Raw genomic sequence first — 57,671 nt, 5'->3', positions numbered from 1 at the left:
CTACGACGGCACCATCGCCGTGCGGCTGGCCGAGGGGCGCCTGAGCATCCAGGACAGCGGCGCCGGCTTCGATACGGTCGCGGCAGCGCGCCGTTACACGCAGGGATTGCGCGAGTCGACCAAGCATGGCGGCGGGCAGGGGCTGGGACTGTTCCTGATCCGCCGCGTCTGCGAACGGTTCGGATGGCGCTTGCGCATCAGCTCGGATCCGGCGCGCGGCACGCTGGCCGAGATGGATTTTTCCACACCGGAGGCCGCCCGAGCGGCCGATCCCCGGCCCTGACGCGGCGCGCGCGGCCCCGGCACGCCAGTGGAACGCCACCCTGGCCGGCATCAATGTCGCCCCGCGCGTGGCGGCGGTGGCGATGAATCGGCTCAGGTATCGATACAGCGCGCCAGATATGGCCGCTCCTGCGCCGGCGCGGTGGCCGCCCCCCTCAGGCCGGTCGGGACGCCGGAAGCGCCGCCGGGGCAGGCGCCGTGTCCGCGAGCGCCGGCTGGTCCGGCCGGATCTTGAACCAGATCGAATACATCGCCGGCAGGAACACCAGGGTCAGGATCGTGCCGGCGAAGGTGCCGCCGATCAAGGTATAGGCCAGGGTGCCCCAGAACACCGAATGGGTCAGCGGGATGAACGCCAGGATCGCCGCCAGCGCGGTCAGCACCACCGGCCGGGCGCGCTGCACGGTGGCCTCGACCACCGCCTGGAACGGCGCCAGCCCGGCCTGTTCGTTGTGGTGGATCTGCCCGATCAGGATCAGCGTATTGCGCATCAGGATGCCCGACAGCGCGATCAGGCCGACCAGCGCGTTGATGCCGAACGGTTGTGCGAACAGCAGCAGGGTCGGCACCACGCCGATCAGGCCCAGCGGACTGGTCAGGAAGACCATCACCATCGCCGAGATCGAACGCACCTGGAAGATCAGGATCAGCAAAGTGGCCGCCAGCATGATCGGGAACAACGGCAACATCGCTTGCATCGCCTTGCCCGATTCCTCGATGGCGCCGGCCTCGTCGAGCCGGTAGCCGGCCGGCAGCTGGTCCTTGACCGCTTTGAGTTGCGCGGTCATGGCGGCGGAGACGTCGTTCGGCTGCAAGCCCTCGGCGATATCGCCGCGCACGGTGATGGTCGGCACGCGGTCGCGCCGGCGCATCACCGGTTCCTCGGCGCGCACGTCGACCGTGCCCACCTGCGACAGCGGCACGCGCTGGCCGTTGGCGCCGGTCAGCGTGAAGTCGGCGATCCGGGCCGGGTCGAGCCGCGCAGCGCCGGCCGAGCGCGCCATCACTTGCACGGTGCGGATATCTTCGCGCACGGCGGTCAGCGGCACGCCGCTGAGCAGGAATTGCAGTTGCTGCGCCACGGCGCCCGAGCTCAGGCCGACGGCCTGCAAGCGGTCCTGCTGCAAGGTGAAGTGCAGGGTCGGCGCGCGCGTGCCCCAGTCGTTGTTCACGGTGCGCATCATCGGGCTGGCGTGCATGACCTGCTGGACCTGGGCGGCGATGGCGCGCAGCGTGTCCGGGTCCGGCCCGCTGACCCGGTATGCCACCGGGAACGGCGAATAGGGACCGAACACGAGCTGGGTGACGCGCACGCGCGCCTCGGGCGCCAGGCCGTCGGCGACGGCCTGGCGCAGGCGGTGCTTGAGCGCCTCGCGCTGCTCCTGGTTGTCGGTGCGCACCACGATCTTGGCGAACGACGGGTCGGGCAGCTCCGGCCCCATCGCCAGATAGAAGCGCGGCGCGCCCTGGCCGATGTAGGCGGTGACGATTTTCGCCTCCGGCTGGCCGGCCAGCCAGGCCTCGACCTTGGCGGCGCTGGCGCTGGTCTGCGCAATCGAGCCGCCATACGGCATTTGCAGCTCGACCAGCACCTCGGGACGGTCGGAGATCGGGAAGAACTGCTTCTTGACCACGGCCATGCCCGCCACGGACAGCGCGAACAGGCCGACCACGGCGCCGGCGACCAGCCACTTGCGGGCGATGACGCGCGCCAGCACGCGGCGGAAGCGGTTGTAGCGCGGCGTGGCGTACAGCGCGTCGTGGCCGCCTTCGACCGGTTTCAGTTCCGGCAGCAGCTTGACGCCCAGATACGGCGTGAACACCACGGCCACCACCCACGAGGCGATCAGCGCGATGCCGACGATCCAGAACATATTGCTGGTGTACTCGCCGGCCGACGAGCGCGCGAAGCCGTTGGGCATGAAGCCGACCGCCGTCACCAGCGTGCCCGAGAGCATCGGCGCGGCGGTATGGCTCCAGGCGTAGGCCGAGGCGGCGGTGCGGCTGTAGCCTTCCTCCATTTTGACCACCATCATTTCGATGGCGATGATGGCGTCGTCCACCAGCAGGCCCAGCCCCAGGATCAGCGAGCCGAGCGTGATGCGGTCGAAGTTCTTGCCGGTCGCGGCCATGACGATGAACACCACCGTCAAGGTCAGCGGCACGGCCGCCGCCACGACCACGCCCACGCGCCAGCCCATGCTGACGAAGCACACCACCATCACCACCAGCAGCGCGACGAAGAATTTGACCATGAATTCGTCGACCGCCGAGCTGATATTGACGGCCTGGTCGGTGACCTTGGTCAGCGCCATGCCCAGCGGCATGGCGGCGTTGATGGCGCCGACTTCCTGGTCGAGCGCCTTGCCCAGGTCGAGGCCGTTCCAGCCGTCGCGCATGATGATCCCCAGCAGCAGGGCCGGTTCGCCGCCGTTGCGGATCATGAAGGTGGCCGGGTCCTCGTAGCCGCGCTTGACGGTGGCGATGTCCGACAGTTTCAGGGTGCGGCCCTGGGCCACGACCGGCGTGTCGCGGATCTTTTGCAACTCGTCGAAGGCGCCGTCGAGGCGCAGGAACACGGATGGGCCCCTGGTCTCCACCGAGCCGGCGGGCGTCAGTACGTTCTGCGCGTTGAGCGCGGCGAACACCTCCTGCGGGCTGACGCCCAGGGTCGCGAGGCGCTCGTGGGAGAACTCGACGAAGATGCGTTCGGGCTGCTCGCCGACGATGTTGACCTTTTTGACGCCCGGCACGTGCAGCAGGCGCTGGCGCAGCGTCTCGGCGTCGCGCACCAGCAGGCGCTGCGGTTCGCCCTTGGCCTTCAGCGCGAACAGCGCGAAGGTGACGTCCGCGTATTCGTCGTTGACCATCGGCCCGATCACGCCGGACGGCAGGCTGGCGGCCTCGTCGCCGACCTTCTTGCGCGCCTGGTAGAACTGTTCCTGCACCTCGGCCGGCGGGGTGCTGTCGAGCAGGGTCAAGGTGGTGAACGCCAGCCCCGGCCGGGTATAGGTCTCGGCGCGGTCGTACCAGCGCAGCTCCTGCAGCCGCTTCTCGAGTTTTTCGGCAACCTGGTCCTGCATTTCCCTGGCGCTGGCGCCGGGCCAGGCGGTGACGACGGTCATCACCTTGACCGTGAAGGCGGGGTCTTCCGCCCGGCCGAGTTTGAAGAAGGAGACGAAGCCCGCCAGCGTGATCAGGCAGATCAGGAAGAGGGTGACGGAGCGCTCGCGCACGGCAAGCGCAGACAGGTTGAAGCGACCGCTCATGGCCGCGCTCCCGCCGTCGCGGCCACGGTTTTTCCTGCCGTCGAGGCTGTCGCCGGCACCGCTGCCGCCGCCGGCTGGCCGGCCAGACGCACCGCTTGGCCCTCGCGCAGCAGGTGCGCGCCCAGCGCCACCACCCGCTCGCCTTGCTTGAGCCGCCCCGCGACGCGGGCGTAGTCGTCGCCGATGCGCTGGACCGCCACCGGCCGCCAGCCGACCTTGGCCGGTTCGCCCTGGATCACCCAGACGCCGGGTCCCTTGCCCTGGTCGACCAAGGCGCCGATCGGCACCGACCAGCCGGCCTGGGTGGCCGGGTCGCCATCCGCTATCCGGATCGCGACGGTGGCGCCCAGCGGCGCGTCGGACAGCGCGCCGCCGAGCACATAGCGGGCTTCGAAGGTGCGGGTCTGGCGGTCGGCGGCGTTGGACAGCTGCCGGAGTTTGGCGGGAACGGCGGCGCCGTCGTTGCCATACAGCGTGGCCAGGCCGGTCGAGCCCAGCGCCGGGCGTAGCGTCTCCGGCAGCTCGATGACGGCCTCGCGCTGGCCGGCGCGGGCGAGCCGCACGACGACCTGGCCGGCGGCGACGACCTGGCCCGGTTCGACCAGCGTTTCCATGACGACGCCGTCGGCGTCGGCCGCCAGTTCGCCGTAGCGGCTGGCGTTGCGGGCCACCTCGGCCTGGGACTCGGCCGCGTTGAGCTGGGCCTTGGCGGCGTCGGCCGCCGCCTTGACCTGGTCGTAGGCCGACGCCGAGATCGCGCCGGTGCCGCGCAGGTCGCGGTAGCGCGCTTCCTCGTCGGCCGTTTGGCGCGCCCTGGCGCGGGCGGCGGCGACCGCCTCGAGCTGGGCGGTGGCCGCCAGTTTCAGGTCGGCGGGGTCGATCCGCATCAGTGGCTGGCCGCGCTTGACGCTCTGGCCGGCATCGACCAGCCGCTCCAGTACTTTGCCGGCGACCCGGAAGCCCAGATCGCTTTGCACCCGCGCCGCGACGGTGCCGGTGAAGCTGCGCGAGGCGGCGTCGGCCGTCTCCTCGATGGTGGCGGCGCGCACCAGCGGCGCGGTGGTGCGCGGGTCGGGCGGCGTCTTGTCGCCGCAGGCGGCAAGCGCGAACGGCAAGGCGGCGAAAACGGTGGATAGGGCGAAGCGATGGCCGAGCATGGGAATCCCGTTGAGAACTGAACAGGGTCCCATTTTGTAACTAGTGACCAATTTTGTCAACGGTCACATACGCATTGCCTGGTTTTTACGGCGACAGGCTGCGCAGCACCAGGCTGGAAAGCAGGGCGGGCGCCTCGGCGGTGTGATCCAGGCTGTGCTGCAATAGCAGCGGGTTCAGATACGGGCGCATCACCAGATGGATTGCCGCCGCCGCCTCGTCGAGCGGCGTCTTGCGCTCGAAATCCTCGCGCTCGCGGCCAAGCCGCAGCACGTCCCGCAGCAGCATCCGGATGCGTTCCTCGTAGGCGCGCGCGGCGGGCCATTGCTCGGTCGCGGCCGAGGCGGCGATGTCGTACAGCTTGCGGTCTTCGAAGAACAGGCGCAGGCTCGATTCGACGGCGGTCTTGAACAGGCGCCGCAGCTTCTCGGGCGGGCTGTCGGTGGCGTCGACGGCGGCCCTGATGTCGTTCTCGATCTCGCGCAGGCAATTGGCGCAGATGTGCTCGCCGATGGCCTGCTTCGATTCGAAGAATTTATAAATATAAGCCTTGGAAAAACCGATGGATTTTGCCAGGTCGGAAACGGCGGTTTTCTCGTAGCCGTAGAGGCGGAAATGTTCGGTCGCGGCGGCGACGATCTGGTCGCGCACGTCGTGATCGGCGGGGCCCCGGGCGGAGGCTGGCGAAGTGCTTGGTTTGGTCATGGGCTTGAGCTTACTCGGTCTTACTCGATTGTACAACGAGTGACGATTTGGTGATATAGTCACTAAATCGTCACTTCTGGAAAACCCCATGCTGCTCAAACGCTCTCTCCTGATACTTGTCGCCGCCGGTGTGGCGGGCTGCGCCGTAGGCCCGGATTACAGCCGGCCCGCCATGCCCTTGCCGCAGCGCTACCTCGGACAAGCGGCCGTCGAGCAGCGCCAGGCCGCCGGCAACGCCGACTTGATCGCTTGGTGGGACGGCTTCGGCGACGCCCAGTTGACGCGCTACGTGACGCTGGCGCTGGCGCAGAACCTGGACCTGGCGCAGGCGGCAGCCCGCGTGGCGCAGGCGCGCGCCGGCGTCGGAGCAGCGAACGCGGCGCTGCTGCCGTCGGGCGCCATCACCGCGCAAGGCACGCGTGCCTACCAGTCCGTGGAAACACCGTCGGGGCGGGTCTTGAATGCCCAGCCGGGGTTTGACCGCTATGGCAATTCCTACGAAGCCAATCTCGGCGTGGCCTGGGAGCTGGACGCCTTCGGCGGCCTGCGCCGCGGACGCGAGGCGGCGCTGGCCGATTACCAGGCCTCGGAAGCGGGCGCCGTCGCCACCAGGCTGGCCGTGGCCGCGCAGACCGCCGATATCTACATCGGTATCCGCGGCCTGCAAAGCCGGCTCGCCATCGCGCAAGGACAAGTGAGGACGCAACAGCAGCTGCTGTCGACGCTGAATCTGCTATATGGCAAGGGCCTGGCGGCCGAACTGCAGGTGCGGCAGGTCGAAGGCGCGCTGTCCCAGGTGCGGGCCACGGTGCCGGTGCTCGAGGCGGCGCTGGATGCGGCGATGAACGCGCTGGATGTGATGCTGGGCACGGCGCCCGGCACACACCGGGCGGAGCTGGCGGACGCCGGGGCAGGGGCCGCCATACCGGCGTCGGCATCCGCGACCGCACCGGCGACGTCGGCGGCGATACCGGCGGCCCCGCGCATCGCGGCGAGCGGCTCGCCGGGCGACTTGCTGCGGCGCCGCCCCGATTTGATCGTGGCCGAACGGCGGCTGGCGGCGTCGAACGCGCGCATCGGCGTCGCCATCGCCGAGTATTACCCGAAGTTCTCGCTGAGCGGCCTGCTTGGCAGCGCCACCTCTGTCTCCGGCGGCAACCTGTTCTCCAGCGGCGCCAGCCAGGCGGCGGGCGTGCTGGGCTTGCGCTGGCGCCTGTTCGACTTCGGCCGCATCAACGCCCAGATCGACCTGGCCAAAGGGCAGGAGGCCGAATCCCTGGCCGGCTACCGCCTTGCCGTGCTGCGCGCCACCGAGGAAGTGGAAAACGCCTTGTCGGCGCTGGTCAAGCGCGAGGACCAGGCGCGCGAGCTGACGCGCGGCGTGGATTCGCTTGCCAAGGCCAGGAGCGCCTCGTTCGCGGCGTACCAGAAAGGCGTCGTCAGCCTGATCGAGGTGTTGCAAGCGGACGAGAACCTGCTGCGCGCCACCGATACGCGGGCGCAGGCGCAAACCGAGTCCGCCCGCGCGGCGGTGGCGGCCTTCAAGGCGCTCGGCGGCGGCTGGCAGGCGCAACCATCCGAAGCGGTGGCGGCACGCTAAGCCGGACGGCCTCCATTCCGGAAATTCTTGATCTGGATCATATGCCCAAGGGGTGCGGGCCGAGCATAATCGCAGCACCGCAGGCCGTGGGCCGGGCGCCGACGATGGAGGTCATCATGGAAACAAGTACCGAAACCAAGGCTCGGAGCGCTGATATGGCGCTGGGCATTCCGCTGTTCGACGAGGCGCACGAAGCCATGGCCGAGCAGGTGGTGCGGTTGCTGGAAGGTCCCGACGAGCAGATCGAGGCCGGCATGGCGCGCCTGACCGAAGCCCTCGAAGACGATTTTCGGCTGGAAGAGTCGTTGATGGAGGCGATCGACTATCCGGCGCTGTGCTCTCACCGCGAACAGCACGCGCGGGTGCTGGCGGCGCTGCACCGGCTGCCACCAGGCGACGTCGCCGCCGCGCGCCATGCCGCCGGCCTGATCCTGCCATGGTTCGAGATGCACCTGGCCACGGCCGACACGGCGCTGGCGATCGCCTTGCAGATTGCGGGACGGACCGCGCCCCAGTGACCGCCTTCGGCGCGCGCCGAAGCCGGCGCGCGTTTGACATTTGCCCCAAAGCGCGAGACTATAATGTGAAAACGATTTCACAATATAGAGGAGCACAGTTGAGACCAGCCCCAAGCCGCACCGCGCCGCACATCACCGCGATGATTTCGCTGTTATTGTCGGGCCACCTCCATGCGGCGCCTGCCGCATCTTCCAGCAATCAAGATAACCAGATCAAGCTCGACCAGGTCGGCTACCTTCCCGGTTCGGCCAAAGTGGCCGTCGTTCCCGACGTGGACGGCGCCGCCTTCACCGTCGTCAAGGCGGGCAGCGACACCGTGGTGATGCGCGGCGCCTTGGGCGCGGCGGCGGCCTACGCCCCGGCCGCCGAGACCGTCCGCCTGGCGAACTTCAGCGGGCTGGCGGCGCCGGGCCGCTATCAGCTGCGGGTGGCGGGCTTGCCGGATTCGCCGCCGTTCGCGGTCGGCACGGATGCCTACCAGGCGCTCAACGCCGCCGCCATCAAGGCCTACTACCTCAACCGCGCCGGCATCGCCCTGCCCGAGAAGCATGCGGGCATCTTCGCCAGGAAAGCGGGGCATCCGGACACCCATGTCCTGATCCACGAATCGGCGGCCAGCGCCGCGCGCCCGGCGGGGACCGTCATTTCCAGTCCCAAGGGCTGGTACGACGCTGGCGACTACAATAAATACATCGTCAACTCCGGCATCACCACCTATACCTTGCTGGCCGCCTACGAGGATTTCCCCGATTTCTACAAGGCGCAGGATCTCAACATCCCCGAAAGCGGCAACGGCATTCCCGACATCCTCAACGAGGTGCTGTGGAACCTGGAGTGGATGCTCACCATGCAGGACCCGGCCGATGGCGGCGTCTACCACAAGCTGACCGACAAGTCGTTCGACGGCATGGTCATGCCGGAGCAGGCCCGGCAGCAGCGCTACGTGGTGCAAAAGAGCACCGCCGCCGCGCTCGACTTCGCCGCCGTCATGGCGACCGCCAGCCGGGTGCTGAAACCGTACGACGGCAAATTGAACGGGATGTCGGCGCGCGCGCTGGCCGCGTCCAAGGCCGCCTGGCAGTGGGCGCAGAAAAACCCGGCGGTCTATTATCGCCAGCCCAAGGACATCCGCACCGGCGAATACGGCGACGCCAACGTCGGCGACGAGTTCGGATGGGCGGCGGCCGAACTGTATATCAGCACCGGCGACGACGCCTATTACAAGGCGATGCGCGCGCCGGAGCTGAAGGCGACCATCCCATCGTGGAGCGACGTCGGCGCTCTGGCCTGGATGTCGCTGGCGCGCCACCGCAAGCAGCTCACGCCGGCCGCCGACCAGGGGCTGATCGCCGCCCGCATCGACGGCCTGGCCGATGGCCTGGCCAAGGTGTGGAAGGACTCGGCTTATGGCATCACGATGCAAACCGGCGACTATGTCTGGGGCAGCAGCGCCGTGGTGTTGAACCAGTCGATGATGCTGCTGCAAGGCTACCGCCTGAACGGCAAGCGCGAATATCTGCAGGCGGCGCAGTCCGGGCTGGACTACGTGCTCGGCCGCAACGCGGTCGGCACGTCCTTCGTCACCGGCTATGGTTCCCGCTCGGCGCAGCAGCCGCACCACCGGCCCTCTGTCGCGGACGGCGTCGCCGCGCCGGTTCCGGGCTTCCTGGTCGGCGGGCCGCAGCCCGGCCAGCAGGACAAGGGCGATTGCCCGGCGTCATATCCGTCGGCGGTGCCGGCAAAATCCTGGCTGGACCACGCCTGCTCCTACGCCAGCAATGAGATCGCGATCAACTGGAACGCGCCGCTGGTATACGTGTCCGGGGCGATCCAGGCGTTGACGCCGCCCGCGCCGGCGAACTAGGCGCCCGCCGCGCCGGGCTCTACCGCCCGTTGGACTTGTTGTCCGCGCTGTCGACGCCTCAGCGCCGGTCGCGCGCGGCGACCATGGCAGGATCGGCGGCGTGCGGGCTTTAGAGTGCGCTACCGTACATACGATGAAGATCCTTGGCGTGGATGGGGGGCGCACGATTCAGCACTGGGCGATTTCGATTATGATGGGCTTCGTTGCTACTCTGTCATGCCCGCATAATGAAAATTCGTCCACGCCAATTTCAACTCGCCAGTCTGCTTCTTTGTTCGGTATTTTCCTGCGCGCCAGCGGGCGCGGAGGAGGGCCGCCTTTCCCTGATGGTGCAAAACGATGTGTTCGTCGGCAGCGACGGCGGCGGCTACACCAGCGGCATCACCTTGTCGCACCTGCGCAGCGTGGCGCCGGGCGAGGCATCGATCGCGCCGCTGCCCGTCATCGGAACGGTGGCCCCGTGGTTTGGCGTCGGGCCGGCCGCGTTGACCCGGTTTTCACTCAGCCAGATCCTGGTGACGCCGCGCGACCTCACCCGCAAGGAACCGGATCCGCTCGACGCCCCCTACCTCGGCGCGCTATGGCTGGGCGCGGGGCAGGTGTCGGTCGACGATAACGTGGCGGACATGTTCGGCGTGCGCCTCGGCGTCATCGGCCCGGCCGCCGGCGGGCGCCGTTCGCAAACGCTGATCCACCGCCTGATCGGCTCGGACCGTCCCGAGGGCTGGGACTCGCAGGGCCCCACGCGCTTGCTGCTCGGCGTGGAGCGCTACAGGGCGTGGCGCCTGGCCTCGGCCGGCGCCGACGACGGCCGGGCGCACGCGGACGCGGTGGTGTCGGCCGGCGCCACCGCCGGCAACCTGCAATCGTCGCTCGGCGCCAGCGTGCTGCTGCGCTACGGCACGGGCTTGCAGCGCAACTTCCCCAGCGCCATCCATCAGGAAATACGCGGCGGCGATCCGGTTTTCCTGGGCAATGGCTGGTTCGTTTACGCCGGCCTGGTCGGCGACAGGGTGTTTTCCCATGCGGGCATCGGCAGGAATCATTACCCTGGAAGTAATATCGCCGAGTTGAACCGCAACCAGACGGTGGTGCTGGCGGGCATCGCCTACGGTTTCAAGAGCGCGTCGGTGTCGTTCTCGTTGCAGCGCGCCAGTCCGCTGATCACGTCCAGCGCCAAACGCGAGCCTTACGGTTCGCTGACGCTGACGATACCGCTGTAAAGGACGCGCGCGGCGTCAGGCGGCCGCCTGGCGCAGCATCGCCAGCAGTTCGACGATCACGACGGGCTTGAGCAAATGGTGGTCGAAGCCGGCCGCGCGCGAGCGGGCGCGGTCCTCGGCGGCACCCCAGCCGGTGAGCGCGGCGAGCGTGACGTGTTCCAGGCCCGCAAGCTGGCGCATGGCGCGCGCCGTGGCGTAACCGTCCATTCCCGGCATGCCGATGTCGAGCAGCACCACGTGCGGCTGGAACGTTTCGGCGATGGCCAGCGCGCCGGCGCCGTCGTAGGCGACACGCGTGAGGTGGCCGTCGGCCTCCAGCAGGTCGCGCAGGGTGTCGGCGGCGTCGTGGTTGTCGTCGGCGATCAACACGCGCAGCCCGGCCGCCGGTGCGGCCTGCTGTGCCGCCGACTGCCCGATTGGTGCTTGCCCGGACGGGTGGTCGATGGCGGCCAACGGCAGCCGGATCGAAAACGTGCTGCCCAGGCCGATGCCGGGGCTGGCCGCGGTGACGGTGCCGCCATGCAGCTCCAGCAGCCTGCGCACCAGCGACAGTCCAATGCCCAATCCGCCCTTGGAGTGGGCGATGCTGCGCCCGACCTGGGTGAACATCTCGAATACGCTGTCGATCGATTCGGGCGCGATGCCGATGCCGTCGTCCGCCACGTCGATCAGCAAGCGGCCGTCCGCCACCCGCGCCGAGATGGCGATGCGGCCTCCCTCGGGCGTGTACTTGGCGGCGTTGGACAACAGGTTGCTGAGCACCTGACTGAGCCTGACCACGTCGACCTCGACGATGGCGGGCGCGTCGGGCAGGTTCAGTGTCAGCGTGTGGCCGGCCGCGTCCAGCAGCGGCTGGCTGGTTTCGACCGCCGAGGCGACCAGCGTTTTGAGTTCCGCGCGTTCCTTCTTCAGCACCAGCTTGCCGCTGGAGACGCGCGCGATGTCGAGCAGGTCGTTAATCAGATGTACCATGTGCGACACCTGGCGTTCGATCATCGCGCGCACCTTCGCCATCGCCACCGGATCGCCGCCGGCCAGCTTCATGAGTTCCAGGCCGTTGCGCACCGGCGCCAGCGGGTTGCGCAGCTCGTGGGCCAGGGTGGCCAGGAACTCGGATTTATGGCGGTCGGCCTCGCGCAGCGCCTCGGTCGAGCGGACCCGCTCGATGTGCGCCCAGCAGCGTTCCACTACGTCCTCCACCAGCGCCACCTCGTCGGCGGACCAGGCGCGCGGATGTTGCTGGTGCACGGCCATCATCGCCACCAGCTTGCCGCCCTTGACCAGCGGACAGCAAATGATGGCCTTGATACCGATCTGGTTGAACATTTCGTAGCCGTCGCCGGCCGCCAGCTCGGTGTCGACGTTGTTGATCTGCAGGGTTTTCCCCGCCCGCAGATTGCCGGTGGCGCGGCTGCCGAACAGCTCGAGCGAGTACACGCCGACGGTGCTGAATGCGCCCTCGACGGTCCAGTCGTGGCGGATCGTGAAGCGGTCGTTGTCCGCCTCCAGGTCGGCGTAGGCCACGCGGGTGACGTCCAGGTGCCGGCCCAGCAAGCGCGTGGCCTCGGCCATGATGGTTTTGGCGTCGGCGGCGATGCTGGTGGCCTTGCCGATGGTGTCGAGCAGGCGCAGGCGCTCCTCGACCCGCTTCTTGCCCGTCGTTTCCGAGCAGACGCAGAAGACGCCGGCCACGGCGCCGGCCCCGTCGCGCACCGGGCTGACGGAAAACGTCGCATACATTTGCTCCGGATAGCCGTGGCGGTGCAGCAGGAACGGCTGGTCCTCGGCATAGGTGCAGGCGCCGGCCATGGCGCCGTTCAGCATCGGGCCGACCACGTGCCAGATGTCGCTCCAAACCTCGTTGAAGGGCTTACCCAGTATCAGTTCGGGTTGGTCGCCGAGGCCGCCGAGGATGGGGCGGTAGGCATCGTTGAACAGGAAGTGCAGTCCGGGCCCCCAGGCGATATACATCGGATGGCTCGAACCGAGCATGATGCTGACGGTGGTGCGCAGCGCCGGTGGCCAGGTTTCCAGCGGACCCAATGGCGTCGCGGCCCAGTCGAACGTGCGCAACAGCGCCCCCATCTGTCCGCCGCCGGCGGCAAAGGCGATGTCGTGGGCGGGATGGGGCGTGGACTGGGGTTGCGGCATGGTCTAACTTTTCCGGTGGCGGTGGCGGTGGCGGAAGGCGGGCTTGTATTGGACAAACCCGTCCCGAGAGCCGAACGATAGCATTTCTTAACGCCCGGGCTGGGATTGTACCGTGCGGTGCGCCGCTGCGCTGTCAGGTGTTGAGCGGCCGCTCCCGGATGAACAGCGCCGTGACCGCGCCGATGCCGCACAGCGCGATGACGTAGTAGGCCGGCGCCAGCGGCTGGGTTTTCAGCATCAGCGTCACCATGATCGGGGTCAGGCCGCCGAAGATCGCATACGCCACGTTGTAGGAGAACGACAGGCCGGAGAAGCGCACCGGCGCCGGGAAGGCGCGCACCATCGCACTGGGCACGACACCGACCACGCCCACGCTCAGCCCCAGCAGCGCGTACAACGGCAGCAGCAGGTCGGGGCGCGCCTTGAGCGTGGTGTAGAACAGCCAGGTGCAGACGGCCAGCAGCACGGCGCCGCCGATCAGCATGCGGCGCGCGCCGAAACGGTCGGCCAGCACGCCGTAGATGATGCAGCCGAACGCCAGGCACAAGGTCGCCGCCGTGTTGGCCGGCAGCGCGGTACGGGCGTCGAAGCCGTAGACCTTTTGCAGCAGCGCCGGCGTCATCAGGATCACCACGACGATGGCGGCCGACAGCATCCACGTCAGCAGCATCGACAGCGCGACCGCGCGCCGGTGCTCGCGCAGCACCGCCTTGAGCGGCATCTCGGCGGCCAGCGCCTTGCGCTGCTGCAGTTCGAGGAAGACCGGCGTCTCGTGCAGCCAGCGGCGCAGGTACATCGCGCCCAGGCCGAACACGCCGCCCAGCACGAACGGCAGGCGCCAGCCGTAGTCAAGCACTTCCGCCGGCGTGAAGGCACTGTTGATGCCGGTCGCCACCAGCGAGCCGAGCAGGATGCCGAAGGTCAGGCCGGCGGTCAGGGTGCCGCAGGCGTAGCCGATGCGGCGCGCCGGCACGTGCTCGGACACGAACACCCACGCGCCGGGCACCTCGCCGCCGACGGCCGCGCCCTGGCACACGCGCAGGAACAACAGCAACAGCGGCGCCGCGAGGCCGATGGTGGCGTACGTCGGCAGCAGGCCGATCAGCAGGGTCGGCACGGCCATCAGCAGGATCGACAGGTTGAACATCTTCTTGCGCCCCAGCAGGTCGCCGAAGTGGGCCATGACCATGCCGCCCAGCGGGCGCACCACGTAGCCGGCGGCGAAAATGCCGAAGGTTTGGAACAGGCGCAGCCAATCCGGCATCGTCGGCGGGAAGAACAGCGCGCCGATCGAGGTGGCGAAAAAGACGAAGATGATGAAGTCGTAGAATTCCAGTGCGCCACCGAGCGCGGCCAGAGACAGGGTTTTGTAGTCCTGGCGGGTCAGCGGGCGTTCGGGGGCGCTTTGGCCTGGTGCGGCTTTGCCGGGCAACGTTCTTTCGTTTTCTTTGTTATGCATGGGGTTTCGCCTCGTTGGTGTGTTCGATATCCGGTTTTTCTTCACGTCACGCGGACCGGCTAAGCAAAAGCATTATACAAAGAGAAAGTTGATCGTAGTGATAGGGCAGATGCCCTAGGCGGCTATTTGCGATTGTCCGCGGAGACCGTTGTCCAGACCCGATCCAGGTGCTGTTTATAGGCGGCGTAGGCGGGCGAGAGCAGCGCCTTGTCGTGCTTGTGTTCGCCGCCGAATGGCGGCTGGCCGGGGAAGCGCACCAGCGACTCGCCACGAATCGCCAGCTTGGTCGCGCCGTCCCTGAGGATGACCTTGACCACATAGGGATCGACGCCGCCGCCGCAGAAGGTGCGGTAGCTGACCGTGACCTCCATCCGCCCGTCGTGGTTCAAATCGGTGAAGGTGGTGGCGGCAGGGAAGAAGCCGGCGTCGGCATCGAGGCCGGGGCAGTCGACGCCGTCGCGTATGTCCCATTCCTGCTTCCAGCCGGTTTCGCCACGCGTAAAGTAGCTGGCGTTTAGCTTGAACGAATCCGTTGCTTGCTTGCGGCTGAGGACCAGCACGTGTTCGCCGGCCTTGTCCGTTAGGCGATGTGCGCCGATAAGATCTCCTTGTACGGCAATGTGTTGCGTCGCGAGGAAGTTCGCATCGACAGGGGTGGCGGCTTGCAATAGCGGCGCGCAGCAGAGGGCCCAAGCCGCGAATGTGAAGCGCTTGGACCTTTTCACTGAGCGACCTCTCTGATAAACGGCGACAACCGATCGATATCGCCGACCGTCGATGTCCAGCCGTTCTTGCATTCCATGCGCGCGAGCGTCTTGTCGTCCTTTTCAACTTCGAGGATAGGGCCGCCGCGTGCGGGCGAATACAGCGAGTACTTGACGTCGTCGTTGGTGAACCAAATGACTTTCGCCGAATTGCTGGCGCCAAACGCCTCCCTGCGACTGAATTGTTGTGTGGCCGCGCCGCCGCTGTACGTCATCTCGATTTTCTTCGGCGTGCCAAAGCGGTACGACATCGCCTGGGCGGTGGTGCAGAGGGACACGACTTTCTTTCCGACAGGGCAGGAAAAGAACACCTGTTCGTTCGGGGCGCATAAGGTTTGCGCTGAACAGTAAGTCGTCGACAGCAGCAAAAGCAAGAGTGAAATTGGTCGAGTCATGAATCACCTGGTTAAGAATTTCGCGGGCGCACGGTACAAGGTCGGACCACACTAGTTTGGTGGCCTAGTCAAAATCCACCGATGCGACCTGCCTTGGACAAACGGCAGCCTCTGGCCTTTTTGCCGCATGACGCTGTAGGTATCGGACTCGATTGTCCATTTGCCGGCAAGCTGCGCCGCTGCCCCGCTTTCTGCCCATACGGTGTCGTCGATAGACGGTGGACCCGAGCTTTTCGGCCTGGAGCCGTCCGGTTCAAGGAAGCGATACTGCGCCTCAACCTCAGGGACGCCGCCGCCAGTGTAACGGTCATCGCGCCACAGTAAGCGCCATGCCATGTTTAACTTGGTGCTCCCGGTGTCGTCCCCGATACTGATCCTTGGCGCTGTCGAATACGGCGTGAAGTAGGCCATCGCGCCGACAATCTCAAGCGGCGGCTGCGGCTTCCACGACCCGGTAAATCGACTCAGGAACGACGATGCCGGCGCCGCTACAGGTTCCCAGATTCCCGCGCAAGACGCACGCCCGTTTGCCCGGACAAAAATAGGAGCCGCCGGTTCCGGCACGGGATCCAGCTGGCCGGGGAAGGGCGTGTGCTGCAATTCTTTTTTTAGCCACCGATGGTAAAACCGAAGCCCGCCGCCATGATATCGTGGCGCTACCATGTGGTATGCGCATTCGTGCCAGGCGGTCATCGCTGAACGCATCGCCTCACAATATTCTTGCCACAGTGGCGTGTGTTCTTCATCGATACCGTTTTCCCCCTCGTCGACCCGTCGCACGTCTGTGGCATACATGAAGAGCAGGTCCATGGCGGTGCGCAAATCGCTATACGATTCGAAGGGCGCGGTGTTGCCTTTCTCAAGTTGAGCCACGCCTTTTTCAAAGTACGCAAGGCCCTTCGATATCCGCAGATAGGTGCTGCGCGGTAGCGAGGTCTTGTCACCCCAGCCTCGTCTTTCGGCCTCCAACAAGCTGTTTTCAGCGACTGTTATCCAGGCTTTGTAGTACATGAAGATCCGGCGCCAGGCGGTGACGGAGCTTACTTTTTGAAGCCAATAAAAAATCTGCCGACGTTCCAGGTCCGAGGGCAACATGAAATCGCTTTTGGGAATAGGATCTTCATCCAGGTAAAGCATTGCACCTTTCTTGTTCATCTCTCATCTTTCGATGCCTTTCTCAAGCACGCGCTCGACCTTCCAATCTGAATGGGAAGGGCCAGGGAAGGTCATCAATGGCATTATCTATTCAAACAAGATTGGTTTGCCGCACGACATGCTTGCCTGCGCAGTTGTTCTAAGCCAGTCTATTAGCGTCAAATATGGCCACTAACATCCATGTGCAGGACTTCCACGTCGCCCAGTTGCTCCAATAGAACTAACTGCTCAACCATCTTTACTTTCACTAAATTTTCTAACTTCGGCATGCTACCAATAGTCAGCGCAGGTTCGAAACTATACATCTCGTCCGATTCCAAAATGCCCAATTTTTTAACGGCGCGTTTAAACAGAGGCTTGTCTTTGTAGTCGTCGAAGTCTAAAGAGCTCGCGGCCTGACCGGAAAAAAAGCATTTCAGTGAGAAGTCTGAATTTCCGCTAACTATATCTGAATCTGCGGGGCAAGTGAATATTTGGGAATAGTGTGGCGAAATGGTGATGGTTTGCCCGCTTTGCCGATCCCATAAATATAAATGCCCGAATGCAGTTCTTGCAATTACATGGTAGTCACTATCTTTAGGGATGTTCACATGGGCGAGCCAAGCCTTTATTACTGGCGAGAAGTCATCTGGATTGGTTATCCAAAACAGGCCGTCATGAAACCCACCCCAGCCGTATGAGCGCCAATACTCGAGCAATGCTCCCGGCAACACGCCGCTGTACTCTTCAATTTTGCTAGCGCTCGGAATTACTTTTTTAATCTGAGGGCCTAGTTCTTCCAAAAATACTTGATAGAAACCATCTATTTATTTTCCTAAATCGTCAATCTGGACGCACGTGCCGTGCCGTGCCGTGCAATGCCGTGCTCGCCTGGTTGGTGCCGGCTCATCATGATATGTCAACAGTTGCGGTAGGTCTGGTTCTCTAGCGATGGCAAAGCCTCTCAAACGAGATCGCTTCACCATCCTCAAGCTGGAACTGCAATACTGGCGGAGGATGAGTGTCTTCTTTACCAAGGCCGATTAGTTGCGCGTGCGGTTTGCAATATTGCGGGCGCTCATACCGACTGGAGCCGATAGTTTATCGAGCGAAGCAACCGGCGACGCATTAAGAAAAAAGGCTGCCCGCCAATGCATGCGACTTCAGCGCGGATTGCCGCAATCAAATCACGGCCAGTCTCAGGCAAACACGTCGATTACAAATGCCTGCTAACGTCGATATGCATTATCTCGATCTCCCCGAGTTGCTCCAAAAGTATCAAGTGTTCAATTATTTTTACTTTTTTAATGTTTTCCAATACCGGCATGCCGCCGATACACAATGCTGGTTCGAAACCGTACATTTCATCTACGGCGACGGGTCCCAGTTTCTTCAGCGCACGTTTAAATAATTTTTTTTCTTTCACATCTTCAATATCCAAACGATCTGGCTCTTTTCCAATCAGGAAAGACTGCAATGCAATTGTATCGTCTCCGGCCACAACTTTTTTATTTGCTGGCGAAGTAATAATTTGCGAATCAAGTGGCACTATTGTCACATTTTGACCACTTTTCTTATTCCACAAAAAAATACGACCAAACGCAGTTCGCGCAATTGCCAAATAATCGCTTCTATTTTCGATCTGGGCCCCTTCCAACCAAGCGTTGACGACCGAGACGTAGTCGTCTGGATTTACCAACCAAAAAAGGCCGTCATAGTACCCACTCCAGCCGTAGAGTTTCCAGTACTCGAGTAGCTGTTCCGGTAAGCGTCCCTCGAATTTTGCTATCTGGTGAGGTGATAGCTGCACCTTCACAAACTGTGGGCCTAGTTCCGAAAGGAACATTTCATAACATTCATCCATGCAGAGCCTCTCAATCGAGATCGCCTCCATCCTCAAGCTGGAACTGCAATCCTGGCGGAGGATGGGTGTCTTCTTTACCAAGCCCGAATTAGTTGCGCTTGCGGTGCTGTCAAGCTTCGGCGCCTTCGACACCGCTTGCGCCGAGCGCGCCGATGAACCAACTCAGGGCACTCGCCCGCTGACATCAATAGGAATAATTTTTACTTCCCCCAGCTGTTCGACCAACAGTAGATGTTCAAGCATCTTGACCTTTACACGATTTTCCAAGCGCGGCATACCACCGATGCACAACGCTGGTTCAAAACCATACTTTTCATCTGCTTTCAATTTACCAAATTTTTTTAATGCTTCTTAAACAGAGGTTTTTCAACTCATTTGAAAGCGAGGTGCCTCATTAGTTGACAAGCCGTATACCGCAAATTCATAATTACTTTTCTTCGAGCGTAGCGCCCAATCTCAAGCCCTCAAATTTTGCTAATTGCTGTAACGATCAGCGGAGCGAACGCAAATTTAGTTAGGGTGGCAAGACCGGTTCGACCGCGCCGACACCTCGCTCAGCTCCCTGAGTACCCGCTCGACGTTGTTAATTCATTGGCACCGGCGCTTAGGGTTCAAATTTTAAGGGCAGATGCTGCGAGAGCAAAATTTCCGATTATCTGGTCGAAACGGTCATTCGATATGTTCAACTTGGATGCGGCACTCAACGAAAGCGGGCATCTATCCACAATCGCTAGTGTGCTTTTCTTTGATTAAAATCATGAAACCCTCTGTAGTTATCTATTAAAAATTTTCGGATGTAATTGAGATTATGAAAAGTTGTCATCGGTAAATTTTAACGCGAATTCATCGGGACTAACCGAAGCTCCTTTGATTGCAGCCATATCCAGATTTTTTCGCCAAATAGTCTTTATTCGCATGGGAAGCGTATCAGGAAATCCATTGTCTTTGCTACAATTTCTTTCCACGTTCCAGTCACGCCCAGTGCGCCGCTCAGTTTTGGCTCCATTGAAGCCAAATTTTCCGCTTGCTCGGATGTTAACTGGTCGATCGAATCTAGTACATAGCATTCGATTAATCTTAGTAAAGGTTCTCCTTCGTATCTGTTCATAATTCGCAGGCTCACATTGTTGAATTAAATAAAATCAGGATTATCCTGCAGCAGCGAGATGAAGGCGGCGAAATTATCAGCGATTTTTATTGTTTTATTATTTTGATCATGTAGTAGTAACCACACTGTTTCCTCGTTGCTTTTCAAATTCAAATAAAATTGATTTCCACCACCGTCTTGCGCAAAAGGCAATGCCTCATTTCCAAGCACAGGTTTCCATTGTTCAATAGCTTCGAAGATGCTTTTGATTTTCGAATTTGCGATCGAGTAAAACCAATCTACATCAAAAATGTTGGTGAGTTCATTTTGATCAATGATAACCGACCCTATCTCTGGATGTCCACCATCGTGAATTTGTAAAAATTGGCGATAATCACGAGGTAATTTTAATTTAATTTTTTTCTCGAGTTCTTTAATTTTTTCTGAATCAGCCAAAGGCGGGGTAGGAAGACCGTTCAAGTTGATATTAATTCGTTTTACGTCCATCATTAATCCTAGTTTTTAGGTGCGCCTGCTGGAATCGCCCATTCGGAATAACCACCACTTACCACTCTGTCAGAGTGTAGCACTCGCCAAAAGTCAGAGCCTGGAGTGTGTTGCTCGCCTGGAACCAGACGCATAATACCTTTCTGGCCCATCGCGGTGGACGTAGACGCATGCTCCCAAACCCATCCTGGCGGGGTTGCGCGTCCGCCAAATGACGAAACAGACGTCCCGATGTCGGGGATTAACTTTTCCATCGCCGTGCTGAAATCTTTGTCTTTCTTCAAGGCCTCGTCGAAAGCCGCATTTGCTCTGTTGAAATGCACAGAGCGGCTCTTGCCAAAGTCAGTAGGCTGAAGCTTTGTCTCATAGGCTACACTGTAAGCTGTAGTTGTTTTTGGCGGGGCACTTTTAGCTTGAGCTTCCGCTTTTGTGCCGCAATCCTCGCAATCTTTATCTTTGGCCTTAGCTGCTGCCTTTTCTGCTCCGCAGCGGCCTTTTCCGCGTCTTGGGCCTTTTTCGCGTCTACTGCAATCTTAGCTTCTTTGGCCGCCAGTTCCGCTGCTTCCTCTTTCTTTTTCAACGCATTGAGGTCGGCCAATTCCTTTGTCAACAAGGTGGCTTTTTCTTTGAGCGCTAGAACTCGCTTGGCGACGCGCGTCGCCTTGATAGGTTTCGCCACCGCGTCACCGAGGTAGGGAATCATCCCAACCACATTCAGCCCGGCGCCGAGGAAATCGCCATTGCGTATAGCAATGCCGGCACCGACCGCGTCCGAGATCGGCGTCGGATCGACCATTCCGGCGACGTCCGCAGCCGTACCGGCCGCCTCCCACGCCATCTCCGCGTTGACGTCTGCCAGCTTTTTGGTGACGGTTTGTATCCGCTCGGTTAGATTGAATCCACCAGTCATAAGTTCTCGTTTTGCGTAAGTTGTGTCATGCCGGTAGTGCGTGTTGGAATAGCGCCTCGTAGTGTTTTTGCTCGCCGATCTGGCGCCAGATTGCATCCGGCAATTCGTCGATCATTTGGCTCAGTCGCGCTTCGGGCGCTATTTCTTCGTCGCGCAGATAACTGCGCACCATCGGATGAGCGTCGAACGACGGCGACACGCGCATCATCAAGCCCGCGAACAGGTGCTGATCGTCGGCATTGTGGATGCCGTAACCGGCGCAGCGCGCTACGGCGGCAACAGCTATTTTGCGTAGCATGTCGCCTTCCATTCCTTCGATCGCCTCCGGGCTGTTTGCCTCCCAGTGCGCGATGATGCTGTCGTACAGCGCTAACTTGTCGTAGTACATCAGTTGCTCGCGCTGGCGCTCGTCGAGACTGATGGGAACGACCGAGAACGCGGCGATTCCGGCGGGGGTGGTCGGCTCCGGATCGATGCCGTAGTAGGCCTCCCGGCGCGGCTCCCACGCGGTCCAGCTGCTGACTGGCGCGATGAAGAATTTTTTCTGTCGTCCTGTCATCGCGGAGGACAGGCCAAGCAAAATGCGTGGATCGTAGAAGCGCAGCACGACATCTTCGTCGTCGTTGATTCGGCATTGCAGCCGGCGTGTCAACATCATTGCCAAGACCGGCAGACCGAAGTGGCTTTTGAGCCAGGTGACGCTCGGATGCGCGCGTTCCTTCTCGATCAGCCACATGAAGATGGATTTATCGCCGGCGGTTGGGTCGAGCGCAATCAACAGCGGCGCGGCGGATTGCAGATGCGCCTCCGGTGTATCGGCGAACAGCGAGCGCCATTGCGCATCGGGAAAGCGCGTCGTCAACTGCGAGAAGGCGTCATCGTGCGCGGCGCAGTCGATCAGCGCGTAGGTGTTATCGACTTTTTGGCCCTCGTCGGGGCGCGGAGGAATGGCTGTTCATCGTGAGATTTTCCGTGCGAGTAGGGCGTCAGCGGCGCAAGAAACTGCTACCTTGCAGTGCCGCTTTCTTCAAACATTCAAGGCAGATCGTAGTGCTCGCACTAGGCAGGGCAGGCAATGCGGCGGCACTGCTACCGCCAGCTTGGAAGATATGCTGCCCACCCTTGACCGTGAAATTCCCCGGACGGGCGAAAGTGATATTCCCGCCCTCCAGCGTCACCGACGACTGTCCGGCCTGCAGCACGATCTTCTGGCTCGCCTTGACCTCGATGACATCGTTGACCGATACGATCGTGATCGCCTTGTCGGCCCAAATCTCCAATTGATCGGTGTGCGCCTGCAGCGACACGGGCCCGTTGGCGGCGATCGCCTGGATGCCGCCGGCGTGCGTGACAAGCCCGTCGCGTTGGCCGCCACCGACGCCACCGTGAATCCCGCCGCCATGTGCATGTCGGCCTGCGTGGTCCACTGCAACTGCCCGCCGGCGAATAGCACGGTCGAAGCCGAAGTGGCCCAGTTGATGCTGGCCGGCGCTTCCATCAGCACCACCGGCTCGCCGAAGTTTTCCACCGGCGCGGCGCTGTCGAGATAGCGCGCGCCGGCCGTGGCCTTCAGCGGGCCGTGGCCGCCGACGGCGCCGTCGAACTTGCCCTTTTGCTTGGGATCGATCTGTGTGATGAAGGCGACCTGCGCCTGGTTGGCGTCCTTACTGACGAGCGCGGTTTGCTGTGCGGCGGCGTCGGCTGACACCTTGTTCAGTTCGGAGGCGGCGCGCAGCAGGCCGGTGGCCTCGGCGCTGTCGAGCTGGGTCGAGGCGACGCCGGCGCCTTGCTCCGCGCGCGCGGTGGCCGAGATCAGCATGCCTTCGCCTGAGCGCAGCACGCCCCAGGCGTCGGTGCGCAGTGCGAAGCCGTGACCGCGATAGCTGCCGCGCTGCGCCGTGCCGACGCCTTGATGCACCAGGTAGCCGAGATTCAGCTGGGTGGCGGCGCTGGACGTGGCCAGGCGCGTGCGCAGCTGGCCGGGCGTGTCATCGACCACCCATTGGTTGTAGCCGCCACCGTCGAAATTATTGCTGTGCATGCCTGAGATGACGCCGGCGTGGTTGACGCCGCTGTCGACGCCGGCCGCGTACGGCGGCGTGTCGGCGCCGGTGTACAGTTGCGCGACCACCAGCGGCCGGTCCATGTCGCCTTCGATGAAGTCGACCAGCACCTCGGTGCCGATGCGCGGCGTGAACTGCGAGCCCCAGTTGGGGCCGGCCAGCGCCTCGGCCACGCGTACCCAGGTGCCGGAGCCGTCGTTGCCGGGGGCGTTGCCCTTGTCGTCAGTGTTGTGCGCCAGGCCGCCGGGGTTGGCGCCGGTGCCGCGCTGCCAGGCGAACTGGATGCGTACCTGGTGCTCGCGCGTGGTGGTGTTGACGGCGTCGGGCAAACCAACCACCAGCGCCGTCTGCGGACCCAGCGCGGCACCGCTGAAGCGCTCGGCGGCCGCGCGCGGCACGATGGCGACCGTGTCGCGTACGCAGGCGAAGCGGTTGCGGTAGGTGCCCGCCTCCAGTTGCGCGCCGGCGAACTTGGCCAATGTGGCGAGGCCGGCCTTGGCCGCGCCGATCAGCTTGCCCAGGCCGCCCAGCGACGGTTCGATGTTGTTGCGTCCTTCGTGTTCGACCCACAGCGCGGTGAATTGGTTGGCGCCGTCGGCGTAGTGTTCGTGCTGGGTCAGCGCGAAGCCGTGGCCGGCCGCCAGGCGGCGCACCGAACCCTGGCCTTCGAACAATTTATTGTCCAGTTCCAGCGCTTGCAACATAAGCTGGCTGTGCGGATCGGCGGCGGCGCTGTCGGCGTGGCGCCGCTCGGCGCTGCCGTCGTAGATCGACAGCGCCGGCAGTTCGCCGATGTCGAGGCTGGTCGTTTGCTCGGCGGCCGGTGCCACCAGCTGCGTCGGGTCCCAGCTGCTGATGGTCACGGCGTTGGCCTGGATGCGGCGCAGCGCGTTGAACTCGTCGATGGCGTCTTCGCTGTCGGTGGCGCGCACGCCGTGGAAGCGCAGTGCCGCGCCGCCCTCGGTCTCGGGCGCGACGGTCTTGCTGTCGAAGAACACGACCTTGTGCTTGGCCTGCTTCTGGTCGCCTTCCGGTTCGGCGCTGCCTTCCTGCGCATCCTGGTCGTGCTCGAAGCGCCAGCTCAGGCCCTCGGCCGCCAGCACGCGCTGCAGGAATTCGAGGTCGCTTTCCCGGTATTGGGTCCAGATCGGGCGTACCGCCAGGGTTTGCGTGATGTCGAACTCGAATTGCACCTGCGTGTAGTCGGCCAGCAGTTTGGTGATCAGGTCTTGTGCGTTCTTGTCTTGGAAGATGTAGCTGTCGCGGCGCGGGCCGAGCAGGACCAGGCCCAGTTCGAGCCGCAGCCCGTAGCGCGCCAGTCCGCCGTCGGCGCCCAGCCAGGCGGCGTCGGTGCAGATGCCGTGCCAGGCGCGGCGCGTGCCGTCGACCTGCAGCAGCTTGAGCGTGATCTCCGGAGCGGGAAGATCAGCACGACATTGGACGCCGACGTTGACCACGAGTAAACGCTTGCTTGAGCAGCCAGACAGCCTTCGCACGACATCCCAATACGAAGTACCGAAAGAAAGTTATTCCAGCAAAAACTTATTATCCGATACAGTAATTGTGTGGTCCTTATTATCTGGATTAGTTAGCCATCGAAAACCAATGGAGTATTTACTGAGATTGATAGAAATAGCTTTCAAGATGTCGTCACCACCGTCCGAGTCAAGTGCTATAGACTTTAAACAGCTTTGCAAAATAAATTCGTCTTTCAGTGCAATTTTTTTTTGAACATATGTAAGTAAGATTAAATGATCTTCGTAACCAGTGCCACAATATCGCGTAGATTGAGGGCTTTTTGACGGCATTCTTGCTATCAATACTAAATAGTGCCCATCATCGTTCGGTTGTGAGAATACCAGTATGACTTCGTCACTTCTTTGTAAGATCGATCTAGTTGTCTTGTCAAGCGGTTGTGAATCAATAACGCGGTCACATTTGTCAGCTGTCTTGTTTTTCGTTCCACCTACACAAAGCGTTTCTTTATTCTCCAGTTGGAATGCAACCGGAAATTCCACAGAGCTAGCTGGAAACGTCTGAAAGGGGAGAGCGATGAAAAAAAATAGATTAGATTTTATTCTATTGGCTGTTGACGTGATCTGCATAGCAAACTCCCGAGTACTTCCAAAGGCGCTCGGCTTTTGGTGGCGGTTTCTTGTATTCATCTTTATCGCGTTCATGTAGTTCGCTTTCCGTTTTCCCTATATTTTCTTCCTTCGTCATGTCCCAACCGATGTTGCCGGTCGCAGTATCCGCCAATATGTCCGCATTCCGGATCCACACCTTCTTGCTTTCGTCGCACACATGATAATTTCCACCATTCCATAGCGACCAGGTCTCCAGCCTCAATGTTCGTCCGTATAGGTGCGCTTTTGCTTGGATAGATAAGCTTTGGCAATTGCCCGCTGGATTTGTACAAGTCTGCTCCTTCTTTGAAGTTCTCTTTCCAATCCCACACTTGTTGGAACGTTGGCGCGGGATTTGCCATGTGTGTCATCCCATAACTGCCATCAAAAGCTACGCCGGGGTGCGTCGGCGTTGATGAGGTTCTTAAATTTACTCTCTTGCGCTAGCAACACTTCAAATCCTTTTACGTCTTCCAGCGTGGCGAGGAATGTGGTTACGCGAGCTTCGTCTGAATTCTTGGCAAGAATATATATTGAACGTTTAAAGACATCGTTAGCCGCCTTTACTTTGACGGCTAGCGTGCACCCGAGAATTCGGGGTTAGGTGTGATCTGCAATGCGAAGATATATCAGTGTTTTCGCTTTACCTGAACATGCAAAGCCTCGCACTGGCTTCGACGTTTTTGTCAGCGTAGCCGACAGTGGACGGCAATTTGCGTGTTTAGCGAGATCCACCTCGGAATTCTGCAAGTTCTTCCGAACAAAACTACTGAAGTCCGGGTCCGGCCATGGACGAGCCGACTCGGGCGCCAGCCAGACAGTTTCCGAACCAACTCGTAGATCGGATTGTTTTTTGGTGGGGACTATTTGTGCCACCAGGGTGACGTAGTCCGTCGGCCCGGGAATACCCCCGGTATATTCGGGAGTGCCAAACACCTCCCACCGCACGGCGCTGTAAGGAATATCAACGGTCACCAGATTTTGGAAGGCGGTAGCGTCGTCCGATACTTTTTCGCGCCGGTTATTGTCTTCGCAGCCGCAAAGAATGCACAGCATCGTCAATATGACAGCGCAAGGGAATTTTCTTATGGAAAAGTTCATGTGCAAGTTACTGCCCCTTATACTGTCTAAAAGTCAGCTTTCGGGAACATTAACATGGTCATTTTGTTCTGCAGCACTCAAACACCTAGCCAGGCAGGCCGCTTCCACCATTTGCCAGGCTCAGCGGCCACCTAGCCATGTCCGCATATTCGAACTGGATTTCATACTCAACATCTCGGTCCACAGTGATGAGCATCAGCGCAGGAATTCTACCCATTGCCGACAATATTTCCACGCAGCTGTCCTCCATATCGTCAAAAAATTGGTCGTGCTCTAATGCGCTAACGATTAAAACCTCATCCGGAGTTTTGTAAGATGCGCAAGATTCATGCATTTGTTTCTCAAGCCGAAATCTGAAGAAACCCTGTCGAAATTCCGGCTCCAATGCCGATAGAAATTCCAGAAAGCGTTTCGCTGCGCTGTCGATTCGTTCCGCTCGTTGTTTGATCATATGAATTATTAACGTTTGCAGCGGACTGCGCTGGCGCGTCCAGTTTTAACGCCAGCTTCGCCTGCAGTCGCATGATTGCTTCGTCGACAAGGACGCGCTAGCGCGCTTGGTCTCGCTCCAGCGTGTCCTTGCCGATGATTTTGAGCTGGCCCGCACCGCGCGCCCGCACCGGCGCTTCACTGTCGGGAACCTTGATGTCGGTGGTGATGGCAAATTCCGCGAGGAGATCGACATATTTCGGCCGCACCGAGGTTATCTCTGTGCCTCGGATCAGGGTCGTTAGCGTCAGCGTCTCGCCGGGTTGCAGCATGGTGTAGTCCGTCTTCAGGGCGTGATCGGCCAACTCGGTTTTCAGGGTTTTTGCCGCACCGGTCTCTCGGTCGACCAGCTTCATCGACGGGCCGCGCGCTTGGACATAGCGACGCGGGAAACCGATCGTGTAGGGCTGACTGTTCTTTATGGTGATCTCGAGTGGCAAGTCACTGCCCGTGAAGATGCATGACGGGTTGCCCGTGCAGGCGATGGCGATCGAGAATGTTGGCTGTTCCATGGTTGCTCCCATCGATGACACCGGCGCCGTTAGCGCGGATGCCATCAGAAATGATTTTAAATAATGTCGCATGTAATTTTCCTGCCTATCTTTGCCCGGAGCAATTCCTGGACCTCGATGGCGATGTTCCAGGCATGACGTGGTTTGACGATGGTGCAGCCGTACGCCGCCATAATGGTGGCGTCCGCCGCTTTCGGGTCTTTGCCATCGAATGGTGCTGAGATGGCTTCGCTCAATGTACCGTCGGGTTTGTAATACTTGACCGTCTCGTCCACACCGTCGGTGTACGAGTATTCGTCCGGCAGGCCACAGCAATGGCCGAACTCGTGCGCATGTGTCCAGTCAGTCGTTCCCAGCGATACATCCACGACGTTTTCGAATACCTGCTCGCGGTCGGATTTTTTGTGGACCTTCAAAACATAATGCTCGCCCGATTCCACATAGACCGGCTTGTATACAATGGGCAGCACTTTCGTGCCGCATTGAGGATCCTTGATCTCGATTTTGAACTTGTTGTTCCAATGGCTGGTTATGCCGCGCTCGGCGTTCTGCTTTACCAGTTCCACGACCTTTGCACGCTGCTGTGCGCGCTTTTCGGCGGCGGGAGTGCCTTTGTCCTGCGCTCTATCTGGTGAGGTGATAGCTGCACCTTTATAAACTGTGGGCCCAGTTCCGACAGGAACATTTCATAACATTCATCCACGCAGAGCCTCTCAAACGAGATCGCTTCCACCATCCTCAAGCTGGAACCGCATAGTGGCGGCGGATGGGTGTCTTGTTTACCAAGCCCGAATTAGTTGCGCGTGCAGTTCTGCCAAGCCTCGGCTTCTTCTACACCGTTTGCGGCACGCGCGCCGATGAATCAACACAAGGCACTCGCCCGCTTACATCAATAGAAATAATCTCTATTTCCCCAGTTGTTCGAGCAACAGTAGATGTCAAGCAACTCGACCTTTACGACTATTTTAGCGAAAGCTTACAAATCCCAGCTACTGTCTTCGCTCTTTAACCCGCTGAATCAGCGGGAAGGATTTGTTCATCCCAGACTGCGCAATTACTTTGTCGCTACGAGAACTGCGACGGTCTTGCTTAAGAAATCCGTGCCTTGGTCATTGATTCGATTGCAAAGATCTTCCACTGATTTTTTTATACTTGCATTACTCTTGACTAAGGCACGAATCAGCTCGCGTTTTGTTTCCTCGCTATTTAATATGCGCGTTAAAACAATCGATGCCCATTTGGGTGCAGTGGTTAGCATATGTGGTATGGCGTTTAAGAATCCTGCCACATATTCTCGGTCGTCAAATGTCTCGGCCGTGTGGATGACGGAAAACATCCCCTCGTCGAACTGAAAATCGTCCTCCAGAGATAACAATAAAAATGCAACCGATACGGGATCTCTTTCTTCGGCGATGGATTTTAGGGAAATGTCAATGTTTTTAACTGACTGTTCGTTATTGGATTTAATGGCGAACGTAAGTTTCTCAAATGAAGATGCGAGCGTTGGATTCATTTTTTTCCTGGTTTCGTAAATATGTCGGGAAAACCGTCTTTATTTTTCTTGATTAGGTCTTGAAGGCCTTCGCGAATTTTCGGTACATATAAGCCATCTTTTTGATAGATCTGTCGAGCGTCTTTTACACCCGCTGCTAAGGCATCCCGAGGCGGCATTTTGGCGTCGGCAGTGGTGCCATACGTAAATGTTTCCCTGTGACGCGCACCAGTGCCTGGTACAGGTTGCTACATATTTATCGCAATGCCATCGTTTCTGGAAACGCCATGCTGATCCATACGCTTCGCGGAAGGTATATGGTTAGGCGTAATGTTATCCCCCTTCTTTCCTGCTTTAACTAATTCTTTATATGACGCTACGTCACCTTCCGTGGATAGAAGTTTTTTGGTTTTACCTCTGAGGATGCACAATCTTCGCAGTCTTTGTCTTTCTTGACCGACGTCTTTTCCTGCTGAGTTAGACCCTCTTTTGTTCCTTGAGCTTCCTTGGGCCTCTTTAGCGAGCTTAGTTTGCTTGGTTGCAGTTTTTAACGCCTCAGCTTCTTTTTTTGCCTTCTTGAGATCGTTGACCGTTTTTGTCAACGTTGCTACTTTCGCCTGTAGCGCAGCGAGAGATTTTGTTGCGCGAACTGCCTTCATCGGCTTCGCAACCGCGTCTCCGAGATAAGGCACCATGCTCACCGTACTCAGCGCCGCGCCCCAATAATCCCCTCTGGCAATGGATATGCCCGCGCCGACAAGGTCCGAGGTCGGCGTCGCATCAACCAACCCTGCGGCGTCAGCCGCAGCGCCGGCAATTTCCAGCTTCAAATCCTTGTCCGCCTTGGCCAGCGTCGTCGTGGCATCGGTCAGTTTTTTGGTAATGTCTTTTGTTAGCGGACCAAGAAGCTGCTGGCTTTGGCCGCCGCGTTCTTCAAGCATTCGATACAAATGGCGCTGCCGGTCGGCAGTGCCGGAAGCGTGGCCGAACTGCTGCCGCCTGGAAGATATGCTGCCCACCCTTGACCGTGAAATTACCCGGGCACGCGAAGGTGCAGTAGGTGCCCGCCTCCAGTTGCGCGCCGGCGAATTTGGCCAAGGCGGCGAGGACTGCCTTGGCCGCGCCGATTAGTTTTCCAAGGGCGCTCAGCGGCGGCTCGACGTTGTTGTGTCCCTCGAGCTTGACTCACAGCGCGGTGAACTTAGTAGTTGGAGTTACTAAATCAATCTAAGGAGGGATTGGAATAGTCGATTGTCGCATCACCGAAATAGCGACTAAAGACATTAGGGCGCCGTTTTTGAAGTGTCTCATTGGCATCTATCTGCTCAGGATAGGTAAAATCAATAGTGAAATCGCCATCTGAGATCAGATATGCCACAGCTCGCCATTCTTTGTTTTCCGGTATTTCGTTCCAACGCTCCCACAGGGCAGTTAAAAATTCCTTAAGTGAGGGGGAGCAAAATTTAAATGTTGGGATACACTGCTCGCCTTTCTCATAAAGCATGCAGCTGGAAATTGCGCCATCTTCGATTTCAGCATAAACCAGCAGCTTTCCTTCTAAGTCGTCCGCAATGCGAAGTGCTTCTGAGCCTACGTCTTGATATAGCCGTTCGATTTCACTCGTTATTTTCATATAATTCCCTTTCTATTTACCACCTGTACGGTTTTTGAAGGATGCTTCAAATGGAACTTTGTCAATAGTGTAATTGATGTCCAGACTACTAGGCCTAAGTGAGCTGCCAGGGTACGTGGGACGTATGTCGACGATCACTTCTTGTCCATTCTTTAAGGCCGTTTGCCATTCATTTTCTAACTTTTTGTACGCGCTACGATTCAAGTTCATGTCCTGCGCGAAATGATTGAGATCGTCAATTGGCCCGTCAAATCGTCGTCCAATAAAATGCCCACCATCGTCCGTTGACAGTCTATCTTTTCCACCAGCTTGTAGCTGCGCTTTGCTATTGCGAATCTGAGCAGGATTGCTAGTGAGCTTACCTTTAACTCTAGTGACACGGCCGGTTTCGTCTAGTGAGTATTCGTAGCCATTTTTAATTTCAGTTTTCTTTGCGGATTTGCAGTCTTCGCAGTCTTTTCCTTTTTTCGCAGCAGTTTTTTCCTGCTCGATAGCTGCATCTTTTGCGGCGTCGGCCTCTTTAGCAAGTTTAGCTTCCTTCGCCGCAGCTTCCACTGCTTCCGCTTCTTTTTTTGCTTTCTTGAGATCGTTGACTGTCTTGGTGAGCGCCGCGACTTTCTTTTCAAGCCCGGCGATGGCTTTGGTCGCACGGACTGCTTTCACTGGCTTCGCAACCGCGTCACCCAGGTAGGGCACCATGCTCACCGTGCTCAGCGCCGCACCCCAATAGTCCCCTCTGGCAATCGAGATGCCGGCGCCGACCAGGTCCGACGTTGGCGTCGGATCTACCAGCCCAGCCGCATCGGCGGCTGCGCCGGCAATCTCCAGCTTCAGGTCGTTATCCGCTTTGGCCAAAGCCGTAGTGGCTTCGCCCAGCCTCTTGGTGATGTTTGTAAGATCCATTATGCGCGCCCGCCGTGTGGATCGGAGGGAAGTTCAAACAGTGCGTCCATGCGCTTGCTTGCGGTGATTTGCTCCCAGGCTTCACTTGGCAGGGCACTGATCATATTGCTGAGCCGATCTGCAGGAGGTACATTCTCAGCTTTGAGGTAGGACTTCACAAGGGAGTTGTCGTCGAACGATGGCGACACGGTCATCATCAATCCCGCGAATAGGTGTTGCGCCGCTGCATCGGTGATGCCATAGCTGTTCGCGCGCGCCACGGCGGTGATGGCGATCTCGCGCAACATGTTTGGTTTGATGCCTGCGATGTCGTCGGGACAGGTATCGCGCCATTGCTGGATAATGCTGTCGTAGAGGTTCTCTTTGTCGAAGTACATGAGTTGATCGCGTTGAGGCAGCGTAAGGCTGATCGGGGCAAAGGCGAAGCGGGCGATGTCCGCCGATGTGGCGGGCTCAATACTGATGGCGTACCGCTCCTCGCGGCGTGGCTCCCACGCGATCCAGCTGCTCACTGGCGCGAAAAAATACCGCTTTTGTTGGGCCGTCAGCGCCGATGGCAGGCCGAGTAGGATTCGCGGATCATAAAACCGCAGCACGACTTGCTGATCATCGTTGATCTCGCATTGCAGCCGGCGGGTGAGCATGGGCGCCAGAACGGGGAGGGCGTAAGGACTGCCGATCCAGCTCACGCTTGGCGCGGCCTGCTCCAACTCTTCCAGCCATGCGATGAGTTTGTCGTTGTCGCGCGGCGTGGCAATCAACAGCGGTGCTGCTGTCACTAGATGTTCCTCAGGCGTGCCGTCAAAAAGCGACTTCCATTGCACATCGGCGAAGCGCGTTGTCAGATCGCGGAAAGCATGCTCATGCGCCGAGCAATCGAGCAGAGCATAGGTATAGGTTTGCGTTTCCATGGGTGTCTTTTATTAGCGGACCAAGAAGCTGCTGGCCTTGGCCGCCGCGTTCTTCAGGCATTCGATACAAATGGCGCTGCCGGTCGGCAGGGCGGGAAGCGCGGCAGAACCGCTGCCACCGCCTTGGAAGATATGCTGCCCACCCTTGACCGTGAAATTCCCCGGACAGGCGAAAGTGATATTCCCGCCCTCCAGCGTCACCGACGACTTTCCGGCCTGCAGCACGATCTTCTGGCTCGCCTTGACCTCGATGACATCGTTGACCGATACGATCGTGATCGCCTTGTCCGCCAAAATCTCCAGCTGATCCGTATGCGCCTGCAACGACACCGGGCCATTGGCCGCGATCGCCTGAATGCCGCCGCTATCCGTGAACAAGCCTGTCGCGTTGGCCGATACCGACGCTACCGTGAACGCGGCGGCCATGTGCATGTCGGACTGCGTAGTCCACTGCAACTGCCCGCCTGCAAACAGCAGGGTGGATGCCGGCGTGGCCCAGTTGATGCTGGCCGGCGCTTCCATCAGCACCACCGGCTCGCCGAACTTCTCCACCGGCGCGGCGCTGTCGAGATCGCGCGCGCCAGCCGTGGCCTTCAACGGATCGTGCCCGCCGACGGCGCCTTCGAACTTACCCTTTTGCTTGGGATCGATCTGCGTGATGAAGTCGACCTGCGCCTGGTTGGCGTCTTTGCTGACGAGCGCGGTTTGCTGTGCGGCGGCGTCGGCCAGGTTTTTGCTCAGTTCGGAGGCGGCGCGCAGCAGGCCGGTCGCTTCCGCGCTGTCGAGCTGGGTCGAGGCGACGCCGGCGCCTTGCTCCGCGCGCGCTGTGGCCGAGATCAGCATGCCTTCGCCCGAGCGCAGCACGCCCCAGGCGTCGGTGCGCAGTTCGAAGCCGTGGCCGCGATAGCTGCCGCGCTGCGCCGTGCCGACGCCTTGATGCACCAGGTAGCCGAGATTCAGCTGGGTGGCGGCGCTGGACGTGGCCAGGCGCGTGCGCAGCTGGCCGGGCGTGTCGTCGACAACCCATTGGTTGTAGCCGCCGCCGTCGAAGTTATTGCTGTGCATGCCCGAGATGACGCCGGCGTGGTTGACGCCGCTGTCGACGCCGGCCGCGTAGGGCGGGGTGTCGGCGCCGGTGTACAGTTGCGCGACCACCAGCGGCCGGTCCATGTCGCCTTCGATGAAGTCGACCAGCACCTCGGTGCCGATGCGCGGCGTGAACTGCGAGCCCCAGTTGGGGCCGGCCAGCGCCTCGGCCACGCGCACCCACGTGCCGGAGCCGTCGTTGCCGGGCGCGTTGCCCTTGTCGTCGGTGTTGTGCGCCAGGCCGCCGGGGTTGGCGCCGGTGCCGCGCTGCCAGGCGAACTGGATGCGTACCTGGTGCTCGCGCGTGGTGGTGTTGACGGCGTCGGGCAAACCAACCACCAGCGCCGTCTGCGGACCCAGCGCGGCACCGCTGAAGCGCTCGGCGGCCGCGCGCGGCACGATGGCGACCGTGTCGCGTACGCAGGCGAAGCGGTTGCGGTAGGTGCCCGCCTCCAGTTGCGCGCCGGCGAACTTGGCCAAGGTGGCGAGGCCGGCCTTGGCCGCGCCGATCAGCTTGCCCAGGCCGCCTAGCGACGGTTCGACATTGTTGCGTCCCTCGTGTTCGACCCACAGCGCGGTGAATTTGTTGGCGCCGTCGGCGTAGTGCTCGTGCTGGGTCAGCGCGAAGCCGTGGCCGGCCGCCAGGCGGCGCACCGAACCCTGGCCTTCGAACAATTTATTGTCCAGTTCCAGCGCTTGCAACATAAGCTGGCTGTGCGGATCGGCGGCGGCGCTGTCGGCGTGGCGCCGCTCGGCGCTGCCGTCGTAGATCGACAGCGCCGGCAGTTCGCCGATGTCGAGGCTGGTCGTTTGCTCGGCGGCCGGGGCGACCAGTTGCGTCGGGTCCCAGCTGCTGATGGTCACCGCGTTCGCTTGCACGCGGCGCAGCGCGTTGAATTCGTCGATGGCGTCGTCGCTGTCGGTGGCGCGCACGCCGTGGAAGCGCAACGCGGCGCCGCCCACCGTTTCCGGCGCGACGGCCTTGCTGTCGAAGAAGACGACCTTGTGCTTGGCCTGCTTCTGGCCGCCCTCCGGTTCGGCGCTGCCTTCCTGCGCATCCTGGTCGTGCTCGAAGCGCCAGCTCAGGCCTTCGGACGCCAGCACCCGTTGCAGGAATTCGAGGTCGCTTTCGCGGTATTGCGTCCAGATCGGGCGTACCGCCAAGTCCTGCGTGATGTCGAACTCGAACCGCACCTGCGTGTAGTCCGCCAGCAGTTCGGTAATCAAGTCTTGTGCGTTCTTGTCCTGGAAGATGTAGCTGTCGCGGCGCAGGCCGAGCAGGGCCAGGCCCGGTTCGAGCCGCAGCCGGTAGCGCGCCAGTCCGCCGTCGGCGCCCAGCCAGGCGGCGTCGGTGCAGATGCCGTGCCAGGCGCGGCGCGTGCCGTCGGCCTGCAGCAGCTTGAGCGTGATTTCTTCGCCGATGAACTCGGCCAACTCCAGGTCGGTCGAGGTGCTGAGCGCGTCGATGTCGAAGCGGAACAGTTCATTGACCGCCTCGCGGCCCGTAAAGCGCTCCGGCATCAGCGACTCGGGCAGCGTCGAATCCTGCGCGCTGGCCAGGGTGATCAGGCGCGCGTGCTGGCTCAGGCCGGTTCCGAACAGCCCGTCCACCAAGGACGAGCCCGGCAGGTCGGGCAGGCTCATCACGGCAAGGTGATGGTCAGGTTGGCTTGCTTGGGCGCGAGCTTGACCACGTCGTTGTACGCGGCCATGCTGGTCTCGGTGCTATGGCCGAGCATGCTACGAAGGCCGATGTAGCCGAGCGCGCCGATCAGCGCGAATACCGAGCACAGCACCCACAGCGGGACGTCGTTGCGCAGCTTGTGGATGATCTGGTCGGGCCGCTCGGCGTGCGGCGCGAAGCCCGATTTCTTGCCCTTCATGTGGGCGATCTCGTCGCCCAGGCGCGCCGTCAGGTAGGCCAGCTTTTCCGAGCCTTCGATGATGTAGCGGCCCTGGAAGCCCAGCAGCAAACACATGTGGAACACTTCGAGCGCCTGCAGGTGGGCGCTGCCGCGCGCGCGCAGGCTCTCGAGCCGGTTGAAGAAGTTCTCGCCGGCCAGCTGGTCGCCGAACAGCACCAGTTGCAGCGGGCGGCGCTCCCAGGCGTCGCGGATGCCGTACGGCGAGCGCAGGATGATCTCGTCGACCGCCGCGCAGAAAGCATACTTGGCGTTGTCGATGTCGTCCGGCGAGGCGCCTTGCTTCTTGGCGCCACGGCTGAAGTCGTCGAGGAACTGCGTCATCTTGTTGATGAAGTCGGTGTTGGCTTGCGGGCCGTTGCCGTTCTTGAGCATGAACAAGGCGTAGAAACCGTCGTACATCAGGTCCATCAGCGTGTGTTCGGTGCCGGGGCCGGCCGCGATGGCCGGCGAAAACGCCGGCTGGCCGCCGGGAATCAGGGAGGGTGGGGCGCTAGTAGTCATGGGGTGGTCTTCAGGAAGTGACGGCGACGAGGTCCAGTTTCAGGTCGCGCATGCCGGACGGAACGTAGATCGAGATCGATTGCGCCTGCAACATGCGCTCGTACATCTGACCTTTGGCTTCGAGGGCGAAATAATAAGTGTCGGGACGCACCGGCACGGCCGCCGGCACCTGCGGCGCGTGCGTCAGGCGCACGCCCGGCATGGCCGACAGGACGAACTTCTCGACGTCGTCCGGCGCGCCGATCTTGAAGCGCAGCGGCACCACGTCGACCATCTCGACACCCGGCATATCGGCCGACACGCCCAGGTAGAAGGTGGTCTGGGCGTCGATCTTGCCCGAGTCGAGCATGCCGTGGTGGTACGACGGCTTGACCTCGTTGAGCGCGATGGCGAAGTATTTCGACGAGATGACGGTGTCGAGCAGCTCGCGGATGATGCCGTGCAGGCGGGCGAAGCCGGGACCGGGGTCCAGGTGGTCGTACTGCGGCAGGTCGCTGAGCGAAATGCCCTTGGAGAAGGTCATCAGCGCGCCCGACAGGCCCAGCAGTTGCTCGTAGAGCCGCTCCGGGTGCAAGGTCGGGTGGTGGAAATAGTGGCTCAGCGAGGCATACGCCGAGCTGGCCGTGTGCAGCAGCCAGAACGACGACATGTCGCCGGAGCGGAATTCGATGACGTGCTTGCTCGGCTCGCGGTGGTGGCCGTACAGCGCGTTGACCTTGGCCTGCAGCGCGTCGAGCAGGCGGCGCAGTTGCAGGAACAGCAGCGGCGCGCTGCGGATCGACAGGCTCGGCGGGATGAACGACGGATCTTGCTCGAAGCCGCCGGTCGACAGCCGGCGCAGGCGCAGCAGCGGCAGGCTGACATAGGAGTCGCGCGGTTCCGATTCGGACACGAGGCGCAGCGTCTTTTTGAGGTACGTCAATTGCGCGTGCGCGGCCTGGGTGTACAGGTCTGGCGTGTCGAGGTTGCTCTGGGCGTAGCGGGCGGCGTTGCTGGGCTGGCCCTCGGGGGCGAAATTACCGCCGAAATGCTTGAACGCGGGCAGGGCGGCGTAGAACGTCAGCGCCTGCTGCGATTGCGGGATGTTGCTCAGGTCGATCTCGGCCGGCAGCTCGTCGGCGCCGGGCGCCTGGTAAATCTCGCCGTCCTGGAACACCAGCGCCAGGTCGAGCAGGCGCAAGGTATTGTTGTGCAGCGCGTCGCGGTCGAGCTGCAACTGGCTCACACCCCAGGCGTAGGGATGCAGCGCCTTGACGCTGTCGTGCAGCCGCTGCTCGTGGTAGCGGTCCTGCTGCTGAAAATGCTGGGGACGCAGGAACAGTCCTTCACCCCATAAAAGTTTTCCCGTGATGCTCATCGAATGCCTTATCGCCTCATGCCTGCGGACCAAAAAAATAGTGCCCAATCACAACTGCCAGAACAATAACATTTTCTGGCGTCCCGTGAGTGTTTCTTCTACGTAACGTGCTAAGCTTTATAATCTTGCATTTCGGTAACGCCCGTACGGTTGAGTTCGTATTGTACGAGGTAAAGAATTAAATTTATGCTATTCTGCCGAAAAATGAGAATTTGGCAACAGTTTATGGCAACTGTTCCGGCGATTAACACATCTGACTTTTGAGGAACACATGAGTACATCCATCCACCTTCGCCGCCTGTTGGGCGGTGCCGCTTGCATCCTGGCCCTGAGCGCCTGCACCACCGCGCCGGTGGTCAAAGTGCCGGAGGCGGTGCCGACGATCGCCGAAGTCATGGGCAAGGCCGCCGCCGCCGACAGCGCCGGCCAGAAGGAAGCGGCCGTCGCGCTGTGGAAGCAGGCCGCCGCCGCCTACCCGGCCGACAAGGATCCGTGGACCCGCATGGCGCAAACCAAATACGAAGCCGGCCAGTATGGCGAGGCCATCGTCAATGCCCAGGAAATCCTGGTGCGCGACCCCAACGACCAGCTGGCCAACAGCATCATCGCCATCAGCGGGCTGCGCCTGTCGACCCGCGCGCTTGCCGACCTGAGCCGTCAAAACAACCTGTCCGGTTCGCTGCGCACCGAGTCGCAGGACCTGGCCAAGCTGCTGCGCGAGAGCCTGGGCGAGCAGGTGCTGGTGCCGCCGGCCAAGGTGGTCCAGCCGACCCAGCGCGCCACGACCACGAATAAAAAGGGCGGCAAGCAGCCGCCCCGCGAACAGAAGGCCGACCCCTTCGACGCGCTGAAGTAAACAGGTCGAAACGGTCAGTAATTCAGCAATTCCACCCGGTGGCGTCGCCGCGACGCCGCTGTTTATTTTTGAAATGGGGATGTCATGTCGAAAAAAGAGAGTGTTCAGAAGCGCCTGCAAAAGGTGCGTCCGCCACGGGTCCAGATGACCTACGACGTCGAGATCGGCGATGCGATCGAGAATAAAGAGCTGCCGTTCGTGATGGGCGTGGTGGGCGATTTCGGCGGCAACTCCGAAGTCGAACAGAAGCGCTTGAAGGAGCGCAAGTTCGTCAACATCGACCGCGACAACTTCGACGAGGTGCTCAAGGGCGTCGAGCCGCGCGCCAATTTCCGCGTCGCCAACGAGCTCGGCGAGGGCGGCGGCGAGTTCGCCGTCGACCTGAAGTTCAAGTCGATGGACGATTTCCGTCCGGAATCGGTGGTCGAACAGGTCGAGCCGCTGCGCAAGCTGCTCGAGGCGCGCACCAAGCTGGCCGACCTGCGCAACAAGCTGGCCGGCAACGACAAGCTCGAAGACATCCTCAACGACGTCCTGCACAGCACCGAAAAGCTGGCCGAACTGGGCCAGCAAACCACCCCGAAGAAAGATTGAGCCATGTCCGTCCAAACTTCCCCATCGTCGGCCGGCGCGGCCACCACCGAGCTGGCCCTGCTCGACCAGATCGTTGAGCAGAGCAAGGTCGCCAAGTCGAGCGTCGAGCACGCCCGCGCCAAGGACATCATCTCCGAGCTGGTCAGCCAGGTCATGGACGGCACCGTCGTGGTGTCGGACAACCTGGCCGCCACCATCGACGCCCGCGTTGCCGAGCTCGACAGCCTGATCTCGCGCCAGCTCAGCGCCATCATGCACGCGCCGGAGTTCCAAAAGCTCGAATCGAGCTGGACCGGCCTGAACTACCTGGTCAAGAATTCGTCGACCGGCCAGAACCTCAAGATCAAGATGCTCAACGCGACCAAGAAGGAATTGGTCAAGGACTTCCAGAGCGCGCTCGAGTTCGACCAGTCGACCATGTTCAAGAAGGTTTACGAGGAAGAGTTCGGCACGTTCGGCGGCGCGCCGTTCGGCTCGCTGATCGGCGACTTCGAGATCACCCGACAGCCCGAGGACATGTACTTCATCGAGCAGATGTCGCACGTGGCCGCCGCCTCGCACGCGCCGTTCATCTCGGCCGCCTCGCCGGAGCTGTTCGGCCTGGAGACCTACAGCGACCTGGGCAAGCCGCGCGACCTGTCGAAGGTGTTCGACACCGTCGAGTACGCCAAATGGAAATCGTTCCGCGAGTCCGAGGACGCGCGCTACGTCGGCCTGACCCTGCCGCGCTTCCTGGGCCGCCAGCCGTTCAACCCGGCCGACGGCACCACCGTCGAGGGCTTCAACTTCGTCGAGGACGTCGACGGCACCGACCACCACAAATACCTGTGGTGCAACGCCGCCTACGCCTTCGGCACCAAGCTGACCAACGCGTTCGAGGACTACGGCTGGTGCGCCGCCATCCGCGGCGTCGAAGGCGGCGGCCTGGTCGAGGACCTGCCGACCCACACCTTCAAGACCGACGAGGGCGAAGTGGCGCTCAAGTGCCCGACCGAGATCGCCATCACCGACCGCCGCGAAAAGGAATTGAGCGACCTCGGCTTCATCTCGCTGGTGCACTGCAAGAACACCGACTACGCCGCCTTCTTCGGCGCGCAGTCGACGCAAAAGGCCAAGAAGTACAACACCGAGGCGGCCAACGCCAACGCCGTGCTGTCGGCCCAGCTGCAATACATCTTCGCCGTCTCGCGCATCGCCCATTACATGAAGGCGATGATGCGCGACAAGATCGGCAGCTTCGCCGCCGCCTCCAACGTCGAGGACTTCCTCAACCGTTGGTTGACCCAATACGTGCTACTGGACGACAACGCCAGCCAGGAACAGAAAGCCCAGTTCCCGCTGCGCGAAGCGTCGGTGCAGGTATCAGAAGTGCCGGGACGCCCCGGTGTGTACCGCGCCGTGTCGTTCCTGCGCCCGCACTTCCAGCTCGATGAGCTGTCCGTTTCACTCCGTCTGGTCGCGGAGCTGCCTCAATCGACCAAGTCTTAAATTGTTAACTGTTTGTTTTTTCATCCAAAACCGAAAGGAATACCATGGCAATCGACGTATATCTGCAAATCGACGGCATCAAAGGCGAATCCGCCGACAGCACCCACAAAGATTGGATCGAGTGCAAATCGGTCCAGTGGGAAGTGCTGCAGCCTAAATCGGCGACCGCGTCGTCGGCCGGCGGCCACACCGCCGAGCGCACCGAGCACAAGGAGATCGTGATCGCCAAGCTGGCCGACCTGTCGACCCCGCTGCTGCTGCAAACGTGCTCCTCGGGTAAAACCATTCCTAAGGCCAAGTTCGAGTTCCTGCGCGCCGATGGCCAGGGCGAGCGCATCAAGTACTTCGAAATCGAACTGGAAAACGTGCTGATCAGCAGCGTCGCACCGCAAGTGCAGCCGGGCGACATCCTGTCCGAGCACGTGTCGATCAAGTACTCGAAAGTGAAGTGGAAGTACACCCAGCAGAAGATCGGTGGCGGTTCGGGCGGCAACACCTCGGGTGGTTGGGATCTGTCGGCCAACAAGACGGCCTAAGCAAACGCTGTGGATTGCGTGGCGGCGTCGGGACGCCGCGCAATCGACGCCGGCGACCGGGACGACGCGCGTGCGCCATGACGCTCGCCGCGCCCCGTTCGCCATCGCGCCCGCGTCCCTTGCGGCGGCTCGATGCCGCCGCGAACGGGTAGGGACCCGGCGCGAACGCTGGATCTATTGTGGCAACCGCCGCCGCCCGACGCGGCGGCGGACGCTGCATGGTTATCCGCCCACTGGTTTTAACACTGATATTCAGGATGCACATGAAGGGTTTTTCGCCGGGACTGTTCGACCGCCTGATGGACGCGCCCGTCCAAGGCGCCACCAGTGCCACCGTGTCCCGCTTGTCGATCGAGGACTTGAAGGACACCGTCGCCCGCGACCTCGAAGCGCTGCTCAACACGCGCACCGTCATCAGCGAAGAGCTGATCAAAAAATTCCCCGAATGCGGCCGCTCGATCCTGACCTACGGCCTCAACGATTTTGCCGGCCTCAGCCTGTCGAGCGCCGACGACCGCGCCTACATCTGCACCTGCCTGGAAAAGGCCATCGCCCGCCACGAGCCGCGGCTGCGCAACGTGCGCGCCTCGCTCGAGATCCAGGAGGGCACCATCAACCGGCTCAACTTCGCCATCACCGCGCTGCTGGTGGTGCACGCGGCGCAAGAGCCGGTCAACTTCGACGCCGTGCTCCAGCCGTCGAGCCTGCATTACACCATTAGCAAGGCGCGCCGTCTGGCGTCGCCGGGAGCCTGACTTGGAAGAACTGTTACCGTACTACGAACGGGAGCTGGGATTTCTGCGCCGCTATTCGCGCGAATTTTCCGAGCGCTATCCTAAAATCGCCGGCCGCCTGTTGATGGGCGGCGAGGTGTGCGAAGACCCGCACATCGAACGCATGATCCAGTCGTTCGCGCTGCTCAACTCGCGCATCTCCAAGCGGCTCGACGACGACTACCCCGAATTCACCGAGGCGCTGTTCGAGGTGCTGTATCCGCACTACCTGCGGCCGTTCCCGTCGTGCTCGATCGCGCGCATGGACTACAGCGCCGCCGCCGCGCAATTGACCACGGCCACCGAGATCGCCCGCGGCACCGAGCTCGACACGCGCCCGGTCAAGGGTGTCGCCTGCACCTTCCGCACCGCCTATCCGGTGACGGTGGCGCCGATCGCGCTGTCGCACGCGGCCTTCGCCGCCATCATCGACGCGCCCGAGGCGGTGATGTTGCCGCCCAATGTCACCTCGGGCCTGAGCATCACCATCGAAACGACCGCCGCCCAGGTCACCTTGTCGCAGCTGGGCATCAAGATGCTGCGCGTGTTCATCGACGGCGAACCGTCGTTCTGCGCCGCGCTGCGCGACGCGCTGTTCCTGCGCACCGTCAAGGCCTGGGTCGAGCCGGAGCAGAACGGCCGCTGGACGCCACTCGCGGCGGTGCCGGTGTGGCCGGCCGGCTTCGGCGAGGACGAATCGCTGATCCCGTTCTCGGCCCGGTCGCATCCGGCCTACCGCTTGCTGACCGAGTATTTCTGCTTCCCCGAAAAATTCAATTTCATCGACATCGACCTGGCGGCGATCGGCGCGTCGCTGCCGGCCGGCTGCAAGCGTTTCACCCTGCACCTGGGCATGAGCGGCCTGCGCACCGATTCGAACACCGCGCGCATGCTGGGCACGATGTCGACCAACAACTTGCTGCTGGGCTGCACGCCGGTGGTCAACCTGTTCCGCCAGCGCGGCGAGCCGATCCGCGTCACCCACACCACGGCCAGCTACCCGGTGCTGGCCGACGCCCGCCGCGCCTACGCCTTCGAGGTGCAATCGATCGACTCGGTCAAGCTGGTGCGGCAGACGCCGCAGGGCGAATCGGTCATCGAATTCCGGCCGTTTTACTCGCTGCGCCATGGCGAGACGCCGGAAAAGAACGGCCACTACTGGGTCATGCGGCGCGACGAGGTGATCGCCCGCAAGAGCCCCGGCTACGAGACCGAAATCTCGATCGTCGACATCGACTTCGACCCGGCCGCCATCGAGACCGATACCCTGAGCCTGGAGCTGACCTGCACCAACCGCGACCTGCCGGCGTCGCTGACCTACGGCATGCGCGGCGGCGACCTGTTCCTCGAGGGCGGATCGAGCGTGCGCAGCATCACCTTCCTGCGCCGCCCGACCGACTCGCACCGCTTCGAGCGCGGCCGTGGCGCCCACTGGCGCCTGATCTCGCACCTGTCGCTCAACCATTTGTCCCTGGCCGGCAGCGGCGTCGAAGCCTTCCAGGAAATGCTGACCTTGTACGACCTGCCGCGCTCGCCCACGTCGCAGCGCCAGATCCGCGGCATCCACGCGATCGCCAGCAAGGCCGCCAACCACTGGCTGCCGGGCAATCCGTTCGCCTGCCTGGTGCGCGGCACCGAGGTCAGCATCACCATCGACGAGGAAGCCTTCGTCGGCAGCGGCATCCACGCCTTCACCCATATCGTCGAACGCTTCCTCGGCCTGTACGTGCACGCCAACAGCTTCACGCAATTGGTGGTCGTCTCGAAAAAATCAGGGGAGGAGCTGTTGCGATGCACACCACGAAGCGGCGATTTGAACCTAGTGTAATCGAGCGCCTGTTCGAGCAGCCGTACCGCTTCCAGTTCTTCCAGGCGGTGCGCATGCTCGAGCTCTGGCTCAAGCGCAACGGCTTGCCGCACGACCAGGCGGTGGCCAGCTTCCTGCGCTTCCAGAACTCGCTGTCGCTCAACTTCCCGGCCAGCCAGCTCGAGGCGATGCAGCCCGAGCCGCGCGAGATCGGCCGCGACAGCGAGTCGCTGGGCGAGGCGCTGCGCAGCGGCGAGCTCAAATATATCCGCATCACGCCGGCCTTCATGGGCTTTCTCGGCACCGCCGGCGCCTTGCCGGCGCATTACACCGAGCGGGTCGCCGCGCACGCGCTGTACGAAAAGGACGACGGCCCGCGCGCCTTTCTGGACACCTTCTCCAACCGGGCGCTGGCCTTGTTCTACGAATCGTGGCGCAAATACCGGCTCGAGTTGAAGTACCAGATCGACGGCAAGGACCGCTTCCTGCCGCTGCTGCTGTCGCTGGCCGGGGTCGGCAACGAGTCGCTCAAGCACCGCCTGTCCGACGGCGGCGAGGGCGTGCTCGACGAATCGATCGGCTATTTTGCCGCCGCCATGCGGCACCGGCCGGCGTCGTCGGTGGCGATCGGCCACGTGCTGAGCGAATACTTCGGCCAGCGCGTGACGGTCACCCAATTCATCGGCGCTTGGTATGACGTGCCGCCCGGCCAGCAGAGCGCGCTGGGCGGCGCCAACGCCCAGCTGGGCACCAGCGCGCTGGTCGGCCAGCGCGTCTGGCAGCGCGACCTGCGCATGCTGCTGACGGTCGGCCCGCTGCCGCGCGCCAGCTTCGACTCCTTCCTGCCGGGCGGCAAGGCCGCCAAGTCGCTGGAAAAAATGCTGACCATGCTGACCGGCCTGTCCCTCGAATACGAGGTGCAGCTGGTGCTGCGCGCGGCCGACGTCGAAGGGGTGACCCTGAGCGACGAGCGCGCCGGCGGCCGCCTGGGCTGGGATAGTTTCCTGATCACCGGCGGCGAGGCGCGCGACCGCGCCGACGTGCGCTACGAAATCCATACGCTGTAGTACAGACATTTGCACCGAAATTTATCCGACATAACTTAATCGAACGAGGAAAATCGCGCTATGAGCATCAACCTGAAGACGCTGATCGGCAAGCTCAACGACACCAGCCGCACCGCCGCCACGCGCGCGGCCAGCATTTGCGTGGGCCTCGGCCAATTCGAGGTCGACCTCGAACACCTGTTCCTGGCGCTGCTGGAACAGCCGAAGAGCGACTTCGCCGTCATCGCCCGCAAGAGCGGCATCAGCATCCCGATGCTGGAGGCGGATCTGCAAACCGAAGTGTCGCGCCTGAAGACCGGCAACACGCGCACGCCGGTGTTCTCGGCGCGCCTGCCGAAGCTGTTCGAAAACGCCTGGCTGATCGCCTCGCTCGACATCCAGGCCGGACGCCAAAGCAGCATCCGCAGCGGCCACCTGCTGCAAGCGTTGCTGACCGACAGCGAACTGGCGCAGCTGGCCTATCGCGGTTCCAAGCTGTTCAATAAATTCAACGTCGACGAGATCAAGCACAAGCTCGACTACCTGACCGAGGGCTCGCAGGAAGCGGTGGCGGCGGGCGAGGGCGCGCCGGCCGGCGAGCAGGACACCGGCGGCGATCCGGTCGGCGAACTGGCCGGCCAGGCGGCGTCGAAGACGCCGGCGCTGGACCAGTTCACCACCAACCTGACGCAGCGCGCGCGCGACGGCAAGGTCGACCCGGTGATCGGGCGCGACATGGAAATCCGCCAGGCGATCGACATCCTGATGCGTCGCCGCCAGAACAACCCGATCCTGACCGGCGAGGCCGGCGTCGGCAAGACCGCCGTGGTCGAGGGCCTGGCGCTGCGCATCGCGCAGGACGACGTGCCCGACGTGCTGAAGGGCGTGGAGATCCACACCCTGGACATGGGCCTGCTGCAAGCCGGCGCCAGCGTCAAGGGCGAGTTCGAAAACCGCCTGAAAAACGTCATCGACGAAGTCAAGAAAAGCCCGCACGCCATCATCCTGTTCATCGACGAGGCGCACACGATGATCGGCGCCGGCGGCACGGCCGGCCAGAACGACGCCGCCAACCTGCTGAAACCGGCGCTGGCGCGCGGCGAGTTGCGCACCATCGCCGCCACCACCTGGGGCGAATACAAGAAATACTTCGAAAAGGACGCCGCGCTGGCGCGCCGCTTCCAGGTCGTCAAGATCGAGGAGCCGAGCGAGGAACTGGCCTGCGCCATGTTGCGCGGCATGGCGCCGCTGATGGAAAAACACTTCAACGTGCGCGTCTACGACGAGGCCATCACCGAGGCGGTGCGCCTGTCGCACCGCTACATCATGGGCCGCCAGCTGCCGGACAAGGCCATCAGCGTGCTCGACACCGCCTGCGCGAAAGTGGCGCTGGGCCAGAACGCCACACCGGCACTGATCGAGAACCTGGTCAAAAAGCTCGACCGCATCGACGCCGAGATCGCGTCGCTGGCGCGCGAGGAAAGCGGCGGCGGCAGCCATGCGGCGCGCCTGACCGAGCTGCGCTCGGAGCGCGCCAAGGCCAGCGACGAACACGGCACCCTGGCCGCGCGCTGGGAGCTGGAAAAGGGCCTGACCGAAAAGATCAAGGCGGCCCGCCTGGAACTGGAGACAGCCGGCGCCGGCGCCGACAAGGCCCCGGCCAAGAACGCGGCGGCAGGCGTGCAGGCGCTGATCAAGGAACTCAAGGCGTTGCAGGGCGAGGCGCCGATGGTGCCGGTGCAGGTCGATGGCCACGTGGTGGCCGAGATCGTGGCCGGCTGGACCGGTATCCCGCTGGGCAAGATGGTCAAGGACGAGATCAAGACCGTGCTCAAGCTCAACGAGATGCTCGAGGAGCGCGTGCTGGGCCAGCCGCATGCGATCGAAGCGGTGGCGCAGCGCGTGCGCACCTCGCGCGCCAACCTGGACGATCCGAACAAGCCGAAGGGCGTGTTCCTGTTCGTCGGCCCGTCCGGCATCGGCAAGACCGAGACCGCGCTGGCGCTGGCCGATGTGCTGTACGGCGGCGAGCGCAAGCTCATCACCATCAACATGAGCGAGTACCAGGAGGCGCACAGCGTCTCGGGCCTGAAGGGATCGCCGCCGGGCTATGTCGGCTACGGCGAGGGCGGCGTGCTGACCGAGGCCGTGCGCCGCAATCCGTACAGCGTGGTGCTGCTCGACGAGGTCGAGAAGGCGCACCCGGACGTGATGGAGCTGTTCTTCCAGGTGTTCGACAAGGGCGTGATGGATGACGCCGAGGGCCGCGAGATCGACTTCAAGAACACCATCATCATTTTGACGTCGAACGTGGCGTCGAGCACGATGATGCAGGCTTGCCTGAACAAGGAGCCGAAGGACATGCCGACGCCGGAGCAGCTCGAGCAGGTGATCCGCCCGCACCTGATGAAGGTGTTCAAGCCGGCCTTCCTTGGCCGCTTGAAGGTGATTCCGTACTATCCGATCGCCGACGACGTGCTGGTCAAGATCATCGAGCTCAAGCTGGGCAAGATCGCGCGCCGCATTGCCGAGAACCACAAGGCCGAGTTGACGTACGACGAGGCGCTGGTGGAAGCGGTGCTGGCGCGGTGCACCGAGGTCGATTCGGGCGCGCGCAATGTCGACAATATTTTGAACGGAAGCCTGTTGCCGGAAGTGGCCGAATCGGTGCTGGCCAAGATGGCCGAGGGCGCCACGATCTCCAAGATCAAGGTCAGCGCGGACAAGAAGGGGCAGTTCAAGTACACCATCAAGTAATGCGAAACGGGGCCGAAATATCGGCCCCGTTTTTTTGACGCGATGTCGGGCGCGGTCCCGATTTTCCGGTTACGCCCGCCGCGTGGGATTACTCCGCCGGTTTCACACCCAACAACTCTTCGATGTGCGCCATCGAGCTCGGGTCCTTGACCACCGAACGCAACCAATCGTGCAGCGATTGCTCGCCGACGTCGGCCGCTTTTTCGGCGAAATACGACACCGGGCTGTGCGGCTCGGTGCGGCGGAAGAAGGTCGCCACCGCCCGCAATTGCGCCAGCGCCTGCGCCCGCGTCTGGATCGCGCCCGGCGGCCCGGACGGCGCCGGCGCGGCCACCTGGCCGCCATCGTGCGTGAAATCGACGGCCGCCGAACCGACATAGGCGTTGTCCGCCAATTCCGTCTCCGCCACGCCGCCGCCGGCGGCCGGCGCCGGCATCATCCGCTGCAACGTCTGCAAGGCGTCGCGCGCCGCCGAGAAGCCCGGGCTATCGTTGCCCAGGCGTTCGTCGGCGACCTGTTCCAGATCCTTCAACGCATCGAGGCACATCTGCGCATCGGCGGCGAACGCGGTGGCGAACTGGGCCGAGTTGTTCTTGCGCGCCGTTTCCATTTCCGCCAGCTTGGCGCCCGGATTGCCCGGCGAACTGTTGCCGCCGTTGCTGGCGGTGGCGAGCTTGCGCGCCACTTCGAAATCGACGGTCGAATACGCGCTGCCGCGACCCTCGGTCAGCGGAATCTCGCGCAGCAGCGCCGGCACCCGGCCCAGTATCCAGCTCAGGTTGCCGATGCGCTGGTCGTGGTCGTCGCCATCGGACTCCGGATACAAGCCCTGGTCCCAATAGTCACGGCACAGCCCGGCCAGCACCTTGAAACCTTCGCCCAGCGCGCGCAGGCCGGCCGTTTTGGCGCCGGCCTCGGTCAGCCACACGGCCAACCGCAGGTCCTTGCTTTTCTCCTGCAACAGCGCGGCGCAGCGGCGCACCACGAAATCCCAGTCCGCTTCCTTCAATTCGGTGACCCACTCGCCCTGGTCGAGCGATGGATCGTCGAAACGGCGCGCCTGGGCGATGGCGTCCAGGTCCGCCGAGAACGACAGGTCTTCGCCGCTGGGCGCGCCCGGGCTGATCGGGCCGAGCAATTGTTCTGCTGAAAACATACGTTACCTTTGAATGTGGTGAGCCGTGGTCTAGCCCTCGTTGTACGGCCCGATTTATTGGGCGATGCGGAACTCGATGCGGCGGTTGCGCGCGCGCCCGTCCGGCGTGTCGTTGCTGGCGATCGGCCGGTCCGAGCCCTGGCCCGACGCGGTCAGCATGTCGCCGTTCAGGCCCTTGCCGGTCAGGTAGGTCTTGACCGCTTCGGCGCGCGCCTGGCTCAGGTTCTGGTTGCTGGCCTTCAGGCCCTGGTTGTCGGTGTGGCCGATGATTTCCACCTTGCGCCCTTGCAGCTTCTGCATCGCCGCGCCCATCTGGTCGAGGATGGCCTGGCCGGTCGGCGTCAAGGTCGCCTTGCCGCTTTCGAATTCGACGATGCGGTTGCCCAGGGTGTTGTCGAGGATGTTCTGCTCGGCGGCCGAGACGCGCAGCCCGTTGTTGACCACGTAGGTCGGATTGAGGCTGGTGGCGAAGTCGCTGGCGATTTTTTGGCGCTGGGCCTCGTTGGCCACCTCGCCGCGCACGCTGACGGTGCTGCCGTCGATCTTGAGCTGGCCCCGGCTGATCTGCTTGAGGTTGGGCGTGATCAGCTTTTGCACGTAGTTGTTCCAGTTGGCCGGCTGCGCCACCTGGCCGACGGCGATCTGGTCGACCACCTTGTCGGCGCCATAGACGTCGCGCAGGCGCGCCAGCACGGCGGCCTTGGTGGCCTCGTCGGGCACGGTGCCGCTGGCCAGCACCTGGCCGGGCTGCGGCGTCGCCGCCGCCGGCGCCGCCTGCGCGGCGGCGGGGCCGGCCAGGCCGGCGAGGCTGGCGGTGATACTCATTAATACAGCTGTCCGGATAAAACGCATGATCAAGTTCCGATAAAGGCCGCGCGCACGGAGTCGCAGGCCGATTTGAGTGAAAGATTGGGCTGGGCCAGGTAGGTCGAGACCTTTTTGATCGCGTAGTCGGCGTCGACCTGCTCCTCGACCCAGTCGAGCTCGTCGAAGGCGATGTGGTGTTCGAGGCCGGCCTGCGGGTCCATGATCGCTTGCAGGGTCAGCGCCGAGGCGCCGCTAAAGCCCAGCACCAGCGCCGGACGGCCGCCGAGGCGGGTGGTGAACAGCGACAGTTCGAAGTCGGCGCGCATCAGGAACGGCGTGATCAGGTGCATCCAGAACGCGCCCACCAAGTTGCGGTACATCGGATCGGACGGCAGCGGCAGCACCAGGCTTTTCTCCAGCCGGCTCGAGCTGCTGGCCATGACCGGTTGCAGCAGCAGGCCGAGCGCAAGCAGCACTTGCCGCACCGAACCGGGGAAGCCGGTCTGCGCCAGCATGGCGTCCAGCCCGCCGACCGTTTGCAGGTCGAGGAAATCGTTGAAGGCGGCCTCGTAGGCGGCGCTGCGCAAGTCCACGTCGATGGTGGTGGCGGCGGCCGCCTGCAGCGCGCCGGCCGGCTCGGGCGCGGCCAGCACGCCGGCGCTGAGCGATTCGAACCGGTTCCACAGGCGCGACAGCACCAGCGGGCTGTTGGGCACGAAGCCGGCCGGGTCTTCCACGTCCATCGTGCTCATCATGAGGAACGGGAAGCGCCGCTTCGACTGGTCGCTGCTGGCGACGATGTGGCCGGCGATGGCGCGTCCCCGGCGCGGGCCGATGAAGGCGAAATGCAGCGGCGCCAGGGCGTCGTAGGTCAGCTTCCAGCGCGTGTCGGCGCTCAGCAGGTCCATCGCCTGGGCCAGCCAGGCGTCGAGGATGTTGATCAGGGCCGGATTTTCGCTGGCCTTGACGAAGTCGCCCCGGCTGGGAATCTTGCCGAAGTAACCGATGGAGATCGGGGTGGCACGGCTCATGGCTGGCTCCTTGGTGCGGCCGGCGCCGCCGCCGGGGCTGCGGCGGCGGCGGGTGCGGCAGGGGCGGGGGCGGAGACCGGCGCCGGCGCGGTGATCGTCTCCGGCAGGCGCATGCGGCGGAAGCCGGCTGCCGCGCCTGGTGGCGGCGGGGCGGGCGGGGCCGCCTGCGTGGTGCCCACGATCTTCAGGTTGGCGCGCACGACCACGTTGCTGTTCTCCCAGCTCAGCTCGAACACGCCGCTATCCTTGCGGGTGCGCTTGGCGGCGTCGATCATCTTCTTCAGGCCGAAGTGGCCCGGCTCGTTGAGCAGCACCACGGTGCGGCCCTCGGGCGTGATGGCGGTGATGCGCGAGCCCGGCGTGCCTTGCGGATTCGGCCACACCATGTGCACGAACGGCTGCGGCTGGCCGCGCCAGCGCAGCGCCTGGCCGTCGATCTCGATGGTGAACTCGGTGGCGCCGGTGGCGCCCAGCGCCTGCACGTCGAAGCGCGTCTGCGATTCGGCCGCGCCGGCCTGGGCGGCCACGCCGCCGGCCGACAGCGGCGCGACCCAGCTCGGGAAGCTGGTGATCACGCCCGGCGCCAGGTTGATGCCCATGTTGGCCCAAGTCTTGGCGCTGAGGGTGTCGCCGCGGCGCACCACCAGCGGTCCGATGGTGGTGTTGAAGTACTTGGCGATGGCGCCGTCGGGACCGAACATCTGGCCGATCTCGGCGTCGGTGGCCTCCACCCGCGATTCCGGCGCGAACGGATACTTGAGCGCCAGGCTGCGGTTGAACGGTTCCAGCACCTGCGCGGTCCAGACCTTGTTGATCTCGGTCTCGGTCGGGCGCACGATGACGGCGAAGGTTTGCATCAGCGGACGCACCAGCAGCGGACGGATAGCCTGGCGTTGTTGGTCGGTCATGCCGACCAGCATCTGCTCATCGACATACTTGAGCGCCTCGGCCAGTTCCGAGCCGGTGCCGTCGAGCGTCTGCTGCATGAACTGCTTGGCGCCGGGGCCGGTGTCGCCCTGGTTTTTGATCTGGTTGAACCGGCCGCGCAGCTTGGACAGCGCATCCATGTAGCCGCCCATCAAGGTCGCGCCCTTGTCTTTGCTCACCACCAGCTTGGCGACGCCGGAGAACTCGCGTCCGACCGGGCCCATTGGAATAGGTGCCGCGCCGGGTGCGGCGCTGGTGTTAATGTTGACGTCGATGCCGGACGGTTTTTGGCGCAGGATGGTTTGCTTGAACCACTCGACCACGCCGCGCTGGGCGCGTTGCAGGCCGGCGTCGATCAGCGACGGGTTGTCCCACGAGGTTTGCTCGTAGACCGTTTTGATCAGCTTGTCTATTGGCGACGCTTGCGGATCGCCAAGTCGGTTCATCGCGCTGGCGGCCTGGTCGAAGCCGTTCAGTTCGCGAATGCTCACGCCCTGGATGAACTTCTGCCATTCCTTGGCGTAGTCGTTTTTATACAACTCGACCAGCGCCTTCTGGATCTGCTCCGGGCTGCCTTCCAAGGTCAAATCGTCCTTGGCGGCGGTTTTCAGCACCCAGTCCGAGCTTTGCAGCTCGCGGTTGGCGGCGTCGCGGAAGGCTTCCTGGATGAACTTGTCCCATGCCTCGCGGGTGAAGGTGCCCGGGATGGCGTAGCTGCCCACCACCAGTTCCTTGTCCTGCTCGCCGACGATGCGCGCCACCGTCATCGACGGGAAGCGGGTGGCGGCGCGCGCCTTGACGTCGGCGTAGACTCTTTCGCGCGCCGGCAGGCCGCGCACCACTTTGCGCAGGTTGTCGCGGCTCTGGTCGACCAGGGCCAGCTTGGGCTCGATGGTCGGCCATGACGGATCGCTCATCTGGCTCAGGTAGAACGAGATCATGCGCTCGGCGCTGCGGATCATTTGCTCGCGCGGCATGGTGCCGCGATTGCTGTCGAGCCAGACGCGCCAGAAGCGGGTCAGCTGGTCGTTCAGGTGGCTCGCCTCGGCGCGCGACTTGTCGGTCAACATCAGGTAGGTCTTGAGCGCGTTGTAGGCGTCCTCGACGTTGGCCGGATTGGCGTCCTTGAATTGCAGCGCGCCGAAGTTGACGGCGGCGGCTGGCGACAGCGCGACCGTGCCGGGCAGCGCGCCCGGGGCGGCGCCAGGGGCCACGGCCGGCAGCACGGCACCGTTCGGGTTCGGCGCTGCCACGGCGCCGGCGACCGGCGCGGTGGCGGCGGCGTTGACGGCGCCCGATTGCGGCGGACGCGACATCGGTTCGAGCTTGTCGGCGCCGCTGTTGACTTCGCCCAGGAAGGCTTCGATCGACTGGCCGACCGGTTTGAGCATCACTTCCTTCAGGCCGGAGAAGTATTCCTCACGCAGCTTGCGCTCCAAGAACTCGCCCTGGTACAGGCCCAGGCTCAGCGACAGCGGACGGTCGGTGCGATAGGACTCGAGCTGTTCAATGCGGTCTTGCAGGATTTCCAGCGCCTCGAAGCGGGACGCCAGGTCGAGGCGTTTTTCCTGCACCTTGACCGCTTGCGCCAGATCGGCCTGGACGTTGTTGACCAGCTGGCGGTTGGCCAGGTAGGACCAGCTCCAGCCGCCCAGCGCCAGGCCGACCAGCGCCATGGCGCCGAAGAAGGTGGCGTAGCGCATGCGCGTCTTGGCCGGGCTGGCGTACTGCGCCACCAGGTCCTTGTCGGCGAAGATCACCTTGCGGAACAGGTTGAGCAGGAAGTAGCCGTGCTGGTCCTGCACCTCGGACTGGGCGGTCGGCAGCATCTGCAAATCGAAACGGTGCGCGACGCGCTCGGACGAGGCCGAAACCGATTCGCCCTCCTGCAGCGCGCTGGTGAAATAGAAGCCGCGGAAAACCGGCTTGAACTGGAACGGGTTTTCCTCGAACAGGGTGGCGATGAAGGTGCGCAGCGGCCCCTTGATCGAGCTGAACTCCAGCGGGAAGGTGAACACGCCCGGCGGCATGCGCTCGCGCCACTGCAAGGCCATGTTGGCCAGACTCAGGTCCTTGAGGCCGTCGTACAGCTCGTCGAAGCGCTGGTCGAACTGCTCCAGTACGTCCTGCTTGGAGCTGGTCTGGCTGTAGGGCAGGGTGGCGCCCCAGACTTTATCGCGTTCGCCGCGCTCGGCGTCCTGGAAGAACTCGTTGAAACCGGTGATCAGGTCGGCCTTGGTGAACACCACGTAGACCGGCGCGTGCACTTCCAGCTTCTCGGTGAGCTCCTGCACGCGCTGGCGCAGGTTCTTGGCCAGGTTGATGGCGAACTCGGGGCGGCTGCCGGTGAGCTCGGCGACGCTGACGGCGATGATGATGCCGTTGATCGGCGCGCGCTTGCGGTATTTCTTCAGCAGGCCGAGGAAGCCCAGCCATTCGCCACGGTCTTCCTCGCCGACCGAGTAGCGGCCGGCGGTGTCGAGCAGGATGCCGTCGGTGGTGAAGAACCAGTCGCAGTTGCGGGTGCCGCCGACGCCCTGGACGATCTTGCTGTCGGCGAAGGGGAACTGCAGGCCCGAACTGGCGATGGCGGTGCTCTTGCCGGCGGCCGGGTTGCCGATCACCATATACCACGGCAGTTCATACAGCGCGGCGTCGCCCGAGAGCTGGCCCAGCTTGGAGGTCTTGATGGTGCCGATGGCCTCCATCATGCGCTTGCGCAGCGCCTCGTTTTCCTCGCGCTGGGCGGCGTCGGCCTTGGGCGCGCCGGTCTGCTGCTCGAGCATGCCGCCGAAGGCGGCGCCGGAGCGCTGGCGGCGGTGGCGCTTGAACAGCCAGACGGCGCCGTACAGCAGCAGCGCGGCCAAGAGCACCAGCAATACCCATTTGTAGGAAATCTCGAAGACGGCGGCGGCGATCAGCAGCGCGGCGGCAAAGGCCGCGAAGCCGATCACGGCCAGGCTGAAACGAGCGGTGAGAAAGTGCCAGAATCGTTGCATCATAGTGGGGCTAAGGGGGCTAAGGCGTACTTGGGTTGAGTGAAATGGTTCATGCCGTGGCCGTTTTCGGTGGCGCGGCCGTGCCTGCCGGGGCCGCCAACAGCACGGCGCCACGGTGGAATGGATCGAGATTGGTCACGCACAGCGCCGGACCGGCGCCGTCGCGGACCTGCTGCTGCGCCAGCACCAGCGCGGCCACGGTCGAGACGGCGCCGGCGTCGCCGCAGGCGGCGGCCACGGTGAGCAACTGCTCGCCTGGATCGAGCTCGGGCAGCGTGGCGCTGACCATGGCCAGCAGTTCGGTCATGCGGCTGGCGCGTTGGTCGCTGTCGGCGGTCAGCATGGCGATGTTGGCGGCGTCGACGCCGGCCGTGGCGAGCGCCTGCTTGGCCAGCTCGGCCAGCAAGCCGACGTCGCCGCGTTGTTTGGTGTCGGCCGACGCGGCGCGCAACGCGCTGCTGGCTGGATACATCAGCGGCAGGTCCTGGTCGGCGAACAGCGCGCCCTGGGCGGCGTCGGCCAGCAGCAGGCCGGCCGCGCCTTCGCCCGGGATGCGGCCTTGCGGATGGTCGCTGTCGAACAGCATGCCCTGGCCGGCCCAGGCCTCGACGCTGGCCTCGCCGATGTGCGAGCCGCACGCCAGCACCAGGCACAGCAAGGGTTGCTCCTCCTGCCGCGCCTGGTTGGCCAATTGGCCGATCAGCGGCAGCGCCGCCTGGGCGTGGACCGCCAGCAGCGGCGGCGCCAGGCGCGCCGCCGGCCATCCGTAGCGGGCCACGACATGGCGCAGCCAGCCTATCGCGGCGGTGCGCTCGGCGTCGGCCCAGTCGGCCGGCAGCAGGGCCACCACATGCAGCATCGGCAGCGGTGGTGGCGGTTTGCCGGCGCGCACCGCGTCCGTGTAAGGCGCCAGGGCCGGATGCCCGTCCAGTTGTGCCGCAAGTTCGGTGGCGACATCGCTGCCGAGCGCCAGCGCGCGCCATTGCTCGCCGCTGAAGTGAGTGTCCGCATGGTGGGCGCGCAGCCACTCGTCCATCGTGTCTTGCTGTGCGGCGATGTCGACGTCGTCGACCCGGCCGCTGAGAATGGGATAGCCGCTGTCGTTGAGCAAGTCCGGATCGAGGGCCAGGTTGGCCTTGCGCGACAACAGCGCGTCGGCCAATTGGGCGGTGCCATCGCCGTGCGGCATGCGCAGCGCGCCGGCCAGCACGGCGAGCGCGGCGGCAGGCGGCGCCGCGGAGGGCGTTTGCGCGGCGGGCGCCGTGGCGCTGGCGGCGGAGGCGGCGGAGGCGGCGCCCGCCGCGGCGACCAGCTTGCTCGCGCCCCACACCAGCAGCACCAGCAGCAGCGGCAACAGCAGCAGGTAGATCACCAGATCGTCGGTGCCCGGCATGCGGCGCGTCGCGCGCCAATACCACACCGCGCCCAGCCAGCAGGCGGCGAAGGCGGCGGCGACGATCAGGCTACGGCTCAGCCAAGGGCGCATCAGCGGCGTCCATCCATTGTGAGTGTGCGGCGCATGCGTCTAGACCTGGTCCACGGTGGCTTGCTGGGAGGCGATCAAGGTGGCGCCGCAACTGGTTTTGTCGCCGTGCCGGGCCACCGCCTTGCCGTCGACGATCATGGTCGGATCGCCGCTGGCGATCACGCACGGCTCGTGGCCGCGCTTCGGGCAGCTGACCTTGTCGCCGACGCGGGCGATCGCGATGCCGCCGCTCTCGCTCAGCGGCGAGGCGCTGAGCACCACGCCACCGTGCGACGTCTTGTCTCCCAACCGTATCACCGGACCAGCCATCTCGTCTCCTTAACCTTTTTGTTTCATCACGCCGGGCACGCGCAACTCGGTGTGCCCGAAGTCCATCATTTTCCAGCGGCCGCCCCAGGTCAGGCCGACCGATTCGGCCACCTGGCCGTACAGTTCGTATCCGCGCATGGCCCACGGATCTTTTTCCGAAATCACCAGCTTGCCGTCGCGCAGGAAAGCGCAATCGGCGGCCAGGCCGTACTGGTGCCAGCTCTGGAAGGCGGCCGCGTTGGTGACGTTGCCGCCCATGCCGGCCAGCATATTCTGGCGCTCCGGACTGCGGTAACCTTCCAGAATGGCCATATCATAACCGTGTTGCTCTTTCATTATCTTAAACACCATTAACAGGCGCTGCGTGTACTCCTGGTTCATCAACGTCCAGTTGCGGCTGGCCGAGACCAGCATCGGGCGTTCGCGTTCGATTTCGGCCGTGGCGAACACGGTCGGCGGCAGCGCCACCGGCGGCACCAGCTCCTCGCCTTGCAACAATCCGGCCACCTGGGTATTGACCTCGCGCGTGGAGACGTCGTAGGCACCCAGCATGTTCTTGCCGCTGGCCAGGAAGGCCAGGGTCGGCGGCAGGCTGAGCAACAAGAGTCCGGCCAGGCACAGCAGGTAATGGCGCTTGACGAACGCGGCCAAGCCCTGGGCCGAAGCCGCGCCGGACTGCAGCAACACCTCGGCGCCGGCCGTCTGCCGCCGCTTCAGGCCGGCGAAACGCCGCTGCATCGCCGATTCGACCTGCGCGGCCCGCTCCAGCACATAGGCGCGGCCGGCCGGGAACAGCACCAGCCAGCTGATCAGACAAGCCAGCAGAAAATAGAGCACCACCGCCAGTAGAAACACGACTACCTCGACCCTTACACCATTCATCGGCGCCTTGCGGCGGCCACTTTTAGATACTTTCTTTACTGCCAGATTTATTATTGCTTGAGAGTATATCTTACTAGTCTGATAATGGGATGACTATTCGGTTCAATTGTGCGCACGTCGAGCACGCGTACAGTTAACGTTCTAACATGCGTCATAACGCTGTTGGATATAGTAAAGTATTGCAATAACTGACAGGAGTTCGTATTTTGCAACGAAAAGATGAGAGTCCCAAGCCCTCCAGGCCGAGTTTGTTAACACCGGCGCAGCAGGAAGAGGCGGACCGCAACCGCATATTATCCACGCTTGAGTCCGGCGGTGGAGCAGGCAAGCCGGCCGCCAAGCGCGGCCGCTCGCGCCTGGCATGGGCGGCGTTGGGCGTGGCCATGCTGGCGATCGCGGTGGGCATCGGCACCTATGTGACGCGCGAGAAAGCGCACAGCGAAGTAATGACCTCGGTCGCGGCGGCCAGCAAGGATCTGCCGCCCGCAGCCGCAGCTTCGCCGGCGCCTGCCGTTGCGGCTGAAGTGTCGGCCGACGAGGTGCTGGCGTCCGCCGCGCCGGCGGCGGTCATCAACGACGACGCGGCAGCCCAGCAGGCGCCCGCAAAGCAGGAAAGCCTGAGCGAAATGCTCAACGCCGGTGGTGAGCCGGCGGCCAAGCCGAGCCACGACGTGCTCAGCAAAGCGCTCGAGACGCCGTCGGCCGGCGCGCCGGCGCCAGCGAAAAGCGCGGCCAAGCCGGTGCAGAAACCGAAGCCCAAGCCGGCCGCCAAGGAAAGCAAGAAGGCCCCGGCCGAACCGGCCACAACGCCGGAGCAGGAAAGCGATATCGCCTTGCTGTCGGCCCTGGTGGCGCACGCGCAGGCCGCCGAGAAGGCCGAGGCCGCCAAGAAACCCAGGCTCAGCGTAAAAGAACAACTGGCGCAATGTAAAAAGTTCGGTAAGACCAAGGCTGCCGAATGCCGCGCGCGTATTTGCGAAGGCCGCACCAAGACCGGCGACTGCAAGGTGGCGAAATGAGTTTTTCCGTAGTGGACGAGGTTGTCGGCGCGCTGGGGGAATTCACCAGCGTCACCCGGCTGTACGAACTCAGTTTCGGCGACGACGGCCCGGCTTTGATGGTCGAGGCGTTCACGGCCGACGAGGGGCTGCAAGCGATCGGACATCGCGACATCATCGCGCTGTCGACCGACGCGTTTATCGAACTGGCGCCCCTGCTGGGCAAGCCGGC

The 57,671-nt window shown here is 62.8% G+C and carries 49 protein-coding genes and 2 pseudogenes (1 of these 51 running past the window's edge); 16 read left to right on the top strand and 35 right to left on the bottom strand.

Annotated elements, in window-relative coordinates:
- On the top strand, window positions 1–283 hold the 3' end of the coding sequence (locus BMX85_RS00240) for a sensor histidine kinase (protein ID WP_090313509.1). The gene continues 1,049 nt to the left of window position 1, outside the view; 283 of the gene's 1,332 nt are visible here — the last part of the coding sequence; the start codon falls outside the window, past its left edge; the stop codon is at window positions 281–283.
- Between the two features lie 154 nt (window positions 284–437).
- On the opposite strand, the gene BMX85_RS00235 is transcribed toward BMX85_RS00240, so the two are convergent.
- The 3 genes from BMX85_RS00235 to BMX85_RS00225 form a co-directional block, all read right to left on the bottom strand.
- A complete protein-coding gene (locus BMX85_RS00235) occupies window positions 438–3,551 on the bottom strand; it encodes an efflux RND transporter permease subunit (protein WP_090313507.1) in 3,114 nt (1,037 codons plus the stop codon).
- Entirely contained in the window at window positions 3,548–4,708 is a 1,161-nt protein-coding gene (locus BMX85_RS00230; protein ID WP_090313505.1) for an efflux RND transporter periplasmic adaptor subunit, read from the bottom strand. The genes BMX85_RS00235 and BMX85_RS00230 overlap by 4 nt, the downstream gene beginning before the upstream one ends.
- Window positions 4,709–4,793: 85 nt before the next feature.
- Entirely contained in the window at window positions 4,794–5,411 is a 618-nt protein-coding gene (locus BMX85_RS00225) for a TetR/AcrR family transcriptional regulator (RefSeq protein ID WP_090313503.1), read from the bottom strand.
- An 88-nt stretch (window positions 5,412–5,499) separates the two neighbouring features.
- Between BMX85_RS00225 and BMX85_RS00220 the strand changes: the two genes are divergently transcribed.
- The 4 genes from BMX85_RS00220 (at window position 5,500) to BMX85_RS00205 (ending at window position 10,617) form a co-directional block, all read left to right on the top strand.
- The gene (locus tag BMX85_RS00220) at window positions 5,500–7,011 is read left to right on the top strand and encodes an efflux transporter outer membrane subunit (protein WP_090313501.1); all 1,512 of its coding nucleotides are present in this window, start codon (window positions 5,500–5,502) and stop codon (window positions 7,009–7,011) included.
- A 116-nt stretch (window positions 7,012–7,127) separates the two neighbouring features.
- Window positions 7,128–7,529, top strand: a complete 402-nt coding sequence (locus BMX85_RS00215; RefSeq protein WP_090315079.1) for a bacteriohemerythrin — start codon at window positions 7,128–7,130, stop codon at window positions 7,527–7,529.
- 98 nt (window positions 7,530–7,627) lie between these two features.
- The gene (locus BMX85_RS00210) at window positions 7,628–9,394 is read left to right on the top strand and encodes a glycoside hydrolase family 9 protein (RefSeq protein WP_229210213.1); all 1,767 of its coding nucleotides are present in this window, start codon (window positions 7,628–7,630) and stop codon (window positions 9,392–9,394) included.
- Window positions 9,395–9,621: 227 nt separating this feature from the next.
- Entirely contained in the window at window positions 9,622–10,617 is a 996-nt protein-coding gene (locus BMX85_RS00205; RefSeq protein WP_090313497.1) for a lipid A deacylase LpxR family protein, read from the top strand.
- Between the two features lie 15 nt (window positions 10,618–10,632).
- On the opposite strand, the gene BMX85_RS00200 is transcribed toward BMX85_RS00205, so the two are convergent.
- The 17 genes and pseudogenes from BMX85_RS00200 to BMX85_RS00130 form a co-directional block, all read right to left on the bottom strand.
- A complete protein-coding gene (locus tag BMX85_RS00200; protein WP_090313495.1) occupies window positions 10,633–12,768 on the bottom strand; it encodes an ATP-binding protein in 2,136 nt (711 codons plus the stop codon).
- A gap of 133 nt (window positions 12,769–12,901) precedes the next feature.
- Window positions 12,902–14,227, bottom strand: coding sequence for an MFS transporter (locus BMX85_RS00195; protein WP_090313493.1), 1,326 nt, complete (start codon window positions 14,225–14,227; stop codon window positions 12,902–12,904).
- Between the two features lie 122 nt (window positions 14,228–14,349).
- Window positions 14,350–14,895, bottom strand: coding sequence for a M949_RS01915 family surface polysaccharide biosynthesis protein (locus BMX85_RS00190; RefSeq protein ID WP_177196602.1), 546 nt, complete (start codon window positions 14,893–14,895; stop codon window positions 14,350–14,352).
- Between the two features lie 53 nt (window positions 14,896–14,948).
- Window positions 14,949–15,386 carry a hypothetical protein gene (locus BMX85_RS00185; protein ID WP_143067861.1) on the bottom strand — a complete coding sequence of 146 codons (438 nt, stop codon included), beginning with the start codon at window positions 15,384–15,386 and terminating at the stop codon, window positions 14,949–14,951.
- Between the two features lie 51 nt (window positions 15,387–15,437).
- Window positions 15,438–16,541: an Imm71 family immunity protein gene (locus BMX85_RS00180; protein WP_229210212.1), complete on the bottom strand. Its 1,104-nt coding sequence runs from the start codon at window positions 16,539–16,541 to the stop codon at window positions 15,438–15,440.
- A 158-nt stretch (window positions 16,542–16,699) separates the two neighbouring features.
- On the bottom strand, window positions 16,700–17,323 hold the full coding sequence (locus BMX85_RS00175) for a GAD-like domain-containing protein (protein ID WP_090313487.1): 624 nt from the start codon (window positions 17,321–17,323) through the stop codon (window positions 16,700–16,702).
- Window positions 17,324–17,736: 413 nt separating this feature from the next.
- Window positions 17,737–18,384: a GAD-like domain-containing protein gene (locus BMX85_RS00170; RefSeq protein WP_177196601.1), complete on the bottom strand. Its 648-nt coding sequence runs from the start codon at window positions 18,382–18,384 to the stop codon at window positions 17,737–17,739.
- Window positions 18,385–18,546: 162 nt separating this feature from the next.
- A pseudogene (locus BMX85_RS00165) lies at window positions 18,547–18,723 on the bottom strand (T6SS immunity protein Tdi1 domain-containing protein); the annotation flags it as partial.
- A gap of 793 nt (window positions 18,724–19,516) precedes the next feature.
- On the bottom strand, window positions 19,517–19,981 hold the full coding sequence (locus BMX85_RS00160; RefSeq protein ID WP_090313481.1) for an SMI1/KNR4 family protein: 465 nt from the start codon (window positions 19,979–19,981) through the stop codon (window positions 19,517–19,519).
- A 367-nt stretch (window positions 19,982–20,348) separates the two neighbouring features.
- Window positions 20,349–20,888, bottom strand: a complete 540-nt coding sequence (locus BMX85_RS30345; RefSeq protein ID WP_090313479.1) for a hypothetical protein — start codon at window positions 20,886–20,888, stop codon at window positions 20,349–20,351.
- Between the two features lie 25 nt (window positions 20,889–20,913).
- Window positions 20,914–21,786 carry a DUF4123 domain-containing protein gene (locus BMX85_RS00150; RefSeq protein WP_255372373.1) on the bottom strand — a complete coding sequence of 291 codons (873 nt, stop codon included), beginning with the start codon at window positions 21,784–21,786 and terminating at the stop codon, window positions 20,914–20,916.
- Between the two features lie 88 nt (window positions 21,787–21,874).
- Window positions 21,875–24,408: pseudogene (locus BMX85_RS00145) on the bottom strand (type VI secretion system Vgr family protein).
- A 69-nt stretch (window positions 24,409–24,477) separates the two neighbouring features.
- Entirely contained in the window at window positions 24,478–25,131 is a 654-nt protein-coding gene (locus BMX85_RS29870; RefSeq protein ID WP_143067859.1) for a hypothetical protein, read from the bottom strand.
- Window positions 25,132–25,677: 546 nt separating this feature from the next.
- Entirely contained in the window at window positions 25,678–26,178 is a 501-nt protein-coding gene (locus BMX85_RS29865) for a hypothetical protein (RefSeq protein WP_143067858.1), read from the bottom strand.
- An 85-nt stretch (window positions 26,179–26,263) separates the two neighbouring features.
- The gene (locus BMX85_RS00140) at window positions 26,264–26,629 is read right to left on the bottom strand and encodes a hypothetical protein (protein ID WP_090313475.1); all 366 of its coding nucleotides are present in this window, start codon (window positions 26,627–26,629) and stop codon (window positions 26,264–26,266) included.
- A 97-nt stretch (window positions 26,630–26,726) separates the two neighbouring features.
- Window positions 26,727–27,179, bottom strand: a complete 453-nt coding sequence (locus BMX85_RS00135; RefSeq protein ID WP_143067857.1) for a hypothetical protein — start codon at window positions 27,177–27,179, stop codon at window positions 26,727–26,729.
- Between the two features lie 56 nt (window positions 27,180–27,235).
- Complete coding sequence (locus BMX85_RS00130; protein WP_143067856.1) at window positions 27,236–27,745, bottom strand: hypothetical protein; 510 nt, start codon at window positions 27,743–27,745, stop codon at window positions 27,236–27,238.
- Window positions 27,746–27,954: 209 nt separating this feature from the next.
- On the opposite strand from BMX85_RS00130, the gene BMX85_RS29860 reads away from it, so the two are divergent.
- Window positions 27,955–28,188, top strand: coding sequence for a hypothetical protein (locus tag BMX85_RS29860; RefSeq protein ID WP_143067855.1), 234 nt, complete (start codon window positions 27,955–27,957; stop codon window positions 28,186–28,188).
- 45 nt (window positions 28,189–28,233) lie between these two features.
- Here the strand turns inward: BMX85_RS29860 and BMX85_RS00120 are convergent, their stop codons facing one another.
- The 8 genes from BMX85_RS00120 to tssK form a co-directional block, all read right to left on the bottom strand.
- Complete coding sequence (locus BMX85_RS00120) at window positions 28,234–28,692, bottom strand: Imm30 family immunity protein (protein ID WP_090313469.1); 459 nt, start codon at window positions 28,690–28,692, stop codon at window positions 28,234–28,236.
- Window positions 28,693–28,919: 227 nt separating this feature from the next.
- Window positions 28,920–29,612, bottom strand: coding sequence for a hypothetical protein (locus BMX85_RS30710; RefSeq protein ID WP_218147284.1), 693 nt, complete (start codon window positions 29,610–29,612; stop codon window positions 28,920–28,922).
- Between the two features lie 281 nt (window positions 29,613–29,893).
- Window positions 29,894–30,304: a hypothetical protein gene (locus BMX85_RS29855; RefSeq protein WP_143067854.1), complete on the bottom strand. Its 411-nt coding sequence runs from the start codon at window positions 30,302–30,304 to the stop codon at window positions 29,894–29,896.
- Window positions 30,305–30,316: 12 nt separating this feature from the next.
- Window positions 30,317–31,207: a DNA/RNA non-specific endonuclease gene (locus tag BMX85_RS00110; protein ID WP_218147283.1), complete on the bottom strand. Its 891-nt coding sequence runs from the start codon at window positions 31,205–31,207 to the stop codon at window positions 30,317–30,319.
- Entirely contained in the window at window positions 31,207–32,118 is a 912-nt protein-coding gene (locus tag BMX85_RS00105) for a DUF4123 domain-containing protein (RefSeq protein ID WP_090313467.1), read from the bottom strand. The genes BMX85_RS00110 and BMX85_RS00105 overlap by 1 nt, the downstream gene beginning before the upstream one ends.
- A gap of 12 nt (window positions 32,119–32,130) precedes the next feature.
- Entirely contained in the window at window positions 32,131–34,848 is a 2,718-nt protein-coding gene (locus tag BMX85_RS00100) for a type VI secretion system Vgr family protein (RefSeq protein ID WP_090313465.1), read from the bottom strand.
- Window positions 34,848–35,630, bottom strand: a complete 783-nt coding sequence (gene icmH / locus BMX85_RS00095) for a type IVB secretion system protein IcmH/DotU (RefSeq protein WP_090313463.1) — start codon at window positions 35,628–35,630, stop codon at window positions 34,848–34,850. The genes BMX85_RS00100 and icmH overlap by 1 nt, the downstream gene beginning before the upstream one ends.
- Window positions 35,631–35,640: 10 nt before the next feature.
- Entirely contained in the window at window positions 35,641–36,987 is a 1,347-nt protein-coding gene (tssK, locus tag BMX85_RS00090) for a type VI secretion system baseplate subunit TssK (protein ID WP_090313461.1), read from the bottom strand.
- 271 nt (window positions 36,988–37,258) lie between these two features.
- Here tssK and BMX85_RS00085 point away from each other — a divergent pair, with 271 nt between their 5' ends.
- From BMX85_RS00085 to tssH, 8 genes are all read left to right on the top strand, one after another.
- Complete coding sequence (locus BMX85_RS00085; RefSeq protein WP_090313459.1) at window positions 37,259–37,843, top strand: tetratricopeptide repeat protein; 585 nt, start codon at window positions 37,259–37,261, stop codon at window positions 37,841–37,843.
- Between the two features lie 84 nt (window positions 37,844–37,927).
- Window positions 37,928–38,437, top strand: coding sequence for a type VI secretion system contractile sheath small subunit (gene tssB / locus BMX85_RS00080; protein WP_090313457.1), 510 nt, complete (start codon window positions 37,928–37,930; stop codon window positions 38,435–38,437).
- Between the two features lie 3 nt (window positions 38,438–38,440).
- Window positions 38,441–39,925 (top strand): type VI secretion system contractile sheath large subunit, encoded by a 1,485-nt coding sequence (gene tssC / locus BMX85_RS00075; RefSeq protein ID WP_090313455.1) that lies wholly within the window; start codon window positions 38,441–38,443, stop codon window positions 39,923–39,925.
- 44 nt (window positions 39,926–39,969) lie between these two features.
- The gene (locus BMX85_RS00070) at window positions 39,970–40,461 is read left to right on the top strand and encodes an Hcp family type VI secretion system effector (RefSeq protein WP_090313453.1); all 492 of its coding nucleotides are present in this window, start codon (window positions 39,970–39,972) and stop codon (window positions 40,459–40,461) included.
- A gap of 263 nt (window positions 40,462–40,724) precedes the next feature.
- Complete coding sequence (gene tssE / locus BMX85_RS00065) at window positions 40,725–41,216, top strand: type VI secretion system baseplate subunit TssE (RefSeq protein WP_090313451.1); 492 nt, start codon at window positions 40,725–40,727, stop codon at window positions 41,214–41,216.
- 1 nt (window position 41,217) lies between these two features.
- On the top strand, window positions 41,218–43,062 hold the full coding sequence (gene tssF, locus BMX85_RS00060) for a type VI secretion system baseplate subunit TssF (protein WP_090313449.1): 1,845 nt from the start codon (window positions 41,218–41,220) through the stop codon (window positions 43,060–43,062).
- A complete protein-coding gene (gene tssG, locus BMX85_RS00055) occupies window positions 43,026–44,108 on the top strand; it encodes a type VI secretion system baseplate subunit TssG (protein ID WP_090313447.1) in 1,083 nt (360 codons plus the stop codon). The genes tssF and tssG overlap by 37 nt, the downstream gene beginning before the upstream one ends.
- A gap of 60 nt (window positions 44,109–44,168) precedes the next feature.
- A complete protein-coding gene (gene tssH, locus BMX85_RS00050) occupies window positions 44,169–46,844 on the top strand; it encodes a type VI secretion system ATPase TssH (protein WP_090313445.1) in 2,676 nt (891 codons plus the stop codon).
- An 88-nt stretch (window positions 46,845–46,932) separates the two neighbouring features.
- On the opposite strand, the gene tssA is transcribed toward tssH, so the two are convergent.
- From tssA to BMX85_RS00015, 7 genes are read right to left on the bottom strand one after another with little or no spacing between them, the layout of a single operon-like run.
- Window positions 46,933–48,000 carry a type VI secretion system protein TssA gene (tssA, locus tag BMX85_RS00045; RefSeq protein ID WP_090313443.1) on the bottom strand — a complete coding sequence of 356 codons (1,068 nt, stop codon included), beginning with the start codon at window positions 47,998–48,000 and terminating at the stop codon, window positions 46,933–46,935.
- A gap of 54 nt (window positions 48,001–48,054) precedes the next feature.
- Window positions 48,055–48,825: an OmpA family protein gene (locus tag BMX85_RS00040; protein ID WP_229210210.1), complete on the bottom strand. Its 771-nt coding sequence runs from the start codon at window positions 48,823–48,825 to the stop codon at window positions 48,055–48,057.
- 29 nt (window positions 48,826–48,854) lie between these two features.
- Window positions 48,855–49,838, bottom strand: coding sequence for a type VI secretion system-associated protein TagF (tagF, locus tag BMX85_RS00035; protein ID WP_090313439.1), 984 nt, complete (start codon window positions 49,836–49,838; stop codon window positions 48,855–48,857).
- On the bottom strand, window positions 49,835–53,764 hold the full coding sequence (tssM, locus tag BMX85_RS00030; protein WP_090315074.1) for a type VI secretion system membrane subunit TssM: 3,930 nt from the start codon (window positions 53,762–53,764) through the stop codon (window positions 49,835–49,837). The genes tagF and tssM overlap by 4 nt, the downstream gene beginning before the upstream one ends.
- Window positions 53,765–53,813: 49 nt before the next feature.
- The gene (locus tag BMX85_RS00025) at window positions 53,814–55,250 is read right to left on the bottom strand and encodes a hypothetical protein (protein ID WP_090313437.1); all 1,437 of its coding nucleotides are present in this window, start codon (window positions 55,248–55,250) and stop codon (window positions 53,814–53,816) included.
- 39 nt (window positions 55,251–55,289) lie between these two features.
- On the bottom strand, window positions 55,290–55,559 hold the full coding sequence (locus tag BMX85_RS00020; RefSeq protein ID WP_090313435.1) for a PAAR domain-containing protein: 270 nt from the start codon (window positions 55,557–55,559) through the stop codon (window positions 55,290–55,292).
- A 9-nt stretch (window positions 55,560–55,568) separates the two neighbouring features.
- Window positions 55,569–56,441, bottom strand: coding sequence for a M15 family metallopeptidase (locus tag BMX85_RS00015; RefSeq protein WP_090313433.1), 873 nt, complete (start codon window positions 56,439–56,441; stop codon window positions 55,569–55,571).
- A 206-nt stretch (window positions 56,442–56,647) separates the two neighbouring features.
- Between BMX85_RS00015 and BMX85_RS30340 the strand changes: the two genes are divergently transcribed.
- Window positions 56,648–57,460 carry a hypothetical protein gene (locus tag BMX85_RS30340; protein WP_177196600.1) on the top strand — a complete coding sequence of 271 codons (813 nt, stop codon included), beginning with the start codon at window positions 56,648–56,650 and terminating at the stop codon, window positions 57,458–57,460.
- The coding region (locus BMX85_RS00005; RefSeq protein WP_143067853.1) for a hypothetical protein at window positions 57,457–57,671 on the top strand (215 nt) is incomplete at its 3' end. The genes BMX85_RS30340 and BMX85_RS00005, both read left to right, overlap by 4 nt.

Source organism: Duganella sp. CF517 (assembly GCF_900110275.1).
Lineage (GTDB): Bacteria > Pseudomonadota > Gammaproteobacteria > Burkholderiales > Burkholderiaceae_D > Rugamonas.
This window is presented reverse-complemented; position numbering and strand designations above follow the sequence as displayed.

Excerpts from the sequence above, each read along its gene's own strand:
- BMX85_RS00235 (WP_090313507.1), bottom strand. The coding sequence starts at position 3,551 with ATGAGCGGTCGCTTCAACCTGTCTGCGCTTGCCGTGCGCGAGCGCTCC.
- BMX85_RS00230 (WP_090313505.1), bottom strand. The coding sequence starts at position 4,708 with ATGCTCGGCCATCGCTTCGCCCTATCCACCGTTTTCGCCGCCTTGCCG.
- BMX85_RS00225 (WP_090313503.1), bottom strand. The coding sequence starts at position 5,411 with ATGACCAAACCAAGCACTTCGCCAGCCTCCGCCCGGGGCCCCGCCGAT.
- BMX85_RS00220 (WP_090313501.1), top strand. The coding sequence starts at position 5,500 with ATGCTGCTCAAACGCTCTCTCCTGATACTTGTCGCCGCCGGTGTGGCG.
- BMX85_RS00215 (WP_090315079.1), top strand. The coding sequence starts at position 7,128 with ATGGAAACAAGTACCGAAACCAAGGCTCGGAGCGCTGATATGGCGCTG.
- BMX85_RS00205 (WP_090313497.1), top strand. The coding sequence starts at position 9,622 with ATGAAAATTCGTCCACGCCAATTTCAACTCGCCAGTCTGCTTCTTTGT.
- BMX85_RS00200 (WP_090313495.1), bottom strand. The coding sequence starts at position 12,768 with ATGCCGCAACCCCAGTCCACGCCCCATCCCGCCCACGACATCGCCTTT.
- BMX85_RS00195 (WP_090313493.1), bottom strand. The coding sequence starts at position 14,227 with ATGCATAACAAAGAAAACGAAAGAACGTTGCCCGGCAAAGCCGCACCA.
- BMX85_RS00185 (WP_143067861.1), bottom strand. The coding sequence starts at position 15,386 with ATGACTCGACCAATTTCACTCTTGCTTTTGCTGCTGTCGACGACTTAC.
- BMX85_RS00180 (WP_229210212.1), bottom strand. The coding sequence starts at position 16,541 with ATGAACAAGAAAGGTGCAATGCTTTACCTGGATGAAGATCCTATTCCC.
- BMX85_RS00170 (WP_177196601.1), bottom strand. The coding sequence starts at position 18,384 with ATGGATGAATGTTATGAAATGTTCCTTTCGGAACTAGGCCCACAGTTT.
- BMX85_RS00160 (WP_090313481.1), bottom strand. The coding sequence starts at position 19,981 with ATGATGGACGTAAAACGAATTAATATCAACTTGAACGGTCTTCCTACC.
- BMX85_RS30345 (WP_090313479.1), bottom strand. The coding sequence starts at position 20,888 with ATGACTGGTGGATTCAATCTAACCGAGCGGATACAAACCGTCACCAAA.
- BMX85_RS29870 (WP_143067859.1), bottom strand. The coding sequence starts at position 25,131 with ATGAACGCGATAAAGATGAATACAAGAAACCGCCACCAAAAGCCGAGC.
- BMX85_RS29865 (WP_143067858.1), bottom strand. The coding sequence starts at position 26,178 with ATGAACTTTTCCATAAGAAAATTCCCTTGCGCTGTCATATTGACGATG.
- BMX85_RS00140 (WP_090313475.1), bottom strand. The coding sequence starts at position 26,629 with ATGATCAAACAACGAGCGGAACGAATCGACAGCGCAGCGAAACGCTTT.
- BMX85_RS00135 (WP_143067857.1), bottom strand. The coding sequence starts at position 27,179 with ATGGAACAGCCAACATTCTCGATCGCCATCGCCTGCACGGGCAACCCG.
- BMX85_RS00120 (WP_090313469.1), bottom strand. The coding sequence starts at position 28,692 with ATGAATCCAACGCTCGCATCTTCATTTGAGAAACTTACGTTCGCCATT.
- BMX85_RS30710 (WP_218147284.1), bottom strand. The coding sequence starts at position 29,612 with ATGCTTGAAGAACGCGGCGGCCAAAGCCAGCAGCTTCTTGGTCCGCTA.
- BMX85_RS29855 (WP_143067854.1), bottom strand. The coding sequence starts at position 30,304 with ATGAAAATAACGAGTGAAATCGAACGGCTATATCAAGACGTAGGCTCA.
- BMX85_RS00110 (WP_218147283.1), bottom strand. The coding sequence starts at position 31,207 with ATGGATCTTACAAACATCACCAAGAGGCTGGGCGAAGCCACTACGGCT.
- BMX85_RS00105 (WP_090313467.1), bottom strand. The coding sequence starts at position 32,118 with ATGGAAACGCAAACCTATACCTATGCTCTGCTCGATTGCTCGGCGCAT.
- BMX85_RS00100 (WP_090313465.1), bottom strand. The coding sequence starts at position 34,848 with ATGAGCCTGCCCGACCTGCCGGGCTCGTCCTTGGTGGACGGGCTGTTC.
- icmH (WP_090313463.1), bottom strand. The coding sequence starts at position 35,630 with ATGACTACTAGCGCCCCACCCTCCCTGATTCCCGGCGGCCAGCCGGCG.
- tssK (WP_090313461.1), bottom strand. The coding sequence starts at position 36,987 with ATGAGCATCACGGGAAAACTTTTATGGGGTGAAGGACTGTTCCTGCGT.
- BMX85_RS00085 (WP_090313459.1), top strand. The coding sequence starts at position 37,259 with ATGAGTACATCCATCCACCTTCGCCGCCTGTTGGGCGGTGCCGCTTGC.
- tssB (WP_090313457.1), top strand. The coding sequence starts at position 37,928 with ATGTCGAAAAAAGAGAGTGTTCAGAAGCGCCTGCAAAAGGTGCGTCCG.
- tssC (WP_090313455.1), top strand. The coding sequence starts at position 38,441 with ATGTCCGTCCAAACTTCCCCATCGTCGGCCGGCGCGGCCACCACCGAG.
- BMX85_RS00070 (WP_090313453.1), top strand. The coding sequence starts at position 39,970 with ATGGCAATCGACGTATATCTGCAAATCGACGGCATCAAAGGCGAATCC.
- tssE (WP_090313451.1), top strand. The coding sequence starts at position 40,725 with ATGAAGGGTTTTTCGCCGGGACTGTTCGACCGCCTGATGGACGCGCCC.
- tssG (WP_090313447.1), top strand. The coding sequence starts at position 43,026 with ATGCACACCACGAAGCGGCGATTTGAACCTAGTGTAATCGAGCGCCTG.
- tssH (WP_090313445.1), top strand. The coding sequence starts at position 44,169 with ATGAGCATCAACCTGAAGACGCTGATCGGCAAGCTCAACGACACCAGC.
- tssA (WP_090313443.1), bottom strand. The coding sequence starts at position 48,000 with ATGTTTTCAGCAGAACAATTGCTCGGCCCGATCAGCCCGGGCGCGCCC.
- BMX85_RS00040 (WP_229210210.1), bottom strand. The coding sequence starts at position 48,825 with ATGAGTATCACCGCCAGCCTCGCCGGCCTGGCCGGCCCCGCCGCCGCG.
- tagF (WP_090313439.1), bottom strand. The coding sequence starts at position 49,838 with ATGAGCCGTGCCACCCCGATCTCCATCGGTTACTTCGGCAAGATTCCC.
- tssM (WP_090315074.1), bottom strand. The coding sequence starts at position 53,764 with ATGCAACGATTCTGGCACTTTCTCACCGCTCGTTTCAGCCTGGCCGTG.
- BMX85_RS00025 (WP_090313437.1), bottom strand. The coding sequence starts at position 55,250 with ATGCGCCCTTGGCTGAGCCGTAGCCTGATCGTCGCCGCCGCCTTCGCC.
- BMX85_RS00020 (WP_090313435.1), bottom strand. The coding sequence starts at position 55,559 with ATGGCTGGTCCGGTGATACGGTTGGGAGACAAGACGTCGCACGGTGGC.
- BMX85_RS00015 (WP_090313433.1), bottom strand. The coding sequence starts at position 56,441 with ATGAATGGTGTAAGGGTCGAGGTAGTCGTGTTTCTACTGGCGGTGGTG.